This is a genomic window from Vibrio sp. SG41-7 (assembly GCF_014164465.1).
In the GTDB taxonomy this organism is placed as follows: Bacteria; Pseudomonadota; Gammaproteobacteria; order Enterobacterales; family Vibrionaceae; genus Vibrio; species Vibrio splendidus.
Genome location: NZ_JACJFF010000022.1, coordinates 1 through 57,671, shown reverse-complemented (window position 1 = coordinate 57,671; position 57,671 = coordinate 1). Strand labels below are relative to the sequence as shown.

At 44.5% G+C, this 57,671-nt stretch carries 46 protein-coding genes and 1 pseudogene; 29 read left to right on the top strand and 18 right to left on the bottom strand.

Annotated features, from left to right (window positions below):
- Positions 1-56 precede the first annotated feature (56 nt).
- The 8 genes from H5300_RS08650 to tldD all read left to right on the top strand — a co-directional run bounded on the left by H5300_RS08650 (position 57) and on the right by tldD (position 10,977).
- Positions 57-1,100, top strand: coding sequence for a rod shape-determining protein (locus tag H5300_RS08650; RefSeq protein WP_004735928.1), 1,044 nt, complete (start codon positions 57-59; stop codon positions 1,098-1,100).
- A 94-nt stretch (positions 1,101-1,194) separates the two neighbouring features.
- The gene (gene mreC / locus H5300_RS08645) at positions 1,195-2,082 is read left to right on the top strand and encodes a rod shape-determining protein MreC (protein WP_004735927.1); all 888 of its coding nucleotides are present in this window, start codon (positions 1,195-1,197) and stop codon (positions 2,080-2,082) included.
- Positions 2,072-2,560 carry a rod shape-determining protein MreD gene (mreD, locus tag H5300_RS08640; protein ID WP_004735926.1) on the top strand — a complete coding sequence of 163 codons (489 nt, stop codon included), beginning with the start codon at positions 2,072-2,074 and terminating at the stop codon, positions 2,558-2,560. The genes mreC and mreD overlap by 11 nt, the downstream gene beginning before the upstream one ends.
- A gap of 7 nt (positions 2,561-2,567) precedes the next feature.
- Positions 2,568-3,254 (top strand): nucleoside triphosphate pyrophosphatase, encoded by a 687-nt coding sequence (locus H5300_RS08635; RefSeq protein ID WP_102441779.1) that lies wholly within the window; start codon positions 2,568-2,570, stop codon positions 3,252-3,254.
- 20 nt (positions 3,255-3,274) lie between these two features.
- Positions 3,275-4,744 carry a ribonuclease G gene (gene rng / locus H5300_RS08630; protein WP_004735923.1) on the top strand — a complete coding sequence of 490 codons (1,470 nt, stop codon included), beginning with the start codon at positions 3,275-3,277 and terminating at the stop codon, positions 4,742-4,744.
- Between the two features lie 10 nt (positions 4,745-4,754).
- Complete coding sequence (locus H5300_RS08625) at positions 4,755-8,624, top strand: YhdP family protein (protein ID WP_182795784.1); 3,870 nt, start codon at positions 4,755-4,757, stop codon at positions 8,622-8,624.
- A 75-nt stretch (positions 8,625-8,699) separates the two neighbouring features.
- Positions 8,700-9,512 carry a carbon-nitrogen hydrolase family protein gene (locus H5300_RS08620; protein WP_004735921.1) on the top strand — a complete coding sequence of 271 codons (813 nt, stop codon included), beginning with the start codon at positions 8,700-8,702 and terminating at the stop codon, positions 9,510-9,512.
- A 19-nt stretch (positions 9,513-9,531) separates the two neighbouring features.
- Positions 9,532-10,977 carry a metalloprotease TldD gene (tldD, locus tag H5300_RS08615; protein ID WP_004735920.1) on the top strand — a complete coding sequence of 482 codons (1,446 nt, stop codon included), beginning with the start codon at positions 9,532-9,534 and terminating at the stop codon, positions 10,975-10,977.
- Positions 10,978-11,154: 177 nt separating this feature from the next.
- Here the strand turns inward: tldD and H5300_RS08610 are convergent, their stop codons facing one another.
- A complete protein-coding gene (locus H5300_RS08610) occupies positions 11,155-12,534 on the bottom strand; it encodes a PhoH family protein (RefSeq protein ID WP_004735919.1) in 1,380 nt (459 codons plus the stop codon).
- 466 nt (positions 12,535-13,000) lie between these two features.
- Here H5300_RS08610 and rapA point away from each other — a divergent pair, with 466 nt between their 5' ends.
- Complete coding sequence (gene rapA, locus H5300_RS08605) at positions 13,001-15,910, top strand: RNA polymerase-associated protein RapA (protein ID WP_017080869.1); 2,910 nt, start codon at positions 13,001-13,003, stop codon at positions 15,908-15,910.
- Positions 15,911-16,049: 139 nt separating this feature from the next.
- Here rapA and H5300_RS08600 read toward each other — a convergent pair whose 3' ends face one another.
- On the bottom strand, positions 16,050-17,327 hold the full coding sequence (locus tag H5300_RS08600; RefSeq protein WP_182795783.1) for an NRAMP family divalent metal transporter: 1,278 nt from the start codon (positions 17,325-17,327) through the stop codon (positions 16,050-16,052).
- Between the two features lie 158 nt (positions 17,328-17,485).
- Between H5300_RS08600 and rluA the strand changes: the two genes are divergently transcribed.
- The gene (gene rluA, locus H5300_RS08595; protein WP_017078822.1) at positions 17,486-18,220 is read left to right on the top strand and encodes a bifunctional tRNA pseudouridine(32) synthase/23S rRNA pseudouridine(746) synthase RluA; all 735 of its coding nucleotides are present in this window, start codon (positions 17,486-17,488) and stop codon (positions 18,218-18,220) included.
- A gap of 34 nt (positions 18,221-18,254) precedes the next feature.
- A complete protein-coding gene (locus H5300_RS08590; RefSeq protein ID WP_182795782.1) occupies positions 18,255-19,217 on the top strand; it encodes a D-2-hydroxyacid dehydrogenase in 963 nt (320 codons plus the stop codon).
- A gap of 112 nt (positions 19,218-19,329) precedes the next feature.
- Here H5300_RS08590 and H5300_RS08585 read toward each other — a convergent pair whose 3' ends face one another.
- The 4 genes from H5300_RS08585 to argR form a co-directional block, all read right to left on the bottom strand.
- Positions 19,330-19,767 (bottom strand): universal stress protein, encoded by a 438-nt coding sequence (locus H5300_RS08585; protein WP_182795781.1) that lies wholly within the window; start codon positions 19,765-19,767, stop codon positions 19,330-19,332.
- 104 nt (positions 19,768-19,871) lie between these two features.
- Positions 19,872-22,451: a TRAP transporter permease gene (locus H5300_RS08580; protein ID WP_182795780.1), complete on the bottom strand. Its 2,580-nt coding sequence runs from the start codon at positions 22,449-22,451 to the stop codon at positions 19,872-19,874.
- 255 nt (positions 22,452-22,706) lie between these two features.
- Positions 22,707-23,675, bottom strand: a complete 969-nt coding sequence (locus H5300_RS08575; protein ID WP_017078819.1) for a TAXI family TRAP transporter solute-binding subunit — start codon at positions 23,673-23,675, stop codon at positions 22,707-22,709.
- A 342-nt stretch (positions 23,676-24,017) separates the two neighbouring features.
- On the bottom strand, positions 24,018-24,488 hold the full coding sequence (argR, locus tag H5300_RS08570) for a transcriptional regulator ArgR (RefSeq protein ID WP_004735909.1): 471 nt from the start codon (positions 24,486-24,488) through the stop codon (positions 24,018-24,020).
- A 332-nt stretch (positions 24,489-24,820) separates the two neighbouring features.
- Between argR and mdh the strand changes: the two genes are divergently transcribed.
- Both mdh and H5300_RS08560 read left to right on the top strand, forming a co-directional pair.
- Positions 24,821-25,756: a malate dehydrogenase gene (gene mdh, locus H5300_RS08565; RefSeq protein WP_004735908.1), complete on the top strand. Its 936-nt coding sequence runs from the start codon at positions 24,821-24,823 to the stop codon at positions 25,754-25,756.
- Between the two features lie 128 nt (positions 25,757-25,884).
- On the top strand, positions 25,885-26,076 hold the full coding sequence (locus H5300_RS08560) for a hypothetical protein (protein WP_009847833.1): 192 nt from the start codon (positions 25,885-25,887) through the stop codon (positions 26,074-26,076).
- A gap of 96 nt (positions 26,077-26,172) precedes the next feature.
- Here the strand turns inward: H5300_RS08560 and ispB are convergent, their stop codons facing one another.
- Positions 26,173-27,144 (bottom strand): octaprenyl diphosphate synthase, encoded by a 972-nt coding sequence (ispB, locus tag H5300_RS08555; RefSeq protein WP_004735906.1) that lies wholly within the window; start codon positions 27,142-27,144, stop codon positions 26,173-26,175.
- 268 nt (positions 27,145-27,412) lie between these two features.
- Here ispB and rplU point away from each other — a divergent pair, with 268 nt between their 5' ends.
- The 6 genes from rplU to folA all read left to right on the top strand — a co-directional run bounded on the left by rplU (position 27,413) and on the right by folA (position 31,429).
- Complete coding sequence (rplU, locus tag H5300_RS08550) at positions 27,413-27,724, top strand: 50S ribosomal protein L21 (RefSeq protein WP_004740823.1); 312 nt, start codon at positions 27,413-27,415, stop codon at positions 27,722-27,724.
- A 19-nt stretch (positions 27,725-27,743) separates the two neighbouring features.
- Complete coding sequence (gene rpmA / locus H5300_RS08545) at positions 27,744-28,001, top strand: 50S ribosomal protein L27 (RefSeq protein WP_004735905.1); 258 nt, start codon at positions 27,744-27,746, stop codon at positions 27,999-28,001.
- A gap of 325 nt (positions 28,002-28,326) precedes the next feature.
- Positions 28,327-29,499 (top strand): Obg family GTPase CgtA, encoded by a 1,173-nt coding sequence (gene cgtA / locus H5300_RS08540; protein WP_009847831.1) that lies wholly within the window; start codon positions 28,327-28,329, stop codon positions 29,497-29,499.
- A gap of 169 nt (positions 29,500-29,668) precedes the next feature.
- Positions 29,669-30,436 (top strand): threonine/serine exporter ThrE family protein, encoded by a 768-nt coding sequence (locus H5300_RS08535; protein ID WP_004735903.1) that lies wholly within the window; start codon positions 29,669-29,671, stop codon positions 30,434-30,436.
- Positions 30,436-30,909, top strand: a complete 474-nt coding sequence (locus H5300_RS08530; protein WP_004735902.1) for a threonine/serine exporter family protein — start codon at positions 30,436-30,438, stop codon at positions 30,907-30,909. The genes H5300_RS08535 and H5300_RS08530 overlap by 1 nt, the downstream gene beginning before the upstream one ends.
- A gap of 40 nt (positions 30,910-30,949) precedes the next feature.
- A complete protein-coding gene (folA, locus tag H5300_RS08525; RefSeq protein ID WP_004735901.1) occupies positions 30,950-31,429 on the top strand; it encodes a type 3 dihydrofolate reductase in 480 nt (159 codons plus the stop codon).
- A 173-nt stretch (positions 31,430-31,602) separates the two neighbouring features.
- Here folA and apaH read toward each other — a convergent pair whose 3' ends face one another.
- The 6 genes from apaH to lptD form a co-directional block, all read right to left on the bottom strand.
- Positions 31,603-32,406 carry a bis(5'-nucleosyl)-tetraphosphatase (symmetrical) ApaH gene (gene apaH / locus H5300_RS08520; protein ID WP_182795779.1) on the bottom strand — a complete coding sequence of 268 codons (804 nt, stop codon included), beginning with the start codon at positions 32,404-32,406 and terminating at the stop codon, positions 31,603-31,605.
- 29 nt (positions 32,407-32,435) lie between these two features.
- Entirely contained in the window at positions 32,436-32,816 is a 381-nt protein-coding gene (apaG, locus tag H5300_RS08515; protein WP_004735899.1) for a Co2+/Mg2+ efflux protein ApaG, read from the bottom strand.
- Between the two features lie 82 nt (positions 32,817-32,898).
- A complete protein-coding gene (gene rsmA, locus H5300_RS08510; protein WP_004735898.1) occupies positions 32,899-33,714 on the bottom strand; it encodes a 16S rRNA (adenine(1518)-N(6)/adenine(1519)-N(6))-dimethyltransferase RsmA in 816 nt (271 codons plus the stop codon).
- Entirely contained in the window at positions 33,711-34,700 is a 990-nt protein-coding gene (gene pdxA / locus H5300_RS08505) for a 4-hydroxythreonine-4-phosphate dehydrogenase PdxA (RefSeq protein ID WP_029222219.1), read from the bottom strand. The genes rsmA and pdxA overlap by 4 nt, the downstream gene beginning before the upstream one ends.
- On the bottom strand, positions 34,690-35,985 hold the full coding sequence (gene surA / locus H5300_RS08500; protein WP_017087006.1) for a peptidylprolyl isomerase SurA: 1,296 nt from the start codon (positions 35,983-35,985) through the stop codon (positions 34,690-34,692). The genes pdxA and surA overlap by 11 nt, the downstream gene beginning before the upstream one ends.
- Before the next feature lie 43 nt (positions 35,986-36,028).
- Positions 36,029-38,383, bottom strand: a complete 2,355-nt coding sequence (gene lptD / locus H5300_RS08495) for an LPS assembly protein LptD (RefSeq protein WP_102441789.1) — start codon at positions 38,381-38,383, stop codon at positions 36,029-36,031.
- Between the two features lie 149 nt (positions 38,384-38,532).
- On the opposite strand from lptD, the gene djlA reads away from it, so the two are divergent.
- Together djlA and H5300_RS08485 are read left to right on the top strand one after the other, a co-directional pair.
- The gene (gene djlA / locus H5300_RS08490; RefSeq protein WP_017077642.1) at positions 38,533-39,387 is read left to right on the top strand and encodes a co-chaperone DjlA; all 855 of its coding nucleotides are present in this window, start codon (positions 38,533-38,535) and stop codon (positions 39,385-39,387) included.
- A 58-nt stretch (positions 39,388-39,445) separates the two neighbouring features.
- The gene (locus H5300_RS08485) at positions 39,446-39,991 is read left to right on the top strand and encodes a DUF924 family protein (RefSeq protein ID WP_004735891.1); all 546 of its coding nucleotides are present in this window, start codon (positions 39,446-39,448) and stop codon (positions 39,989-39,991) included.
- Between the two features lie 97 nt (positions 39,992-40,088).
- Here the strand turns inward: H5300_RS08485 and H5300_RS08480 are convergent, their stop codons facing one another.
- The 5 genes from H5300_RS08480 to leuA form a co-directional block, all read right to left on the bottom strand.
- A complete protein-coding gene (locus tag H5300_RS08480; RefSeq protein WP_182795778.1) occupies positions 40,089-40,871 on the bottom strand; it encodes a DUF547 domain-containing protein in 783 nt (260 codons plus the stop codon).
- Positions 40,872-41,065: 194 nt separating this feature from the next.
- Positions 41,066-41,668: a 3-isopropylmalate dehydratase small subunit gene (gene leuD / locus H5300_RS08475; RefSeq protein WP_004735889.1), complete on the bottom strand. Its 603-nt coding sequence runs from the start codon at positions 41,666-41,668 to the stop codon at positions 41,066-41,068.
- Positions 41,669-41,682: 14 nt separating this feature from the next.
- Positions 41,683-43,095 (bottom strand): 3-isopropylmalate dehydratase large subunit, encoded by a 1,413-nt coding sequence (leuC, locus tag H5300_RS08470; RefSeq protein ID WP_004735887.1) that lies wholly within the window; start codon positions 43,093-43,095, stop codon positions 41,683-41,685.
- A 117-nt stretch (positions 43,096-43,212) separates the two neighbouring features.
- Positions 43,213-44,304, bottom strand: coding sequence for a 3-isopropylmalate dehydrogenase (gene leuB / locus H5300_RS08465; protein ID WP_182795777.1), 1,092 nt, complete (start codon positions 44,302-44,304; stop codon positions 43,213-43,215).
- Between the two features lie 97 nt (positions 44,305-44,401).
- Positions 44,402-45,949: a 2-isopropylmalate synthase gene (gene leuA, locus H5300_RS08460; protein ID WP_009847816.1), complete on the bottom strand. Its 1,548-nt coding sequence runs from the start codon at positions 45,947-45,949 to the stop codon at positions 44,402-44,404.
- Positions 45,950-46,517: 568 nt separating this feature from the next.
- Between leuA and H5300_RS08455 the strand changes: the two genes are divergently transcribed.
- The 8 genes and pseudogenes from H5300_RS08455 to H5300_RS08420 all read left to right on the top strand — a co-directional run.
- Positions 46,518-47,177: a TetR/AcrR family transcriptional regulator gene (locus H5300_RS08455; protein ID WP_017077646.1), complete on the top strand. Its 660-nt coding sequence runs from the start codon at positions 46,518-46,520 to the stop codon at positions 47,175-47,177.
- A complete protein-coding gene (locus H5300_RS08450; protein ID WP_182795776.1) occupies positions 47,177-48,514 on the top strand; it encodes an efflux RND transporter periplasmic adaptor subunit in 1,338 nt (445 codons plus the stop codon). The genes H5300_RS08455 and H5300_RS08450 overlap by 1 nt, the downstream gene beginning before the upstream one ends.
- A complete protein-coding gene (locus H5300_RS08445; RefSeq protein ID WP_182795775.1) occupies positions 48,511-51,618 on the top strand; it encodes an efflux RND transporter permease subunit in 3,108 nt (1,035 codons plus the stop codon). Before H5300_RS08450 ends, H5300_RS08445 begins: the two co-directional genes overlap by 4 nt.
- Positions 51,619-51,905: 287 nt before the next feature.
- Positions 51,906-52,430: a phosphatase PAP2 family protein gene (locus tag H5300_RS08440; RefSeq protein WP_004735880.1), complete on the top strand. Its 525-nt coding sequence runs from the start codon at positions 51,906-51,908 to the stop codon at positions 52,428-52,430.
- Positions 52,431-52,487: 57 nt separating this feature from the next.
- On the top strand, positions 52,488-53,543 hold the full coding sequence (locus tag H5300_RS08435) for an MJ1255/VC2487 family glycosyltransferase (protein ID WP_182795774.1): 1,056 nt from the start codon (positions 52,488-52,490) through the stop codon (positions 53,541-53,543).
- A 346-nt stretch (positions 53,544-53,889) separates the two neighbouring features.
- Entirely contained in the window at positions 53,890-54,849 is a 960-nt protein-coding gene (gene leuO, locus H5300_RS08430; protein ID WP_004735878.1) for a transcriptional regulator LeuO, read from the top strand.
- A 201-nt stretch (positions 54,850-55,050) separates the two neighbouring features.
- The gene (locus H5300_RS08425; RefSeq protein ID WP_004735877.1) at positions 55,051-56,859 is read left to right on the top strand and encodes a long-chain fatty acid--CoA ligase; all 1,809 of its coding nucleotides are present in this window, start codon (positions 55,051-55,053) and stop codon (positions 56,857-56,859) included.
- Positions 56,860-57,319: 460 nt separating this feature from the next.
- Positions 57,320-57,565: pseudogene (locus tag H5300_RS08420) on the top strand (thiamine pyrophosphate-binding protein); the annotation flags it as partial.
- Between the last annotated feature and the right edge of the window lie 106 nt (positions 57,566-57,671).

Genomic DNA, 57,671 nt, shown 5'->3' with positions numbered 1-57,671 from the left:
ATTGGTACATTTAGTGCAATTTTTGTCTTCTAATTCTTGCAGGATGAGCGAAGAATATGTTTAAAAAACTTCGTGGCATGTTTTCAAACGACCTATCGATTGATTTAGGTACAGCCAATACCCTTATATATGTAAAAGGCCAAGGCATTGTTCTTGATGAGCCTTCCGTTGTCGCTATTCGCCAAGATCGTACGGGGTCTGCAAAGAGTGTAGCTGCTGTTGGTCACGCTGCTAAGCAAATGCTTGGTCGTACGCCTGGTAACATTTCAGCGATCCGTCCAATGAAAGACGGTGTAATTGCTGACTTTTACGTAACCGAAAAAATGCTTCAGCACTTTATTAAGCAAGTGCATGACAACAGTGTGCTTAAACCAAGCCCTCGTGTTTTGGTTTGTGTACCTTGTGGTTCAACTCAGGTTGAGCGTCGTGCTATCCGTGAATCAGCATTAGGTGCTGGTGCTCGTGAGGTTTACCTAATCGATGAGCCTATGGCTGCTGCGATTGGTGCTGGCCTACGTGTATCTGAGCCAACGGGTTCAATGGTTGTTGATATCGGTGGTGGTACGACTGAAGTTGCGGTTATCTCACTTAACGGTGTGGTTTACTCGTCTTCTGTACGTATCGGTGGTGACCGTTTTGATGAAGCGATCATCAACTACGTTCGTCGTAATTACGGTAGCTTGATCGGTGAAGCGACAGCAGAGAAGATAAAACACGAAATCGGTTCAGCTTACCCTGGCGATGAAGTCGATGAGATCGAAGTACGTGGTCGTAACCTTGCTGAAGGTGTACCTCGTAGCTTTAGCCTGAACTCAAACGAAATTCTTGAAGCACTTCAAGAGCCGCTATCTGGCATCGTATCTGCAGTGATGGTTGCACTAGAACAGTGTCCGCCAGAGCTTGCTTCTGATATCTCAGAAAACGGTATGGTACTGACAGGTGGTGGTGCACTGCTTAAAGACCTTGATCGTCTGCTAACAGAAGAAACGGGTATCCCTGTTGTTGTGGCAGAAGAGCCATTAACGTGTGTTGCTCTAGGTGGCGGTAAAGCTCTAGAGATGATCGACATGCACGGCGGCGACCTGTTCAGCGAAGAATAATATCTAGTGTTAGGCTCTTTTCTTATCTAGTTTTATGTAAAGAGCCTAGGACCTTGTCTATAGGATCAAATGTAGCTCTAGGACCAAATATAGAATGAAGCCAATTTTTGGTAGAGGTCCCTCTCTACAATTGCGCCTGTTTTTTGCTGTAATTTTATCAGCCAGCCTTATGCTGGCTGATAGTCGTTTAGATGCTTTCTCAAATGTCCGCTATCTATTGAACAGCATGGTTGCACCTATTCAATATGCAGCCAACTTACCTCGTACTATGTTCGATGGTGTCTACGATCGTTTTAGTACTCGTAAAGGCCTTATCGAATCCAACCATAATATTAAACGAGAAGTCTTGCGTCTGAAGAGCGAGCTGATTCTGCTTGAGCAATACCAAGAAGAAAACAAGCGCCTCCGTAAGCTGTTAGGATCTCCGTTTATCCGTGATGAAAAGAAAGTCGTCACTGAAGTTATGGCGGTAGACACTTCACCATATCGTCATCAAGTTGTGATCGACAAAGGTCAGATTGATGGGGTGTATGAAGGACAACCGGTGATCAACGAAAAAGGCATTGTCGGCCAAGTGACTTTTGTTGCTGCTCACAATAGTCGTGTCCTGTTACTGACTGACGCAAACAACGCAATTCCTGTTCAGGTTATTCGCAACGATATTCGAGTGATCGCTTCGGGCAATGGCATGATTGATGAGATCCAGCTAGAGCACATTCCAACCAGTACCGATATACAAGAAGAAGATCTATTGGTGACATCTGGACTCGGTGGAGTATATCCAGAAGGTTATCCAGTTGCCTACGTTACTGCCGTTGATTACGACCCGAAACGTGAGTTTGCCGTTATCAAAGCGGAGCCTGTGGTTGAGTTCGATAAGCTCAGATACTTGCTGCTAGTATGGCCTGATGAAAACAAACAGATGCAAGCGGATCAATCCAGCATAGAACAAGCATTGTTAGAGGGCGAAGATGGCCAATAGCGTTTTAAGAAGCAAGGTAGTCATTGGCTGCTCATTTTTAGTAGCCCTTATTCTGCAAACGATTCCTTGGCCTGGTAGTTTGGATCTATTTAGACCATCTTGGCTGCTACTGGTTACCTGTTACTGGGTTTTGGCTCTACCTCACCGTGTTAACGTGGGTAGCGCTTTGATTCTTGGCTTATTGTGGGATCTATTGATAGGCTCGACGTTAGGTATTAGAGGCATGATGATGGCAATCGTTATGTACATTATTGCGATGAATTTCCTAGTCATTCGTAATATGGCGCTATGGCAACAAGCGATGATTATTGCTGCGTTAACGGTATTGTTTGAGGTGTTGATCTTCTTTGGTGAATATTTGATCCAAGATGTCGTTTTCAATCCATTATCGTTATGGAGCGCATTGATAAACTGTATACTTTGGCCTTGGATGTTTCTATTAATGAGACGCGTACGTCGTCATTGGCATGTAAGGTAGAGTGACAATGGAAAAGAAGCATTTAGTTTTGGCATCCGGTTCACCACGCCGCAAAGAACTGCTATCTCAACTTGGTTATGAGTTTTCTGTCCTTGTAACTGATGTTGAAGAGTGTAAACACGCTCAAGAAACTGCCGAAGAATACGTTAAGCGACTATCTTTAGATAAAGCTTTAGCTGCGTTGTCTTTATTGAAAGATAACCCTTCTGAAAAGCAGCATGTCGTTCCTAGTTCTGATAATGTAGTTTCTAGTGTTGATAATGTAGCTGTTGGCTCAGGCATCGTAGCTCTTGACTCTGATGCTATTTCTCTTGATTCTGAAACAGTCGTTCTTGGTTCTGACACCGTCGTCGTAAGCCAAGGGCAAGTGCTCGAGAAACCCACCGATTTTGCCGACTCTAAGCGCATGCTTACTCAGTTAGCAAACGAGCGTCACCAAGTGATGACGGCGGTTTCTGTGGTTTCAGAAAAAAAACAAAAAACAGAAATCATTATTACCGACGTATGGTTTAAACCCCTCAGTGAACAAGAAATAGAACAATACTGGCAAACAGGGGAGCCATGCGATAAAGCCGGTAGCTATGGGATCCAAGGTTTGGGTGGGCGCTTTGTTACCCGAATCGAAGGTAGTTATTACGCCGTTGTCGGCTTGCCTTTATATGAAACGGACCAGCTACTGCAAGAATTCTTATAATTACTAATCTGAGGTGCACCATGAGTGCTGAATTGTTGCTGAACGTGACCCCGAGTGAAACTCGCGTGGCCATGATTGAAGGGGGGGCTCTTCAAGAGATCCATGTCGAACGAGATGCTCGACGCGGTATCGTAGGAAATATCTATAAAGGACGTGTAAGCCGTGTTCTTCCGGGAATGCAGGCGGCTTTTGTGGATATAGGCCTTGAGAAAGCAGCTTTTCTACACGCCTCTGATATTGTTCCACACACTGAATGTGTCGCTGAAAACGAAAAGAAGCAATTTCAGGTTCGTGACATCTCTGAGCTTGTTCGCCAAGGACAAGACATTGTGGTTCAAGTCGTCAAAGATCCTCTTGGTACCAAAGGTGCCCGCTTAACGACTGATATTACTTTACCGTCTCGTTATTTGGTCTTTATGCCGGGCGCAAGCCATGTGGGCGTATCTCAACGAATCGACAGTGAGTCTGAACGTAACCGCCTTAAAAAAGTGGTGTCTCGTTACTGTGACGAACACGGTGGCTTTATTATCCGTACTGCAGCTGAAGGCGCAGACTCGAATGAGTTGGCACAAGATGCGGCATTCTTGAAGCGATTATGGCTAAAAGTGTTAGAACGCCGTGGTAAACACAAAGCTCGTACTCGTCTATACGGTGAACTTTGCCTAAGTCAGCGTATCTTACGTGACTTTGTGGGTACTGAGCTGAGCCGAATCCAGGTCGATTCGCGTTTAGAATATGAAAACCTAAAAGAATTTACTTCTGAGTACGTGCCTGAGCTGACTGAAAAGCTTGAGTTGTATGAAGGCGACAAGCCTATCTTTGATATGTACGATACCGAGAACGAAGTTCAACGCTCTTTGGATCGTAAAGTCGAATTGAAGTCTGGTGGGTATCTGATTATCGACCAAACGGAAGCGATGACGACAGTCGACATCAACACCGGTGCCTTTGTCGGTCGTCGTAATCTAGAAGAGACGATTTTCAACACCAACGTAGAAGCGACGCAAGCTATTGCTCGTCAGCTGCGTTTGCGTAACTTAGGTGGCATCATCATTATCGACTTTATCGATATGCTGTCTGAGGAACATCGTAAGCGAGTACTAACTTCTTTAGAGGCGGCGCTAGACAAAGATCGTGTGAAAACCAATATCAATGGCTTCACACAGCTTGGCTTGGTTGAGATGACGCGTAAACGTACTCGTGAAAGTATTGAGCATATTCTGTGTTCGAGTTGTCCTGCCTGTGAAGGGCGTGGCAGTGTGAAGACAGTTGAAACCGTTTGTTATGAAATCCTTCGAGAGATCACACGAGTGAATCGTGCGTATGACGCTGATAAGTTTGTGGTCTATGCGGCAGCTGCCGTTGCCGAAGCGCTAGAGGGCGATGAGTCACATGCGCTTGCGGAGCTTGAAGTGTTTATTGGTAAACAAGTTAAAATCCAAGCTGAGCCTCTGTACATACAAGAGCAGTTTGATGTTGTTATGATGTAATGGATATTTTGTGAGTTCAAGCGTTACTCTGATTCTTCGTGCATGTCTATGGTTAGTGGTTACTCTCTTAGTAACGCTAGCCATTGCTGTTACTACACTGCGTGTAGCCTTACCCAATTTAAATAAGTATCAATCTGAAATTGAGCTTTGGGTAAACCAACATTCCGGTTTTGAGTTTTCTATTCAAGATGTGGGCGGTTTTTGGCGTAACACTCACCCTTCTATTGCTCTACAAGGCGTTAAAGCCAGCCTCCCAAATGCGGAAGATGTGACCTTCTCTGTTGAGCGTGTTGAAGTCGAGTTTGACTTGATTCAATCGCTCGTTCAGATGCGTCCAGTTGTGGCCGATCTGGTCATGAATCAAATGTATCTTGATATTCGCTCAATTGATCTGTTTGCTGGAAACGGTACAGACGAACCTAAAGATCCCGGTTCTTCGAAGCGTGTGATGAAAGAGCTGGATAATTTACTATTGAAAACTTTGGTGGATGTGACCGCTAAAGACTCTTCACTTCTCTATCGCTCAGTTTCGGGCGAAGATCGTCAGCTCGATATCGACATTTTAAAATGGCAAAACACAGATAAACATCACCTTGCAGAAGGGGTTGTTAGCATTAAAGACGCCAATCTTAACTCGTTGTCAGTAAGTGCTAACTTTATCGATGGTGGCTCATTAACCGATGTAACCGGTGAGTTCTATGTGAGTGCAGATAACATCTCGGTTAAACCATGGCTAACCCGTTACATGCAGGCTGAGTCTGGTGTTGAAACCGGTACAGTGAGTTTGAATAGCTGGCTGACCTTGAGAAACAGCAAACCAGTGAGTGCGTATGTTGAGGTGTTACCTTCTGAATTGACTTGGAACGAAGATGGCCAACATGATCTGATGCTTGAGTCAGGGGTCTTTAAGTTGTCTCCAATTGATGATGGATGGCAAGTGAATGGTCACTCACTTAATCTCAGAACGGATGATAGGCCTTGGCCTGAGTTAGATGTTGCCTTCAAGTGGAATAAAGGCCCGTGGGAACTTAATGTTTCTGAACTTGATGTAGAAACTATTACTCCGTTAATCAAGTTGCTGCCAGATTCTGCGCAATCAACCAAAATGATCAATTCGTTGAAGCCTGGTGGCTCCGTTTCTGATATTCGGGTCTCAATGGATTCTGGCATCGAAAGCTTACGTTATTCAGCGAGTTTTAGTGATCTTGCCATCGAGCAATGGGAATTAGTCCCGGGCTTTAGCCAAGTATCAGGCAGTGTGTTTGGCTCGGCTTCGGAAGCGAAAGCCAGCTTATATGTTATTGATGATGTGTTTCCTTATGGTGATGTTTTCCAAGCGCCTCTGAATATCAAACAAGGTCAGGTTGACATTGTTTGGCAGCAAGATGAAAACGGTTGGAAGCTTTGGTCCGATAAAATCACAGCAGCCACGCCAGATTTACAAGTGCTAGGCGCATTTCGCTTGGACTTTCCAAAGGATGCTAGCCCATTCTTATCCTTCTACGGCGAAGCTGATGCTTACAATGTCGGCGAAACATGGCGTTACTTACCGACATTAGCGCTTGGCCAAGATTTAACTGATTACCTTTCTACTGCGATTCAAGCCGGTAAAGCCGACACTGTTAAGTTACTTTGGCATGGTGAATTAGCCCAGTACCCCTACACCAACCACGATGGCATTTTCCAAGTTTGGGTTGGCTTAGAGGACGCTAAGTTCAGCTTTGATACTGCCTGGCCCCTGATTACCGATCTACAACTTGATCTGTTGTTTGAAAATGATGCGATGCATTTAGATTCTCGTTCCGCTCAATTGATGGATGTGACGGCAGACCGAATCACAGGACGCATTCCTTATTTAGGGGAAGGCGGCCATATTGAAATTGAAGCTAAAGCGACGGCGTCAGGTAATGCGGTTCGTGATTACATGACGGCTTCACCATTGGTTGATTCTGTGGGTGCCGCCTTAACGGCGCTGCAAGTGAGTGGTGATGTATCGTCTGAATTCCAACTCAATATTCCTTTTGATTCCGAAAAAGAACCAAGAGCGTGGGGTTATGCTGATCTCAAAGATAACCATGTAGAGATTGAAGCGCCGCCGATGGTGCTTGAAAATACCACTGGGCGTATTGAATTTGATAATGATGTGATTACGGCCAACGGTCTCGCTGCCGATTTATTAAAGCAAGGTATTTCCGTTGACTTTAAAGGGCTCAACGATGGGCCTGGATATGCTGTTGATATTGATGTGTTGGGCGATTGGGATGTTAAGCCTCTAGAGCCTTATGTTGGTGAACAGTGGTTGAGCCGCTTGTCAGGTCATGCGCAATGGCAAAGCCAGATTGATATTCAACTTAATGACATCGGGTTTACTTACCAATTAGATTTACAGTCAGATCTTAAATACTTGGCGAGTGATTACCCGTATCCATTGGCGAAAAAATCACTAGAAAGTGGTTCTGCAAGGCTTCAAGCCTCGGGCAACCAAGAGTCGATTACCGCGCGTCTGCAACTGCCGAACACAAAATACCAAGCTGAGATTGATATTACCGGCGATGTTCCCGAGTTAACGGCGACCAACTTAGTGCTGGGTCGTGGTGGCTATAAAATTAGCCCTGTCGTTGGGCATCATGCGTTGATTCGTACGGATAAATTTAATGCTGATGATTGGTTATCAGTGGTGATGGAGCCAGTGCAACCGTCAGATGCAATACTTAGCCAAATTAACACGCCAACCATTCCAGCGCCAAGCCGTATTACCTTTGAGAGTAAAGAGCTGATCTTAGGTGGTATTTCTTGGAATGATGTCGACTTTAGCGCCCGCAAGAACAAACAAGCGTGGCAAATGGAAGTGTCTAGTCAAGAGATCGAAGGAGATATTAATTATCTGCCTCCTTACGACTTAACCGTTTCTCTGGATCGCCTGCATCTGTTTGTTCCTGAATGGAGCGATAAGAAAAACCAAGAGCAACTACTTCAACGTAAAGAACAAGAAGCACCATTGATCTCTAAGCTAGATAGAGAGATTTATGATGCGATGCCTAACCTGAAGTTAACGCTGAACGATTTTTGGCTACAAGGCTATAAGGTCGGTACCGTCGATGTTGAGTTGACTAGGCAAGACGATCGGCTTGAGTGGAACAAGATTCAAGTTCGAAGCGGGAGCAATAAAGCCGACGTGAGTGGCTGGTGGGCACTGAATGGTGACAAGAGTCATTCATCGCTAACCGTTGATATTGAAGGTGAAAATAATAGCGAGCTCATGGAGCGCTTCGGCATTACATCCGGAATTCAAAAAGCACCATTCGAGTTAGAAGGCCAACTGAACTGGGATGGTTCGCCATGGGGGATCAAAATGGATACCCTTGATGGCAACGTTAAAACCAAGTTTGGTAAAGGTATCATCTCGGATGTCAGTGGTGCGGCTCGATTACTGGGGTTGTTTAGCCTAGATTCGATTATTCGTAAGATGCAGCTCGATTTCTCTGATGTGTTTGATAAAGGCATGGCATTCAATAGCATCACAGGAACCGGCAAGATTCAAAATGGTATCTTCCTGACGAACGATCTGAACATGGATGCGGTCGCAGGTGAGATGAAAATCAAAGGAATCGCTAACCTCAACACGCGCTTGGTCGATGCTGAGGTGAACTTTACTCCTGATATTACCTCGGGTATTCCAGTATTAACGGCCTTTGCGGTAACGCCTCAAACGGCGTTGTATGTATTGGCGGTGACTACGGTTATATCGCCGGTGGTTGAAGTCTTTACTCAAGTGAATTACTCGGTAAAAGGCCCATTGGATTCACCTACGGTAAGTGAGCTTTCTCGTAGTTCTGGCGAGTTCCAGCTACCCGAAAAATTGAGAAAATTAGCTGAGTAGTTGATAACAAGCCCATCGGTGAATATACGGTCAAATGCCGATTTCTGAATCATAATGAATAGAGGAGCGAGACACATGGATAGTGTTGGGTTGATTCAAATGACATCTGGCCCTAACCCTGAATTGAACCTTGCTTACCTTGCTCAAGAAGTAGCAAAGTGCAAAGCGTTGGGGGCGAAGTGGGTTGTGTGCCCTGAAAACGCGTTAGTTTTTGGTAGTAAAGCCGACTATCACCAGTATGCTGAGCCTCTAAGTGATGGCCCACTACAACAGAAATTATTTGAGTTAGCTAAGCTTCACCGAATGTGGATCGTTGTTGGTAGTATGCCGATAAGCACAACTGAAGGCGTGACCACTACAACCCTAGTGATTGATGACTTTGGGTGCCTAGTGACTCATTACGATAAGCTACACATGTTTGATGTGGATGTCGCCGATGCGCACAAGTGCTATCGAGAGTCGGATATTTTCACGCCGGGTGAGCGAGTTGTGACGACGGAAACGCCTTTTGGTCGCTTAGGTTTGAGTATTTGTTATGATGTGCGCTTTCCTCACTTGTATTCAGAGTTACGCAAGCAAGGTGCACAAATCATAGTGGTACCAGCAGCGTTTACGGCAGTAACGGGTCAAGCGCATTGGGAAGCATTATTAAGATGCCGCGCGATCGAAACACAATCGTGGATTGTCGCGGTGGGGCAAGGGGGGAAACATCCTTGTCAAAGAGAAACATGGGGACACTCAATGGTGGTTGATCCATGGGGACGAGTGGTCGCACAGCTAGACCAAGATCCTAAAAGTATGGTGGTTGAGATAGACACATCCAGTTGCGAATCAATTAGGCAAAATATGCCAATCGCGCAACACTCTCGATTTACCAATCAATTTTAATTACAAACAAGAGCCATTTATGAGCATTAATCAAATTGAAGAAGCGCTACTGAACCCAACAGGGCTGACGGAGCAAAATATCGCAGATACATTGGCGAGCATTGCTACCCGCCAAATTGATTATGCTGATATCTACTTTCAGTCAAGCTGGCACGAGTCATTAGTGCTAGAAGACAGCATTATTAAAGACGGCTCTTTCAATATCGATTGTGGTCTTGGTGTACGAGCAGTCTCTGGTGAAAAAACTGGTTTTGCTTACTCTGACCAAATCCAATTGGATGGCCTTAAACAGAGTGCAATCGCGGCTCGCGGTATCGCTAAGCAAGGCCAAAACGGCAAGGTACAAGCTTTCAAGCGCAACTCTAACCAAGCTTACTATGACGCGGTAAACCCGCTAGCAAGCTGGGAAAAGCAGCAAAAGACAGAATTGCTTAAAGCGCTTGATGCTTACATTCGTACTAAAGAGCCGATGGTAACTGAAGTATCGGTAAGCTTAAGTGGTGTACATGAGCAGATGCTGGTTGCGGCAACTGATGGTACTTTCGCTGGTGATATTCGCCCGCTGGTTCGCTTGTCTATTAGCGTGCTTGCTCAGAAAGGCGATCGTCGTGAACGTGGCAGTGCTGGTGGCGGTGGTCGTTTTGGTTACGACTTCTTCTTAAGTGATGCAAATGGTTCTCAGGTTGCTTATCAATTTGCTGATGAAGCAATCCGCCAAGCGTTAGTTAACCTTGAAGCAGTTGCTGCACCTGCTGGTGCAATGCCTGTCGTTCTTGGTTCGGGTTGGCCGGGCGTTCTTCTACATGAAGCGGTAGGCCACGGTTTAGAAGGTGACTTCAACCGTAAAGAGTCTTCAGTATTTTCTGGCAAAGTGGGCGAGCAAGTCACATCAAGCCTATGTACGATTGTTGATGACGGTACATTAACGGATCTACGTGGTTCATTGAACGTCGATGATGAAGGCGTTAATGGCCAGTACAACACGCTAATCGAAAACGGCATCCTAAAAGGTTACATGCAAGATAAGCTTAATGCTCGTCTAATGGGTGTAGCGCCTACAGGTAATGGTCGTCGTGAGTCTTATGCACACCTTCCTATGCCGCGCATGACCAACACTTACATGCTGCCAGGTGAGCATACTCCTGAAGAGATTATCTCGACGGTTGAAAGAGGCATCTACGCCCCGAACTTTGGTGGCGGTCAGGTGGATATTACTTCTGGTAAGTTTGTGTTCTCCGCTTCTGAAGCGTACATGATTGAAAACGGTAAGATCACTCACCCAGTGAAAGGTGCAACGCTAATCGGTTCGGGTATCGAAGCGATGCAGCAAGTGTCTATGGTGGGTAACGACCTAAGCCTTGACCGTGGTGTTGGTGTGTGTGGTAAAGCTGGCCAAAGCGTACCAGTCGGTGTTGGTCAACCAACATTGAAACTAGACTCGTTAACGGTTGGTGGTACTGAGTAATTCAGACCAACTTCAGCAAATTTGTGATAGCAAGCTAGTTGAAATTACAGTTGCAGTTAAAGCTAAAGCTAAAAGCTAAAAGCTAAAAGCGCCTCCAATGTGAGGCGCTTTTTTGTTTCTGGGCTTTCTGTCTCTGGGCTTTTCAGTTTCTGGAGTTCGATTGACTAAACAGAACCGTTACATGTTCTCTTCAGCAAACTCGGCCAGTCGACTTCGTACCACACCATTGAGGTGAATATTGGCACTGCCTTCGAAGTCTTTAAAACGCTCGACCATGTAGGTTAAGCCTGAAGTTACAGGGGTTAAGTAGGATGAATCTATCTGAGCTAGGTTTCCTGAACAGACGATCTTGGTGCCTTCACCACAACGGGTGATGATGGTTTTGATTTGTGAAGCAGTGAGGTTTTGACACTCATCCAAAAGGACAAAGGCATTTTGGATTGAGCGACCACGCATGAAGTTAATCGATTTGAACTGGATATTGGCTTTGTCACAGATGTACTTCATCGATCCTTCGGTGCAGTGATCGTTCTTGTGCAGAGCTTCCAGTGTATCGGTCACTGCCGCTAACCAAGGCAGCATTTTTTCTTCCTCGGTGCCGGGAAGGAACCCAATCGACTCACCGATATCGGGCGTGTTTCGGGTTACGATGATCTTATCGAATTGTTTACGCTCTATGGTTTGTTCAAGTGCGGCAGCCATGGCTAACAGTGTTTTACCACTACCTGCAGCGCCCGTTAGAATCACCAGATCGATATCAGGGTCGAGCAGTGCATCAATCGCCATCCCTTGATAGACATTCTTAGGTGTAATGTCCCATGTCTTGCGGTTCATTAACCTTTCTCGACTGAGATCTCTGAGCGTAATGCGTTCGGCCTCAATCTCTTCTACACGACCAGCAAAGTCACTTTCTTCGTCAATCACATATTGGTTGAGGAAGGTTGGATCGAAAGGTGCTCTCGCTAGGGTGTGCAGCGTTTTTCCGCCTAAACTTCTACTCTCGACGTTATCGACGCCATCCCAGAATGAGCCTTCGAGTTGTTGAAAGCCTTTAGTGAGGTATTGGATGTCATCAATCAATTGGTCGGTTTGATAGTCTTCAACAAAGCGGACCCCAGCGCCTTTGGCTCGTAAGCGCATGTTGATGTCTTTAGTGATAAGAACCACTTCGCGTGGCGCGCGTTTGTTTTGAAGGTAGAGGACTGCGTTGAGGATTCGGTTATCGCCTGCCTTGTCATCGGCGAACGCTTTGATGCTTTCTTGAAGTTCGTAATCAGCGAGTATTGAAATACTGCCAGATGCGTTTATGTCTTTAGAAAAAGGAATGCCTTCCGATATTTGGTCTGGTGTGGCTTCCCTGAACAAGTCTTCGAGCGTTCGAATCGCAATTCTCGCATCTCGAGCAACGTCTCTTTTACTGTCTTTGATTCTGTCGAGTTCTTCTAGCACGGTCATGGGGATAACGACATCGTGCTCTTGGAAAGAAAATATAGCGAAGGGTTCGTGAAGTAGGATATTAGTGTCTAAAACAAATAGCTTCCGGTTGGTCTCGCCCATAGCATCTCCTTGCCGACGTGCGGCTTGCCTTGCATTCATTGAACGTAGATAAAGCTCATATAAAGATTAGTATCTCATTCCGGTGATAGTCAACTACTCACCTAAACTTCATCTAGAGAAATATCGCCATATCGTTGTGAATGAATATGGCGTATTCGTTTGAGAGCAGCAATCTGCTACCTATAGATTACCCATGATTTTTTGACAGTTTGATTGCACTGGCGAAAACAGAAAAAAAGTATGAAATCATCTCCTTTAGGCGTGACCTAAATCACAGCATCGAGTAAGATTAGCGACCTTTTTCTGCACCATTTTCTCGAGATATTTATTATTAAGAGCGCACTTAAAAAGTGGCTGCAAACTAGGCATCTTTAGCTATATTTTTAGTTCAAGCGCGATAACGCTCTTGTTTAAAACTGCAGTTAACATGACCAAATTCCAACTATAAGATTGAGGTAGTCGATTCATGACATTTGCTTTGGGGCAACGCTGGATAAGCGATACGGAGAGCGATTTAGGTTTAGGTACCGTTGTAGCAATGGATGCTCGAACAGTGACAGTAATGTTTGCAGCATCAGAAGAGAATCGTGTCTATGCACGCACTGATGCTCCCGTAACCCGAGTAACGTTTAATGTTGGCGATGTCATCGAATGCCAAGAAGGTTGGTCTCTAACTGTCGAAGAAGTTATCGAAGATAAAGGGCTACTGACTTATTTGGGCACTCGTGAAGACACTCAAGAGACAGAGGTGACTCTGCGTGAAATATTCTTAAGCAACCAGATCCGCTTTAACAAACCACAAGATAAGCTGTACGCAGGTCAAATCGACCGTATGGATAACTTTGTGCTGCGTTACCGCGCGTTAAGCAATCAATACCAACAACATAAGAGCCCGATGCGTGGCTTGTGTGGTATGCGCGCTGGTTTGATTCCTCATCAGTTGTACATTGCTCATGAAGTAGGTCGTCGTCACGCACCGCGCGTTTTACTGGCTGATGAAGTGGGTCTAGGTAAAACCATTGAAGCAGGCATGATCATTCACCAACAGGTGTTGTCTGGCCGTGCTGAACGCATTCTGATTGTGGTACCTGAAACTCTGCAACACCAATGGTTAGTAGAGATGATGCGCCGTTTCAACCTGCACTTCTCTATCTTTGACGAAGAGCGTTGTATTGAAGCCTTCGCGGAGTCAGATAACCCATTTGATACTCAGCAATACGTTCTGTGTTCACTGGACTTCCTACGTAAGAGCCGTAAGCGCTACGAGCAAGCACTTGAAGGTGAGTGGGATTTGTTGGTTGTCGATGAAGCGCACCACCTTGAGTGGAGCCAAGACAAACCGAGCCGCGAATACCAAGTGGTTGAAGGGTTAGCTGAAAACACATCTGGCGTACTACTACTGACAGCGACCCCTGAACAGCTGGGTCGTGAGAGCCACTTTGCGCGTCTGCGTCTGCTTGACCCTGATCGCTTCTACGATTACGAAGCATTCGTGGAAGAAGAAGACCAATACGCCCCTGTCGCTGATGCAGTAACGGCATTGTTCTCTGGCGTGAAGCTTGAAAACAGCGCGAAGAATCAGATCACTGAGCTTCTATCTGAACAAGATGTTGAGCCTCTATTCCGCGTTATCGAGGGCGATAGCAGCGAAGAAGAGCAAGCGTTAGCTCGCCAAGAACTGATTGATAATCTTATGGATCGCCATGGTACAGGTCGTGTTCTTTTCAGAAACACACGTGCTGCAATCAAAGGCTTCCCTAAGCGCAATGTAAACTTACTGCCGATGGATATCCCAACGCAGTACACAACCTCTATGCGTGTATCAGGCATGATCGGTGGCAAAATGGCTCCCGAAGCTCGTGCGATGAAGATGCTGTACCCAGAAGAGATCTTCCAAGAGTTTGAAGGTGAAGATTCAAGCTGGTGGCAGTTCGATTCACGTGTGAACTGGTTGATTGAAAAGATCCAAGATAAGCGCAGCGAAAAGATCCTAGTGATCGCCTCTCGTGCGAGTACTGCTCTTCAATTAGAGCAAGCACTGCGTGAGCGTGAAGGTGTGCGTGCAACCGTATTCCACGAAGGCATGTCAATTCTAGAGCGTGATAAAGCCGCGGCTTACTTTGCTCAAGAAGAGGGTGGTGCTCAGGTTCTTATCTGTAGCGAAATCGGCTCTGAAGGTCGTAACTTCCAGTTTGCGAACCAGTTAGTGATGTTCGATTTGCCATTCAACCCAGACTTGCTTGAGCAACGTATTGGTCGTTTGGACCGTATCGGTCAGCTGCGTGATATCGACATTCATGTTCCTTACCTAAAAGGCACATCGCAAGCGATTCTAGCGCGTTGGTTCGATGAAGGTCTGAATGCATTTGCGGAAACTTGTCCAACGGGTCGCACAGTTTACGACAAGTACTCTGATGTTCTTATTGAGATGTTGGCTTCTGGTAACACCGAACAACTTGATGAAGTGATTGAAGAGTCAGCGAAGCTAAACCAAAGCCTGAAATCGGATCTAGAAAAAGGCCGAGATCGCCTACTAGAAATGCACTCAAATGGTGGCGAAAAAGCGCATGAGATTGCAGAAAAGATCGCGTCGACTGACGGTGATACTAATCTAGTGTCTTTTGCACTGAGCCTGTTCGATACCATTGGTTTGAACCAAGACGATAAGGGTGAAAATGCGCTAGTTGTAACGCCATCTGAGCACATGATGGTTCCAAGCTACCCAGGCCTACCTTATGAAGGTGCAACCATCACGTTTGATCGTGAAACTGCGCTGTCTCGAGAAGACATGAACTTCATTAGCTGGGAACACCCAATGATTCAGGGCGGTATTGATCTGCTCTTGAGCGAAGGTGTCGGTGCATCAGCAGTTTCGCTACTGAAAAACAAAGCGCTACCTGTTGGTACTATCTTGCTTGAACTGGTTTACCTTGTTGATGCACAAGCGCCAAAGCGCAGCGGTATCAGCCAGTTCTTACCTAAGACGCCGATTCGTTTGATGATGGATGGTCGTGGTAACGATTTATCTGCTCAGGTTGAATTCGATAGCTTTAACCGTCAACTAAGCCCGGTAAACCGTCATTTAGCGAGCAAGCTAGTGAACTCGGTACAAGGTGAGATTCACAAGCTAATCGAAGCCGGTGAGACGCATGTACTGCCGAAGGTTGAAGAAGTTCGTCAGCAAGCTCAGAAAGATATGCAAACCAACTTGAACGGTGAGTTAGAACGTCTACAAGCGCTTAAAGCGGTTAACCCTAACATTCGTGATGAAGAGCTAGAGGTTATCGAAGCTCAAATCAATGAACTGACGGGTTACATCAGTAAAGCTCAGGTTCAGCTGGATTCGTTACGCTTGATTGTGGTTTCTCACAACTAAGCCAGAACTCGAATATCGCTAGCTTGACGCTTTAACGAAATAAGGCCTTCATCACGAAGGCCTTATTTGTATCTGTAGCTTGGTTAACAGTTTAGTTCAGAGTTCGGTTAGCAGTTTGGCTAATAATTTGGAGAGCAGATTACATCAACCATTTCCACCAAACGAACAGAGCTAAGAAGCCAAATAGGTAAACCAGACCTGCTACAGACAACCATTTTAGCTTAGTGCCAATCGCAAGCGCTTTAGGTAGCTCTGCTTTGCTCACCAAAATGAAATTCAGTAATGCGAAGAAGGGGGTTGTGATAAAGGCGAGTATCATCGCGAAATCGAGCATTGGCATCAAGGCTGCACTAAAGAACATTACGATTGCTAGCGCAGCGATAGATACGATGATTATCCACCCTTGCAGCATTCTTGGGCTGCTCTCTTTTTTAAGCAGTAGACGCTGTGATTCAGCAAGTACGCGTGAGTAGCCATCGATAACGGTAATGGTACTGCCAAAAATACAGAAGAAGGCGACGATTGCGATCAGTGGACGAGACCATTCACCAATTGTCGAGGCGTAAATACCGACCAACTGATGAGTGAAGCCAACGCCAGAGCGAGACAGTTCAACACCAGAACCGTGAAGCACTAGAGCACCTAAAGCAACGAATACCAATGCAAGCAATGCCGTACCAATGTAGCCTACGTTGAAATCGAACAGTGCAGACTGAGCGGTCACCTCTTGCTTCTCTTTTTGGCTTTTTAGCCACATAGAGGTGATGCTTGAGATCTCGATAGGCGCAGGCATCCAACCCATCGTCACCACGATAAATCCGATAGCTGCCAATGACCAAGGTGATGGTGGCACAAAAGCGGCATCAGGTTCGACTGGAGAGCCAATAGCAATCGCAACAGCAGCTAAGGTTGTGATGGTCAGGATCGCCATGATCGCTTTAGAGAGAGTGTCGAGCGCGCGGTAATGGCCCGCAAAAAGAATGATCAAACAGGTCGCTAAAACGATCATGCACAAGGTGCTGGTGGCTAAATCGAAAGGAATAAAGTAACTGAGTAGGCTCGCACTGAATAACAGCAAGGCTGCGGTATTCACGACTGCGGAAATAGCACTCAGTATCGAAAAGATCACAAGGTATGGGCGGCCTAGGTTAGAGTAACCTTCCACCAAGCTTTGACCCGTTCCTAGTGTGTATTGGATACCTGCTTTGAAGAACGGGTACTTAAATATGTTTACGAGGATAATAAGCGCGGCTAGCTGCCAACCATAAATCGCACCAGCCTTGGTTGAGGCGACTAAGTGAGAGCCACCTACAGCTGCTGCGGCCATCATAATGCCTGGGCCAAGAGACTTAATTAAACTTGATAGGGGAGCTGAGGTTGGTGTTTTTGTGCTGGTAGTTTTAACCGTACTTTCCATCATTTTTCCTTTGATGCTGACTTCTTATTATCCGTTACCCTATCAATACCATGTTTTGTAAGGTCGTCAACTTTTATGTACAAAAATGTTGAAAATTGTATTTATTAATAAACGAATCAACCGTGAATTATTTTTTCACTAGTAATTAAGAGGCTTTAATGGCGTTAGAACAGTACACACCACCACGTGAACCGTGGATTGATATTGTTTATCAAGATGACGATATTCTAGTGGTGAACAAACCTGCTGGCCTACTTTCAGTTCCGGGGAGATTGCCTGAGCACTACGACAGTATGTGGAGTCGGTTGGTTGTGGAATTTGCGGAGATTCAGGTGGTGCATCGACTGGACATGTCGACATCGGGGTTGATGCTGCTCGCTAAACACAAACAAGCTGAGCGTCATTTGAAGAAGCAATTTCAATATCGACTGACACACAAACTCTATTACGCCCGAGTATGGGGTTCAGTAGAAGAAGCTGAAGGTTTGATTGATCTACCGCTCATTTGTGATTGGCCAAATCGACCAAGACAAAAGGTGTGCTTCGAGGATGGCAAGCCATCACAGACTCACTATGTGGTGGAGCGACAAGAGGCTCAAACGGCATTGTTGAAGTTGCTGCCGATCACTGGCCGCTCTCATCAGTTACGTGTTCACTGCATGGAACTAGGAAATCCAATCGTTGGCGACGAGTTTTATGCAACGCCAGATGCGTTTAACTATAGTGACAGGTTAGCTCTGCACGCGTGTGAACTGAGCTTTTATCATCCGGCTAATAATCAGCTTTTCAAAGCCTTTGTTCCGTGTGAGTTTTACCCTCAAGCATCACCGCAAATTGAACAGCACTTTGAAATTGCGCCAGAGCTTCCAGACTACAGCAAGCTAAAAGCTTAGAATGGTTAAATCAATACCAATACAAGGACGTACAATGCCGAAGTTGAAAGTGGTCTTTCTCGACCGAGCCACCATCCCATCTCAAATTCATTTAAAACCTCTCAGCTTTGAACATCAGTGGATTGAGTATGATTTTACTTCGCCGGAGCAAGTGTCTGAACGAATTGAAGGCGCTGATGTGGTTATTACCAATAAGGTGGTGCTCAACGAATCGAATTTAGCTCAAGCACAACAACTTAAGCTAATAGCCGTTTCAGCAACGGGTGTGAATAATGTCGATGTTGGCTACTGTAAGAGTAACAATATCGCAGTGACAAACGTGCAAGGTTACGCGACTCAATCGGTACCTGAACATGTTATCGCGATGCTGTTTGCGTTAAAGCGTAATCTCGTTGGTTACCATCAAGACATCGAAGCCGGCGAGTGGCAAAAGGATCAACAATTCTGCTTCTTTACTCATCCGATTCAAGATGTTGCAGGCAGTACATTAGGCTTAATCGGTAGTGGTGGCTTAGGACAAGCAACAGCAATATTGGCTAAAGCAATTGGTATGAATGTCATCTTTGCTGAGCGTAAAGGGGCTGACTCTTGTCGAGAAGGGTATCTACCTTTTGATACGGTGTTACAACAAGCAGATGCAATCAGCTTACATTGTCCATTGACCGAAGCGACTCGAGACCTGATTTCAGAGCGAGAGCTAGCAATGATGAAACCAAATGCGGTGTTAGTTAATGCTGGCCGCGGTGGACTCGTGGATGAACAAGCCTTAGTTGAAGCTTTGAAAAATCAAGAGATTGCGGGCGCGGGTATGGATGTGTTCACACAAGAACCGGCTGACAACTCGAATCCATTACTGGCTAATAGTCATTTGCCAAATTTACTATTAACGCCACATGTAGCGTGGGGCAGTGATAGCTCAATTCAAAAGCTGTCTGATATCTTGATAGATAACATTGATGCCTTTGCTTCAGGTAAGCCGCAGAATCTCGTCAGTTAATTCACAGTAAGAGTGGTTATACGCTCAGCTTCAGACATAAAAAAGGTTGGCTTTGAGCCAACCTTTTTAGATGTTTTGTCTTTAGTTCGACTTAGCTTATCTGCCAGAAGCCTTAGCCTTGAGGTTTGATGACCAATACATTGATTGGTGAATTCTGTAGGACTTTACTCGCCACTGACCCCAGTACCACTTTGTCGATTTTCGAGCGCTTATGACTAGGCATCACAATCAGGTCTGCCCCAAGCTTTTCTGCGTAATCTAGAATCGTTGTGTAGGTTTTACCTTCGGCAACGTGAACCTTATAAACCACTTCATCGTCGATGTACTTGTCTGCAAACTCTTTCAGCTGATTTTTTACATCGAGCTTCATTTGATTCGCTGCATCTTTCGGGAAGTAAGACGCCACCATCGACATGTGAATGCCAGGTAGTACGTTCAGAATATGGATTTCAGCATTACTGTGCTTTGCGTGCCATACCGCTAATTCAACAGCTTTGTCAGAAAAGCCTTTGTCGTTAAGATCAACAGGAACAAGGATTTGTTTATACATGTGTTTTTCTCTTTTTTATCAGCACTTAGTATTGACCAAGCGCTGTGATTATCCTTTCCATGTAATAAAGCCAAATAGAGTTGAGCGCTACTTGGCTCTATCCATTACGCGCTAATCTCATCCTTACGAGCACGCCTTCTTTGGTTCATCGCTAAGCCAATCAAAATGAGTAGGGATGGTAAGAATACCCACTCTTTCATTGGTCTTTCTGCGTCTTGGATAACTGATTTAATTTCCCAATCAAAGTCAATGCCAGCCGCTTCTGCTGGGCTACCGAATTCAACCATATCGACAATCATCTTGCCTTCAGATTTCGTCAGCATTAAGCCCATTGAAGCAATGCGGTCTTCACTTGTTGTCGCAGAATCTTCAAATGGAAGGCGAACCGTCTTCTCAGAATAGTCACCTTCTAAGTTTTCGCCACCCACTCTTAACTCAAGAGATTGTCCCACAGATAGACCTTCTGTGATTTGAGCGATCTCAACTCCAGGTGAAAGAACTTTCTCTGGATAAATCATGTCCCACCAGAAGCCAGGGCGGAAGAAAGAGAAAGTTAGAACCAATAATAGGATCGTTTCCCACCATTTGTTCTTGGTAAACCACCAACCTTGCGTTGCAGCTGCAAAGATAAGTACCGCGGTCACAGAAGAGAAGATAGTGAGGAATAGATGCCACCAAGAATCAATGCCCATCAACAGTAGTTGGGTATTGAAGATGAACATGAATGGCAAGATCGCGGTCCGAATATCATAGGTAAAGCCTTGAATACCAGTACGGATCGGGTCTGATTTTGCAATCGCGGCGGCCGCAAAGGCTGCCAAGCCAACCGGAGGTGTATCATCGGCTAAGATACCGAAGTAGAACACGAATAAGTGAACTGCAATCAGAGGGATGATCAGGCCATGCGCCGCGCCTAAGGTAACAATGACCGGAGCCATCAGCGTTGATACAACGATGTAGTTTGCCGTTGTTGGTAAGCCCATACCTAAGATTAAGCTGATTACCGCAGTGAATAGCAGCATAAGAATGATGCTACCGCCTGAGATGAACTCAACGAAGTCCGTCATTACCAAGCCGATACCTGTCAGAGTTACCACACCGACAACTGTACCTGCAGCAGCTGTTGCTACACCGATACCGATCATGTTGCGCGCGCCTGAAACCAAGCTCTCTAATAAGTCAACGAAACCGGCTTTAGTCTGCTCTGCAAGATCGTCCGATTTGTTCATCAGAGTCATCAAAGGACGCTGTGTGATCAAAATGAAGATCATGAATACCGTTGCCCAGAAGGCTGAAAGACCTGGAGAGAAACGCTCTACAGTCAGACACCAAACAAGAACTACGATAGGCAATAGAAAGTGTAAACCAGACTTAATGGTAGGGCCTGGATCGGGTACTTCTGTTAGCTCTGCATCGATGTCCATGCCGCCTTCAGCCGCATATTTTGCTGAAACTCGAACCAAGGCTACATAAGCGATCAATAGAGCAACGGTAACAATTGGGGTTGCTGCATCGCCAAAGACATCTTTCGTCCAACCGACACCGTAGTAAACCGCAGCACTGATGACACAAAGACCTAAAATGGTGCCAGTGAAAGACAGTAGGCTCTGTACGATAGTTGGCGTGTGGCGACGAGGTAGGCCTGTCATACCTGCTTTACATGCTTCTAAGTGAACAATGTAAATCAGGGCGATGTAAGAGATAAGAGCAGGCAATAGTGCCGCTTTAATCACTTCTACATACGAGATACCCACATATTCAACCATCAAGAATGCAGCAGCACCCATGATTGGTGGCGTTAGCTGACCATTGGTTGAAGCGGCAACTTCTACAGCTCCGGCTTTTTCACCTGAGAATCCGACTCTTTTCATCAGGGGGATGGTAAAAGTACCCGTGGTTACCACGTTAGCGATAGATGAACCCGACACTAGACCTGATAGGCCAGATGCAACAACGGCTGCTTTCGCTGGACCGCCCTTCATGTGGCCAAGCAAGGAGAATGCGACTTTGATGAAGTAAGCACCAGCGCCTGCACGCTCTAGCATTGCACCAAACAGTACAAACAAGAATACGAATGACGTTGATACGCCAAGAGCAACACCGAATACACCTTCAGTTGTTAGCCACAGATGCGACATTGCCTTGTTCAGGCTTGCACCTTTATGGGCGATAACGTCTGGCATGTGTGGACCGCCAAAGGTGTAAAGTAGGAAGACTGCAGCCACAACCATAAGAGGTGGACCTAAAGCGCGTCGTGTTGCTTCAAGCAGTAGAACCATACCAAATACAGCAGCAACAATATCGAATGTTGTCGGTGCGCCTGAACGTTCAGCGAGTTGAGTATAGAAAATATAGATATACGAAGCTGAAAAGCTACCAACCAGCGCTAATATCCAGTCGACCGCAGGAATTCTATCCCGAGGTGAATTTTTCATGGCTGGATAAGCGGTAAAGGCTAGGAAGATGGCAAACGTAAGATGAATTGCTCGAGCTTCAGTGTCGTTTAAAATTGCGAAGTTAAAAATGAACGGCAGCGGAGATGCATACCAAAGTTGGAACAGTGACCAACATAGAGGCACAAACCATAAAATACGGCCTTGGATACCGCGAGGGCTACGCGCACCAGTGTCTGATTGTGCCACCATTTCTTGCACATCTGGAGACGGTGATGTTATCTGCGTCATGTACTTTATCCTTATTATTGATGGTCTGCCTTTCTTACGAACAACGAGACGTTATTTATTTCCTATCTAGTGTAGCGAATGGATAGGGAAATGCGTTTTTTGTTCGTCTTTGTCTTAGGCTTGATACGAAGGTAAGTTCGCCAAATTGGAGAAACTTAAAGGTTTGTCTCTTTTCACTTGGGTTATTTTTATAAAACGTGAAAAGCCAATAAGGAGGACATGCCTCCTTATTGGTAGAGCAGGCTTAAAGTAGAATTACTTTAGAAGGCCTACTTCTTTGTAGTATTTTACTGCGCCAGGGTGAAGAGGGATTGAGATACCCGCTTTAACCATGTCTTCTTTCTTCAGGTTCGCAAATGCTGGGTGCAGGCGTTTGAATGTAGCGAAGTTTTCAAATACCGCTTTAGCAACGTTGTATGCGACTTCATCAGAAACGTCAGACGTTGTTACCATAGTTGCAGCAACACCGAAGCTGTTTACGTCAGCATCTGTACCACGGTACATGCCAGCTGGAACTGTGCTGTATGCGTAGTATGGGTTTTCAGCTACGATCTTGTCGATTTGTGGACCAGTTGCAGAAACCAGTTTTGCATCACAAGAAGTCGTTGCTTCTTTGATTGATCCGTTCGGGTGACCAACCATGTAGATGAATGCATCAATCTTGTTGTCACAAAGAGCTTGTGAACGCTCAGAACCTTTAAGTTCAGAAGCAAGCTTGAAGCTATCGTTAGTCCAACCCATAGCGTCCATTACAACACCCATCGTTGCACGGTCACCAGAGCCTGGGTTCCCAATGTTTACACGCTTACCTGCTAGGTCAGACACATTGTTGATACCAGCATCGGTACGAGCGATGATGTTGAACGGTTCTGTATGTAGAGAGAACATAGCGCGAAGTTTTTTGTATTCGCCCTGATCTTTGAATTTACTTGTACCGTTGTAGCCGTGGTATTGCCAGTCCGATTGAACAACACCGAAATCTAGTTCACCAGCACGGATGGTGTTAACGTTGTAGATCGAACCACCAGTAGATTCTACAGAACAACGAATGTTGTGGTCTTTGCGGCCTTTGTTCACAAGCTTACAAATAGCACCACCAGTTGGGTAGTAAACACCCGTTACTGAACCTGTACCAATTGTGATGAACTCTTGAGCGTTAACTGCGCCAGCGCCCATTACAGCAGCTGCAATAGCCCCAACTTTAATAAGTTTGGTAAATGCCATGAATTTCCCTTCCTTTATTCATTATTAACCCTGAAACAAGTGTAGTCGTTTCTGGAGTTTCCTATTTGGAAACGGCACCTTTTTCAATCCATGTGATGAAAAAGTGGCTGAATAATATCAAAAATTGGCAGAAAATTACTCAAATGTTAAAAGATATAGCTAAAAAATCTAACAAATGACGGTTAGATCTTGTGTTTGATTTGCTACTGAGTTTTTTAAAATCAATGGTTTAGTGGTGTTTGAAGAGGGGGAGATAGATATTCTAGGATGTGATTTGGATCACGAAGCGAATTGGTGTTCGTGATCCATTAATCAGGTTGATGGTTATGAAACTGTGACCAATTATCCTGCGTATTCAAACAGTTCGCACACAGAATCAAACAATTGCTTCGTGGTAACTGACAAGGTTGGCGTGATGAAGATAGTATCATCGCCTGCAACGACACCTAATATACCTTCCGACTTACCTAATGAGTCCAATAAACGAGCAATAAGCTGCGCCGCACCTGGGCCGGTGTGTATCACCACCAATGCATTGTTGTGGTCGATATCTAATACTAATTCTCTCAGAGAGCTAGAAACTGTCGGAACACCAAGTTCAGCAGGAAGACAGTAAACCATCTCCATTTTTGCATTACGAGTTCGAACTGCACCAAACTTAGTTAACATACGCGAAACTTTAGATTGGTTGATACTTTCAAAACCTTCATGTTTGAGGGCATCGACAATCTCGCCTTGCGAACCAAAACGTTCTTCTTTTAGTAATGATTTAAAAGCACGAACTAAGTTGTCTTGTTTTTCTGTATTGCGCATATGTCATTCTTATTCATTAACAAAGATGTTTGCATATTCTCGCATACATATTCAATTTTAGCTAAAGTATCACGGCAATTTGTTAGTCATATCACTGTAAAAATTTAATAGAATAATGTGTTATTAGTGGCGACTTATTTTGTTATTTCAGTCGATTATCGCCATAATGCGAACTTGCTGTGTAGCACGGTTTTATTGACTTGCGCGAAGTCGCAAAGCTGGCGTTAATTGATTGTAATCACTTTGTGATTAATATATTTTTTTAACCATAATTTAGCTCAAGAACTACCCTACCAAGAATTTATAAGAGAAATCTCTCAAGGAGAATAACAATGAAAGTAGCTGTTATTGGTGCCGCTGGTGGCATCGGTCAAGCCCTAGCCCTACTACTAAAGAACCGCCTACCTGCTGGTTCAGATCTTGCACTTTACGACATCGCTCCGGTAACACCGGGTGTCGCTGCCGATCTTAGCCATATCCCAACACCTGTTTCGATCAAAGGTTACGCGGGTGAAGATCCAACACCAGCACTAGAAGGTGCGGATGTTGTGCTTATTTCTGCGGGTGTTGCTCGTAAGCCTGGTATGGATCGTGCGGATCTTTTCAATGTGAACGCTGGCATTGTTAAGTCTCTTGCAGAGAAAATCGCAGTTACTTGTCCTACTGCTTGTGTTGGTATCATCACTAACCCAGTAAACACAACAGTACCAATCGCTGCTGAAGTACTTAAGAAAGCGGGCGTTTACGACAAGCGTCGTTTATTCGGTATTACTACTCTTGATGTTATTCGTTCTGAAACGTTTGTTGCTGAGCTGAAAGATAAAGATCCAAGCGACATCCGTGTTCCTGTTATCGGCGGTCACTCAGGTGTAACGATCCTTCCTCTACTTTCTCAAGTTGAAGGCGTAGAGTTTACTGATGAAGAAATCGCAGCGCTAACAACTCGTATCCAAAATGCGGGTACTGAAGTAGTAGAAGCTAAAGCTGGCGGCGGCAGTGCAACACTATCTATGGGTCAAGCGGCATGTCGTTTCGGTCTTGCTCTAGTGAAAGCGCTTCAAGGCGAAGAGAACGTAATTGAATGTGCATATGTTGAAGGTGAAGGCGAGCACGCACCATTCTTCGCACAACCAGTTAAACTTGGCAAAGAGGGCGCAGAAGCGATCCTTAGCTACGGTGAACTGAGCGACTTCGAACGCAACGCATTAGACAGCATGCTAGAAACGCTAAATGGCGATATTGAGATCGGTGTTGAATTCGCTAAGTAAGCGGGACACCATTTAACTCAGCTAAAAGATAGTTAATAAGAGCCGATCATTATGATCGGCTTTTTTGATCCTTGCATTCAACCCGCTCGTAATACTTTTATAACCACGAAGAATTAGGGTATTGAACGATGACTAGAGTACAAAAAGGAATGAATGTTAACTATCTAGGTCGCTTGGGCAAGATATTGGTTATCGATGAGCAAGAGCAGTTCGCTTTATTTGAGTCGTACAATAGTCATAAGCAATATGCGGTTCCATTGGAAGAACTTGAAGAGATCGAAGCGCAATTACCTTTATCATTAGAATCGAGTCGATATTGAAACCCGGAGTTATATCTAACAGGATCAAAAAAAGAGCCAACCGGCTCTTTTTTGTTATTTATATAGAAGCTAGAAGCGAGTTGTCTATTAACCTGCTTACTTGCTGCGTTTAACTGCTAAGTGTGCGAGCGTGGTTAAAGCCTGCTTATATTCTGAATCTGGAAGTACAGAAAGTTCAGCAATCGCTTTATCTGCTTCTTCGTAGGCTTTATTTGTTGTGTACTCTAACGAGCCTGTCTCTTTCATAACAGCCATAATGTCGTCGAGACGCTCCATACCATTGGCTTTTTCAATCGCTTCTCGAATCATGCTGGTTTGTTCAGGAGAACCATTGTGCATTGCGTAAAGTAGAGGCAGTGTTGGTTTGCCTTCGGCAAGATCGTCACCAACGTTCTTACCCATCTCTTTACCATCAGCAGTGTAATCCATCACATCATCAATCAATTGGAATGCAGTGCCTAGGTATTTACCGTAGTTTTGCATAGCCGTTTCGATTTCAGGTGATGATTCGCTAAGAATTGCACCGATTTGCGTTGCAGCTTCAAACAAGCGAGCTGTCTTCGAGTAGATGACCTGCATGTAACTTTCTTCTGTGGTGTCTGGGTTATTACAGTTCATTAATTGTTGAACTTCACCCTCGGCAATCACGTTAACTGCTTCACTCATTAACTCAAGGATCTTTAAGGATCCTAGCGTTGTCATCATCTGGAACGAGCGAGTGTAGATAAAGTCACCCACCAAAACGCTAGCGGCATTACCAAAAGCTGCGTTGGCTGTCGCTTTACCGCGTCTCATGTCCGATTCGTCGACGACATCATCATGGAGAAGGGTAGCTGTGTGAATAAACTCGATAAAAGCTGCTGAGGTGATATGAGCTTCACCTTGATAACCAAGTGCACGAGCAGATAAAAGAGCAAGCAAAGGACGTAGGCGTTTGCCACCACCGCTAACGATATAAAAACCAAGCTGGTTGATTAAACTTACGTCAGAATTAAGTTGGGCTTGAATTGTTTCATTCACTTTTGCCATATCATTGGCAGTAAGCGTTTGGATAGCTTTAAAATCCATTGTTCATCCGGCTGAAGTTAGACCCTGTAAGGCTTATACGTTGTATTTAATTGTTGAATAATACACTAAAAAACGTTGATTAATACATCACTTAAAGGCATCATTGCCGCACTTTTCTTTGGCGAACATGTTTTCGCCAATATTTTAAAAATATGGCTTGTCATAGCGGCATGATTCCCGTAGAATCTGCGCCCTATTGATTAGTTTAGCGCACACCCGAGTTGTAGAATTAACAACCATAGGCTGTGCGGAAAAAGCGGAGTAAAATATGTACGCTGTTTTCCAATCTGGTGGCAAACAACACCGAGTAAGCGAAGGTCAAACACTTCGTTTAGAGAAATTAGACGTTGAAACTGGTGCAACTGTAGAATTTGATAAAGTTCTTCTTGTTGCTAACGGCGAAGAAATCGCTGTTGGTGCACCTCTTGTTGAAGGTGGCAAAGTTACTGCAGAAGTAGTACAACACGGTCGTGGCGATAAAGTAAAAATCGTTAAGTTCCGTCGTCGTAAGCACTCGCGTAAGCAAGCTGGTCACCGTCAGTGGTTCACAGAAGTGAAAATCACTGGCATTAACGCTTAAGTATTAGGAGAGTTTAACAATGGCACATAAAAAAGCTGGCGGTTCTACTAATAACGGCCGCGATTCAGAAAGCAAACGTCTTGGTGTTAAGCGTTTTGGTGGTGAATCTGTTCTTGCAGGTAACATCATCGTTCGTCAACGTGGTACTAAGTTCCACGCTGGCACAAACGTTGGCATCGGTAAAGACCATACTCTTTTCGCTCTTACTGAAGGTAAAGTGAAATTTGCAGTAAAAGGTCCTAAAAACCGTAAGTTTGTAAGCATCGAAGCTGAGTAATTTAATCTTTTATTAGATTATTTATACTAGCTTTCAAGCTGAATTCAAAAGCCCTGCCGATTCGGCAGGGTTTTTTATTTATAGCGAGAATAAAAAAGTAGACGCTCTTGTTTGGTTTTGAGAAGCCGTTTTATTTTTGAGAAACAGTTTGGTTTTATTAAGAAGCCGTTTGTTTTTTAGGATACAGAAAGCAAAGAACCTCTCCTTATTTGTTCCTTGGTTGCAGATCGATCTAGATCTTAGGTGATCGATCTAAACACGGATCTGCTAGAATTTATATCACTCCTTGATGAGTGGTAACGCAACGTAAGTGCGGAGTTAAAAAATGAAATTCGTTGATGAAGCATCAGTAAAAATAGAAGCCGGTGATGGCGGTAATGGTACAGTAAGCTTTTGGCGCGAAAAATTCGTCGCTAAAGGTGGTCCTGACGGCGGTGATGGCGGTGATGGTGGTGATGTTTACATTCAAGCGGATGAAAACTTAAACACACTGATCGATTACCGTTTCCAACGTTTTTACAATGCTGAGCGTGGCGAAAATGGCCGCGGTGGTAACTGTACTGGTAAACGTGGTAAAGATATGACAATGAAAGTACCAGTAGGTACTCGCGCTGTTGATATCCACACTAATGAAATCGTTGCTGAAGTTGCTGAGCATGGCAAGAAAGTCATGGTTGGTAAAGGTGGTTGGCACGGTCTTGGTAACACGCGTTTTAAGTCGTCTGTTAACCGTGCTCCTCGTCAAAAGACAATGGGTACTAAAGGTGAAGTTCGCGAACTACGTTTAGAGCTTCTTCTGCTCGCGGATGTTGGTATGCTTGGCTTGCCAAACGCTGGTAAATCTACGTTTATTCGCTCAGTATCTGCTGCAAAACCAAAAGTGGCTGATTACCCGTTTACGACGCTAATTCCTAGCTTAGGTGTGGTAAGTGTTGTCCCTGAGAAGAGTTTCGTCGTTGCCGATATCCCTGGCTTGATCGAAGGCGCAGCTGATGGCGCTGGTCTTGGTATTCGTTTCTTGAAGCACCTTGAGCGTTGTCGCGTTCTTCTGCATATGATCGATATTTTGCCGATCGATGGTTCTGATCCTATTCAGAATGCACTGACGATCATCGATGAACTTGAGCAATACAGTGAGAAAGTTGCACAGAAACCTCGTTGGTTAGTGTTCAATAAAGTTGACCTAATGCCTGAAGAAGAAGCTGACGAAAAGATTCAAGAAATCGTCGAAGCTTTGGGTTGGGAAGGCGAGTACTTCAAGATCTCTGCTGTAAACAAGATCGGTACCAAAGATCTTTGCTTTAAACTGGGTGAGTTCATGGAGAACCTACCTCGTGAAGTTGAAGCAATTGAAGAAGAAGAAAAAGTTAACTTTATGTGGGATGACTACCATAAAGATGCGATGGCCGGTAAGAATGTCGTTACTGAAGATGACGACGACTGGGATGATTGGGATGACGAAGAAGATGATGGTCATGTTATCTATGTTCGTGATTAATAATCCTCGTAGTTTCTTATAAGCACTTTGGTCGCTTTTTCTAAGATACGCTGATAGTTTTATTAAACCGCAATGAAAATTGCGGTTTTTTTGTATCTAAATCATGACGTCTTGCTGTTTTTTATGCAAAATTTATCTTTAGATAATTAACGCCTATGGGAAGGAAATCATGGCATCAAAACAAAGAGCGATCTCAAGGTTAGTCGCTCAATCAGGACAAATGTTATTAGCTCATGGCGCCGAGAGCACATTGGTCGGTGACATAATGCGCCGTATCGGTATTGCTTGTGGGGTGAATGAGGTTGAAGTTGCACTGTCAGCCAATGCATTGGTTGTGACAACAGTAATGGATGATCATTGCATAACGACGACTCGAAGTTGCGCTGATCGTGGCATTAATATGCAGGTGATAACCGAGATTCAACGTGTGTGTATCATGATGGAGAAAGGGATTCTTGATTATGATTTAGCTTATAAGAAGATCCAAGGGATCAGTCCTGAACGCTACAACCGTTGGTTAGTTGTCGTAATGATAGGGCTATCGTGTGCTTCTTTTAGCCGTCTTGCTGGCGGAGATTGGCATGTCTTTATGATGACGTTTATAGCTTCGGCTTGCGGTATGATCGTGAGACAAGAGATCGGTCATCGCCATTTCAATCCGTTATTAAATTTCGCTATTACCGCTTTTGTCACCACCACCATTTCAGCTCAGGCAGTGCTCTACAATATTGGTGGTCAACCCACTATCGTGATGGCTTCGTCAGTATTGATGCTAGTGCCCGGTTTTCCTTTGATTAACTCCGTAGCAGATATGCTTAAAGGCCACATTAATATGGGTCTCGCACGCTTCACCATGGCCAGTTTATTAACGTTGGCTACAAGCTTAGGTATTGTCGCAGCTATGAGCCTATCTGACGTATGGGGGTGGGTGAACTAATGACTATTTTTGAACTTTTTATTGGGTTACTCAACGACATGTTTTTTGCTGCGATTCCTGCGGTTGGTTTTGCATTGGTGTTTAACGTCCCGCAACGAGCATTAATTTATTGTGCTCTCGGAGGATCCATTGGCCACGGTAGCCGTTACTTAATGATGCATTTCGGCATTCCCATTGAATGGGCGACGTTCTTTGCTGCTACATTGGTAGGTATGATAGGGGTGCATTGGTCGCATAAATTGTTAGCGCACCCGAAAGTATTTACGGTTGCAGCCTTGATTCCGATGGTCCCTGGCGTGTTTGCCTTTAAGGCGATGATTGCTATGGTTGAGATTAACCGAGCCGGATACAACCCAGAACTATTGGCATTGTTGATGGAGAACTTTTTGAAATCGATGTTCATTATCGCAGGGCTTGCGGTTGGCTTAGCAGTGCCTGGGCTGTTATTCTACCGTCGTAGACCTATCGTCTAGCTTCAACTTCATTTTTAAGTAAGGACAGGACTTTCGATTTATGATCATCAGCATGATAGCGGCAATGGCAAACAACCGTGTAATTGGTAAAGACAATCAGATGCCTTGGCATTTACCTGCAGATTTCGCATGGTTTAAACGCTCAACGATGGGCAAACCTGTCGTGATGGGACGTAAGACTTACGATTCAATTGGACGTCCTTTACCGGGGAGGCTGAACGTTGTAATTAGCCGCGACGAGAGTTTAGAAATCGAAGGCGTAACGACGGTAACTTCGATTGAAAAAGCACTAGAGCTGGTAAGTGATGTTGATGAAGTGATGATCATCGGTGGCGGTTCAATCTATGAAAGCTGCTTACCAAAAGCGAACAAGTTATACCTGACTTATATCGATTTTGATGTGGATGGTGATACTCAATTCCCAGACTGGGGAGAAGGTTGGAAGCAGAGCTTTAATGATACTTATCAAGCGGATGAGAAAAACAAGCACAATATGGAGTTTGTGGTTCTCGAGCGTTAACGGTGGTTATTAAGAGTTAGGCTATGAAAATGCTTGCGTTACTGTGCCCAGCTAGCGCAAGCTTCTCGTATCTGATGCGAAAGGCAAAGAAGGAATTCTCTTTCTGCTTTTGGCTTTATCGCTTTTCGGTACTCGTTCACGCGCATCCCGCATCCGCTCTTTATCTCGTGTTTCTATAGCGCTTTTTGAGTGAAAAACTGTTTGTCTTCCCAGCGAAGTATCGTCAAGTCTCCCCCCCACACACACCCAGTATCAAGTCCAATCACATCTTTTCCTGAGTAACCTTCTAGCGCAGCCCAGTGTCCAAAAATAACTGTTTTATCCAGCTTTATACGTTGTGGTAGGTCAAACCAAGGCACTAACGGCTCAGTTGTAATTTCGTTTGGTGGAAGTTTACAGGCCATATCGAGTCGACCATCAGTAAAACAGAATCGCATTCTAGTAAGGCTGTTGATCACATAGCGATAGCGCTCAATCCCTTCTAAATTTTCACGCCATAAGTCAGGCGTGTTGCTGTACATATTCTCGATAAGCCATTGCCACTGATCGGATTTTAATAAATCAGCTATTTCCAGATTTTCAATCCGTGCTCGCTCTAGATCCCATTGAGGTGAGATACCAGCATGAGACAGCACGAACTCTGGATGCTCCTGAATTAAAGGCTGTTGTCTTAACCATTCGAGCAACTGTTCACGGTCTTCCGCATCAAGAATAGGTTGAGTCTTATCTTTTGCTTTAGCTGAAAAGAGGCCTAAGGAAACCGCAAGTAGATGCAAGTCATGGTTGCCTAATACAACCTTAGCTGCGTCACCTAGGCTACGAATAAAGCGTAGTGTCTCCAATGATTTAGGACCTCGAGCGACTAAATCACCAGCGACCCATAAGGTATCTTGTTGTTTGTCAAAGTTGACGATTTCAAGCAGTAATTGAAGTTCGTCGAAGCACCCTTGGATGTCTCCGACAATATAATTCGACACAATAATTTCCTGTAGATACAGATGTACGGCTAATTAAGAATATTAGGGATCGCGAGTCTAAATGGATCCACTTCAGTTATGAAGTCGATGCCTTTGTTATCTGTCATCACATAATGACCTTGCATAACACCCACAGGAGTTTCGATGACGGTACCACTGGTGTAAGTGTATTCGTCGTTGGCCTCAATCACGGGTTGTTGCCCAACCACGCCATCACCTTCTATGGTGAGTTGTTTGCCGTTGGAGTCGGTAATCAGCCAGCGGCGAGACATGAGTTGAACCGTTGTTTTGCTGAGGTTTTTGATGGTAATGATGTAGGCGAAGACGTAGCGGTTCTTCGTTGGTTCAGATTGTTCCTCTATGTATTTAGAGTGAACCTGACATTTGATACAAGGCGTAGATATATCCATATTCGCACCTTTTGTTGTTGGTATACTTTAAAGTATTACATAAAAAACAGGCTCCTCACCGAAGTGTAGGAGCCTTTTAGAATTATTTGTCAGCGCTGTGAGTGTCGTACAACCAGTTTGCCATGTCGACAAACTGCTCGAGCGTTAAATTCTCAGGACGCATGCCTGGGTTAACACCCAACTCTTCAAGTACTTCCTTGTCGATTAGGCTCTTGTAGCAGTTACGAACCGTTTTACGACGCTGGTTAAAGCCTTCACGACATACACGATCTAGCCATTTCAGATCTTTTGCCGGGTAAGGTAGCACTTCGTATGGCTGTAGGCGTACTACTGCAGAATCTACTTTCGGTGGCGGAACGAAGGCCGTTGGTGGCACTTCTAGCACAGGCGTCACTTTACAGTAGTATTGAGCCATTACCGTAAGACGACCATAAGCTTTAGTACCTGGGCCGGCCGCTAATCGGTTAACCACTTCTTTTTGAAGCATGAAGTGCATGTCTTGCACGTCTTTATGGAACTCAAAAAGGTGGAACATCAATGGTGTCGAGATGTTGTATGGCAAGTTACCGAAAATACGTAGCTTGTTGTTTGGCTTAACAAGTTGTTCGAAATCGAACTTCATTGCATCGCCTTCATAGATCGTTAGCTTATCAGCCAGATCGGGATGGTTGCGAAGACGTTCAGCTAGGTCTCTATCCAATTCGATAACGGTAAATTTATCGACAAGCTTACCCACTGGCTCAGTAATTGCGCCTAGACCAGGACCGATCTCTACCAAGTTTTGACCTGGTAGTGGGTTAATGCTCGATACGATGCCATCAATAATGTATGGATCGTTAAGGAAGTTTTGACCAAAACGTTTACGCGCTTTGTGCCCTAAGTGGACATCATTTCTCATTGCTTTTTCTCTACTAATTCAATGGCGTGCGTGAGCGCTGTTCTAAAGCTCCCTGTATCGGCTTGGCCTTTCCCTGCCAAGTCTAAGGCGGTACCGTGGTCGACTGATGTGCGAATAAACGGTAAGCCAAGCGTGATGTTCACTGAGCGACCAAACCCTTTGTATTTCAATACCGGGAGTACTTGGTCGTGATACATACCTAAAACAGCATCTGCATCTTGCAAATATTTTTCATTAAAGATGGTATCTGCTGGCAATGGGCCAACTAAATTGATGCCATCTTTTTGGCGAATTTTTTCTAACGTCGGGGTGATGGTTTCTATCTCTTCACGTCCCAAGCAACCATCTTCACCAGCATGTGGATTCAAGCCACACACGTAGATAGTTGGTTTCTCAATAGCAAATTTTTCAACCAAATCTTTATTCAGAATTGCAATAATTTGCTCTAATCTGTCTTCGGTCACTGCTTGAGATACATAAGCTAGTGGGATGTGCGTTGTTACTAGCGCAACACGCAGCCCTTCTGTTGCCAACATCATCACCACCAGTGGTGTATTGGACTTCTCTGCAAAGAACTCGGTATGGCCGCTAAAAGCAACGCCAGCTCGGTTAATTACACCCTTGTGAACAGGGCCGGTGACAATAGCATCAAATTCATCATTCATACAGCCAATTGCTGCGGTTTCTAAAGTATTTAATACGTAATGGCCGTTCGCTTCATTGAGTTGGCCAGCTACGGCAGTTTCAGCCAGTGGAACGTGTTTCACAACTAGTGTTCCGGAGCGTTGAGGTTGCTTGGGTGCAGTTGAGTCGTAATCCAACAGCTCAACCTCGATCCCTAACATTTCAGCTCGCTCTGCTAGTAGGGTTTTATCGGCACAAACGACGAGCTGATGTGGCCAGCTTTCTTGGGATAAGGCGAGAGTCAAATCTGGCCCAATTCCCGCTGGTTCACCTGCCGTAATGACAAGGCGTTTAGTTGTCATCTTGGTCATCCTCAACCATTTCAACAAAGGCACTTGCTCTTACTTCTTGCAGCCAAGCGCCAGCTTCTTCGTTGAACTTACGGTTAAATAGAATTTGGTAAGCTTTGTTTTTCAAAGCTGAATCGGTACGGTCTACTTCTCGACGGTCTAGTACTTCAACAATGTGCCAGCCATGCACGGTTTTAAATGGTGCGCTGATCTTACCTTCAGGTAGCGTTTCTACTTGGTGCTTAAATTCAGGTACATACAAATCCGGTGTTTGGTAGCCTAGTTCACCATCTTGCACTGCAGAGCCTGGATCTTGGCTGTATTGCTGCGCAAGTTCACCAAAGCTCGCTTCACCCGCGTTTACACGACGCGTGATTTCTTCAAGTTGCTCCTTGGCACCGTCGTCACTTAAGATTACGGTCGGTTTAATTAGGATATGACGAGCATTAACTTCCGTCACCGCTACCGTTTCCAAGCCTTTTACATCTTCAATTTTCAGAATATGGAAACCAACGCCGCTTCGGAAAGGACCGATGATGCTGCCTTTATTCTGCATTTTGATTTGGTCTGCAAAAATGGTAGGCATCTCTTCTTTACGCATCCAACCCCAGTCACCACCTTGTAGCGCTTTAGGGCCTTTTGAATAAGTATAAGCCATGGTGCTGAAATCTTTGCCTGAGTTAAGTTCCTCAACCACTTCTTTAGCTTGAGCTTCTAGCTCTTCTTTGGTTTGGTCATCATTAAAGCGAAGTTGGATGTGTCCGATTTTGTATTGAACGGTCGCGTTAGTCTCTTGCGCCAAGATATCCGCAAGGTTATCGACTTCAGCTGGAAGAATGTTGATACGACGACGCACTAAGGCGTTACGCGCTTCACTTGCCGCAATCTCTTTTCTTACTTGTTCGCGAAATGCATTGTAACTAAGGCCTTCTTCCGCAACCGATGCGGTAAGTTGTTCTACAGTCTGGTTGTTGTCTTTCGCGATGCCTTCGATTGCTTGATCAAGTCGAGCATCATCGATACGAACCCCAATACGCTCTGCTTCTTGTGTTTGAATGGTATCGATGATCAGCTTTTCAAGCACTTGCTCATTGAGCACGTCTTGCGATGGTAGTGTTTGGCCGCTTTTCTTAGCATTTGCGCGCAGCGTCTTCATTGAAGCATCGATGTCACTTTGTAAGATCACGCCTTCGTTAACGATAACTTTTACGCTGTCTAGCTCGACCGGCGCTGCGTAGCTTACTGATACAGTGCAAGCTGCTGCGATGGCAATTAATGTGCGTTTCCACAATGTCATGTGTAATCCTTTAAATTTACTGATGTTTTATCAGTAAAGAAAATTAGTTGTTTAAGAAGAATGGGCGGCCGTATTCTAAAGAGTTTCCAGAGCTATCAAAGCCTGAAACGTTTGATCCCGATCCCGCCGATGTACCGAAGCCCACAATACCAAAATTGACACTAAAGTTGTTTTCGTAGACAGGGTCAGCATTAATGTCTGAATAGCCGCTACCAGTCCAGCTTCGGAGTTCGTTGCTATAGGTAACTCCCACGTACCAACAATCATCTTTATAGCGCAGGTTAGCTAACCACTCGATAGCAATGTTTTCGTTCATATCATGGTAGTACTGGGCGCTGGCGTACCATTTCGGAGTGAATTGGTAACCTGTGACTAAACCTGCTTGTGAGATACCTTCCCGTGTAATCTCATCAATATTAGTAATTGTCTCGCCGACATTATCTTCAATGTACTCTTTAGTGACGTAGCGGTAGTTTGCTTGAACAAAACCGTTACTGTCTATTCGATATTCAATTGTACTATTAGCTAGTTGCATTTCTGCTGAATCGATATCGTATTGAACGCCACCATGGTAAAAAAGGTAGTCATCGTAATTAAAGTCGACCTCAACTGCCCAGGATGAATAATTAGATTTTTCTGTTGAATCGTTGTTGCCAGTTGATTGCTTTGTTTCTTTATCGATATAAAAAATTTGACCGAAAGAAATATTAAGACGTTCCTTGTACTCGTCATCAAAGAAGCGAGAAGACGCACCATAGCTTAGCTGATTTGCAGCCGCTATAAAATCAACCCCACTGTATTTCCTACTTCTAAATAAGCCGTAATAATCTGTCTGTAAAAGAGTAGTATCGTAGCGAGCAATGTTATTTTGTTCTTCTTCGGGAACGTAAAGGTATTGAACTTGTGGTTCAAGAGTTTGTGTGTACCCGTTCATTAATGTAGTGTCGCGCTCAAGTACAATACCTGCATGACTTCTAAATTCGGGTATAACTCTGCTAACACTTTCTTCTAAATCAGCATACTCTGCTACAGATGTATCCACACCACTCAGGTCTTGGTTATAGTATGTTCCAAGTAGGCGAGCCTCGGTTGTCCATGTACCCCAAGTTGTACTTAATGGTACTTTTAACCCTGGTTCTATGTGCAATCGTGTTGCTGTTGGTTTTCCTTTTGCATCTGTATCAAATTGAGAGATATGACTAATCATATCCACCTCTACAGAGTCCCATATAATAGGAGCGTAATAGTTAAATGTTAGCTGCGGCATTAAACGATAGGCTTGGTTATCTCCATCGGTAAGTACTTGGAAGTCACGAACTGCGATGGATGCATCCCAGTTTAGAGATCGGTAAGTAACTTGTCCTGATTGTAAAAGCTGACCGTCTTCTCTATTACCGATATTTGAATCCACATCTGAAAAATAATTAACATCACTAACCTTTGAATAGTCGATGTCAAACTTCCATGCTTGTTGATAGATCCCTTCAAAGTTGAACTGCCCACCCCAACGACTGCCTTGTTCCGGGTATTTATCATCACTTTCTAGGAACTCAAACTTTAAGTTACTTTCACCAAAATCACTTAAATGACGGAACTCGTTATTCAGTTGCGTTCCACGTTCTGCCATATATTTAGTTGTGATAAGTAGATCGTAGTTTGGTGCTATATTCCAATAAAATGGTACTTCGGTTTCGAAACCATCACTAGAGCCGTATGAAATCGTTGGGTACAAAAAGCCAGTTTTACGTTTATCACCCACTGGAACGGTGAGATACGGCAGATAGAAAACAGGAACATCTAGAATTTCAAAACGCGGATTGTAGAATGTGGCTTCTTCTTCATCTTGATCTAGTTCAATACTAGAGGCTTTTAACCTCCATGATTTATCACCAAGTGGACAGGATGTGATAGATCCGTCTTCCATGGTATAAACCGCTTTGCCAGTGCGAGATATATATTGGGCATCTCCTCGGCCTGGTTCACAAAGAAACTGATATTGAGTGTTCTCTAATTCGATTTGATCAGTATTTAGATTATTTGTCGCTTTATCGGAAATGGATTTTATTTGGCCATCACTAAAGTTTACGTTGCCTTCAGCTACAACGATATTTTCTTGTTGGTGTAGGGTCACATTATCAGCAAGGATGATCTTGTTCCCTTGCGTAACTCTTACGTCACCCGAATATATTGCCTTGTCACCATTGATAGCTTCTAAGCGATCTGACTCAACATGAGCGGGTAGCTGTGTCTCGTTTTCTGCAGCGGGCTCGATCAAGCATTGATCTATAGAGGGCATTTCCTGCACACTACTATCGGTGATTGTTTCAGCTTGAGTTGTCGACACGTATAATGCCGTACTTATAGACGCGGCTAACAAGGTGCGGGAAAAAGATTGCATGAAGTTGAACTATCCTGTGTCACTAGATGAAGGGTTGATCTAGTATCAATCCAATTAATAAAGCATTTTCCTTATGATAAAGGAAATATTAGCATTCAGCATCATCAGACAGCGTTACTCAGATAAAATTCATAGATAGAGAACACATAATGCAAATATTTGGCAAAATTTTGGGCGCGTTTTTTGGCTTTTTATTTGGAGGGCCGCTCGGTTTAGTTTTTGGTCTGTTTTTAGGGCATCAATTTGATAAGGCTCGACGTTTAAGCCAATCGGGCTTCAATAGCTCTGGTTTTGGCCGAGGTCCAAGCCAAGCTGAAAGACAAAACGAGTTTTTCAAATCTGCTTTTGCGGTTATGGGACACGTTGCTAAAGCTAAGGGGCAGGTTACACCAGAAGAGATTCAGCTCGCTTCTACAATGATGGAGCGTATGAACCTGCATGGCGAACAGCGTAAAGCGGCTCAAGATGCTTTCCGTGACGGCAAAGAGAGTGACTTTCCGTTAAGCGATGTGCTTGAGCGTGTGAAGATCTCATCGGGTGGCCGTTTTGATCTTCTGCAGTTCTTTTTGGAGCTACAAGTATCTGCCGCATTTGCCGATGGAAGCTTGCACCCGAGTGAACGTCAAGTTCTGCATAAGATAGCGCAAGGCCTTGGATTTTCTGCAGAACAGCTAGAGCGCCGCTTGCAGATGCAAGAAGCAGCATTTCGTTTTCAACAGCAAGGTGGAAGCTTTGGTGGCCATCAAGGCCATGGGCAATCATCGGGTTGGCAACAGGCTTCGCAACAAAACCAATTGGCCGATGCGTTTAAAGTTCTCGGTGTGAGTGAAAGTGCCGACGGTAAAGAGGTGAAGAAAGCTTACCGCAAGCTGATGAATGAGCATCATCCAGACAAATTGATGGCAAAGGGCTTACCGCCTGAAATGATGAATGTTGCGAAAGAGAAATCGCAAGAAATTCAGAACGCTTATGATCTGATAAAGAAAGTAAAAGGTTTTAAGTAATTGAATATAGACCGAGTCATGATATTAAATGACTCGGTTTTTTATTAAAGGGAATTATATGACGGTAACGTATCAGGATGTTCTAGAGTTTTGGTTCGATGAACTGACGCCAAAAGACTGGTTTACTGGCGGTGAAGAGATCGATACTTTGATTGAGTCTCGTTTTGCAAAACTGCATAAAGCCGCTATCCAAGGTGAGCTATTTGAATGGCGACAAAATGCAGAAGGGCGCTTGGCTGAAATTATCGTGCTTGATCAGTTTTCTCGAAATATGGGTCGAAACAGTCCAGTAGCATTTTTGGCTGATCCTATGGCGTTGGTTTTAGCGCAAGAGGCGGTGGCGGGTGGTTTTGATCACCAGCTTAACGAGCAACAGAAAAGTTTCCTGTATATGCCTTACATGCACAGTGAATCTTTGTTGGTTCATGAACAAGCTGTGGAACTCTTTTCTCAAACGGGATTAGCACATAATCTGGATTTTGAGTTTAAGCACAAGGTTATCATTGAGCGGTTTGGTCGCTATCCGCACCGTAATGAAGTGTTAGGGCGAGCTTCGACTCCCGAAGAAATTGAATTCTTACAGCAACCGGGCTCAAGCTTTTAATCGTAGAAATACGGTCAAAGAATTGAGAAGAGGCTAGAGGTTAATAAAAACCTATAGCCTCTTTTTTTTGCTTTAGTAATGAACTTTAGCGTTAGAGCTAATTTGCTTGGTTAAGCGACCAATCATAGTCATAACTGATTTTTTCAGTGTTCGTCACCGGCTTTGTTCGATACTGGTCTAAGTGTTGAATGAGTTGTTTCTCTGTACCAAAATCCACAGCAAACCAATCGTAAATCGATGATAGTTGTAGTTTGTTGTTTCCAATCAACACGCCCTTATCGCTATTTACAAAATCACTAGCAGCTTGTTCCAACAAGGCTGCAGTATTGTCAGAGGTAAAAGCTTCAGGCTGCAAGTTAGGGCAACCCAAACTCGCACAATTCACTGCATAATGCGTACGTGGATCTTGCCAAATCGGTCTTAAGATTCGATGTTCAATATCATTGAGTGTTAGCGACTTCCCATTTACCTTCACTACATCATCTCCCCACGGTCCAAAACTAAACAGTCCGCCGAGCTTGGTGATGGATTTTATTGGGTAAGCATTGAGAATTAGATCGACAGTCACGGCGTTATATAGATTAACCCAGTAGGCATATTGTTCCGCTTTTGAGTAGTCGAGTGGATTCAACTGCTCTAGCCTCTTGATGTATTGCTTGAGCTTTGTCTTATCTGCAGTGCTCACAGCTTGATAGCGAACTAGGGTGTTTTGCCCTTGTTTAACTAAGTAGTTATCGATAAATTGCTGCCAGTCTTGATGAGATACCTGTTCTTGGTTGGTTTCATTGCTTTGGTTCCAGTATGGCCAAAGATCAGATTTAGGCGCAGACCAAGCTAAGGTTGAGAAAAGTAGGCTGACAATAAAAAGTAGTTGTTTCATGGCATTCTCCTGATGACTGACTATTAAGACCTTATGCTTTACGATTTTCTTTCATAGCTCTTCAGTTAAATAGCGGAACTGATCAAAATAAAGGGATGAGCCTAATAAGCACATTAAGTTAAGCTAAAAGCTCAGCCAAATAAAAAAGGTTGGCACTAGGCCAACCTTTTATATGTACACAAAACTGTGTGATGCTATTTCAGAAAGCTAGGAATCTTAGCTTCAAACTCTGAAATCTTATCTGCGTGTTGAAGCGTTAGGCCGATGTTATCTAGACCATTCAGCAAACAGTGACGACGGAACTCATCAATTTCAAATGAGTACTCTTTTCCATTAGCACTGACTGTCATTGCTTCTAAATCAACGTCGATCTCAGCACCTTCATTCGCTTCAACGAATTGGAAAATCTCATCAACTTCTTGATCAGTAAGACGAACGGGAACCATTTGGTTGTTGATCGAGTTACCGTAGAAAATATCTGCAAAGCTTGGCGCGATCATCACTTGAATACCGTAATCTGCAAGCGCCCAAGGTGCATGTTCACGAGATGAACCACAACCAAAGTTTTCACGAGCTAGGAGAATTGAAGCGCCTTTATAGCGTGGTGCATTCATTACAAACTCAGGGTTTGGTTGCTGGCCTGCATCATCAAGGAAGCGCCAATCGTGGAATAAGTGCTTACCAAAACCGATACGGTTCACTTTCTGTAGAAACTGCTTTGGAATGATCGCATCAGTATCGATGTTGGCCGTATCTAGAGGAACGACTAATCCGGTGTGTTGTTGAAAACCTGACATGTTAAATCCTCTAATTAAAGTTCACGAATATCGACAAAGTGACCAGCGATTGCCGCTGCGGCTGCCATTGCTGGGCTAACTAGGTGCGTACGACCATCACGGCCTTGGCGACCTTCAAAGTTACGGTTTGATGTAGAAGCACAGCGCTCTTGTGGACCTAAACGGTCATTGTTCATTGCAAGACACATAGAGCAGCCTGGTAGGCGCCATTCAAAGCCTGCTTCGATGAAGATCTTATCTAGGCCTTCAGCTTCAGCTTGCGCTTTTACTTGCTCAGAACCCGGAACGATCAATGCTTGAACATGTTTCGCTACTTGGCGGCCTTTTGCTACCGCTGCTGCTGCGCGCATGTCTTCGATACGAGAGTTAGTACAAGAACCCACGAAAACTTTATCGACGTTGTAATCAGATAGAGATTTACCCGCTTCAAGTCCCATGTAAGCTAGCGCTTTTTCAGCCGATGCTTTTTCAACAGGGTCTGCGAAGCTTTCTGGTGCAGGGATTGGTGTGTCTACTGAGATCACCTGACCTGGGTTAGTACCCCAAGTGACTTGTGGTTTGATGTCAGCCGCTTCTAGCGTTACAACAGCATCGAACTCTGCATCAGCATCGGTTTTCAATGTGTTCCAGTATTCAATTGCCGCTTCTAAGTCTTCGCCTTGTGGAGAGAACTTACGGCCTTTGATGTATTCGTATGTTGTTGCATCTGGAGCGATTAAGCCTGCTTTAGCGCCTAGCTCGATTGCCATGTTACATACCGTCATACGACCTTCCATTGTAAGGTCAGTAATTGCCTCACCACAGAATTCAACCACGTAGCCAGTACCACCAGCAGCCGTTGTTTTGCCGATGATCGCCAGTACGATATCTTTTGCTGTAATACCTTCTGCTACTTGACCTTTTACTTCAATCTTCATGGTTTTAGCGCGAGCTTGTTTTAGCGTTTGCGTTGCTAGAACGTGCTCAACTTCAGAAGTACCGATACCGAATGCAAGAGAACCAAATGCACCGTGTGTAGCCGTGTGTGAGTCACCACATACGATGGTCATGCCCGGTAGCGTGATACCTAGCTCAGGGCCCATTACGTGCACAATGCCTTGGTATTTGTGGTTTAGGTCGTAAAGCGTGACACCAAACTCTTCACAGTTCTTCGATAGCGTTTCCATTTGGATACGAGCCATCTCACCAGAAGCGTTGATGTCTTTGGTTTGTGTCGATACGTTGTGATCCATGGTCGCAAAAGTTTTGCCTACTTGGCGAACTTTACGACCTTTTTCACGCAGGCCATCAAAGGCTTGTGGCGACGTTACTTCGTGGACTAAGTGGCGATCGATATAAAGAATTGGTGTTTCGCCTTTCGCTGCAACCGCAACGTGAGCGTCATAAACTTTTTCATATAAGGTTTTTGCTTGCTGGTTTGTCGACATAGCTTTTCTTCCTTGGGAGCATCAGTCCCAGTGTTTGTTTCGAGCCAAGTCATGCTATTTAAGCTGACTTGGCTTGATATTATTCTTATGTACTTGCTTCTAATCTAAGCATCTAGCTTATGAAGCTAAGATGTACTCAGCGATCTTGTCACCCATTTCAGAGGTAGTCAGCGCTTGGTTTTTGCCTGCAAGGTCAGCGGTTAGCTCGCCTGCAGAAAGTGCTTTAGATACCGCTGTTTCGATGTCTTGCGCTGCGGCTTCTTCGCCTAGGCTGTAACGAAGCATTAGCGCTGCAGAAAGAATTTGCGCTACTGGGTTCGCGATGTTTTTACCGGCGATATCTGGTGCGCTGCCACCTGCTGGTTCGTATAAGCCGAAGTTGCTTTCGTTTAAGCTTGCAGAAGGAAGCATGCCCATAGAACCCGTGATCATTGCACATTCATCAGAAATGATGTCACCGAAGATGTTCGAACAAAGCATCACGTCAAACTGAGATGGATCTTTGATTAGCTGCATGGTCGCGTTATCGATGTACATGTGGTTCAGTTTCACATCTGGGTAGTCTTTCGCGACTTCTTCAACCACTTCACGCCATAGGATAGAGCTTTGTAGAACGTTCGCTTTATCGATTGAGTAAACGTTTTTGTTACGTAGACGAGCAGATTCAAAAGCAATCTTTGCAATGCGTTCGATTTCGTAACGGTGGTAAACCTCAGTATCAAACGCTTTTTCAGTTGCGCCTTCGCCTTCACGACCTTTAGGTTGACCGAAGTAGATACCGCCTGTTAGTTCACGAACAACAACGATGTCGAACCCGTTTCCAGAGATATCAGCACGTAGAGGAGAGAAAGACTCTAAACCCTTGTGAATTTGTGCAGGACGTAGATTACAGAACAGTTGGAAGTGTTTACGTAGCGGAAGGAGGGCACCACGTTCAGGTTGGTCGTTTGGTGGCAGGTGTTCCCACTTAGGGCCGCCGACAGAGCCAAAAAGTACCGCGTCAGATTCTTCACAACCTGCAACTGTTGCTTCTGGAAGTGGACAGCCGTGGTTATCAATTGCGATACCACCAACATCATACTCTTCGCGAGAAAAGCTAATTGCGTGTTTCTTTTCAATCGCGTCTAGCACTTTGTGTGCTTGTTGCATTACTTCTGGGCCAATGCCATCACCAGGTAGTACGGCAATTTTGTATGATTTATCTGTCATGTTAATCCTTTAATTCTTGTTACTGAGCTGTTTGGCTCGTTTTAAATTTTGTCCCTAAAGCCAACAACATCGGCTCTAGGGCTCTGTTATTGGGGTCTTAAACTGTCGCGAATTTTTGCTGCTTCATTTCAGCAATAGTGTCTGCGCGTTGAATGCTATTGATAACGTGTAGCAACGCTTGACCAGAAGCTTCAACGATATCGGTTGAAACGCCCGTACCGTGGTACTTACGGCCTTTATAGTTAGCTATGATATCCGCTTGACCTAAGCCATCTTCGCCTTCACCTTTTGCAGTTAGGTCGAACTTATCCAACGCGATCTCGTAGCCTGTTAAGCGGTAGATACATTGGTATAAAGCATCAACAGGGCCATTGCCGACAGCGGCTTCGCATTTCTCTTCATCACCACATTGCAGCTTGATGCTGGTGGTAGACATAACACTACCAGATTGTACGCTTAGGTAGTTAAGTTTATAGAAGTCATCTTCGTCACGTAGATTCGCGAAGTGCATTAGTGCTTCTAGGTCGTAATCGAACACTTGCCCTTTACGGTCAGCAAGCTTCAAGAAATCTTCGTACAATGAATCTAGGTTGTACTCATTATCTTTATAACCCATCGCGTCCATGTGGCTCTTAACAGCCGCTCGGCCACTACGGCTTGTTAGGTTTAAGGCTTTATTTTTCAAGCCAATAGACTCAGGCGTCATGATCTCGTAAGTGTTCTTGTTCTTTAGCATGCCATCTTGGTGAATACCTGAAGAGTGGCTGAATGCGTTAGCACCGACGATTGCTTTGTTGTCTTGAATTGGCATGTGGCAAAGCTGACTTACCAACTTACTGGTACGGTGAATCTCTTTATGATCCAAGCCGGTGTGAACACCCAAAAGCTCTTGACGAGTTTTGATGATCATTGCGATTTCTTCTAAAGAACAGTTACCTGCACGTTCGCCAATACCATTGATTGTGCCTTCAATTTGGCGAGCGCCCGCTTGCACAGCAGCGATTGAGTTTGCAACCGACATACCTAAGTCATCGTGACAGTGAACAGAGATGATCGCTTGGTCGATGTTTGGTACGCGGTCAAATAGCGTTTTGATAATGCCACCAAACTCATTCGGTACTGTATAGCCCACTGTGTCTGGAATATTGATGGTTTTAGCGCCTGCGTTAATCGCGGCTTCAACCATACGACATAGGTTGTCGATAGGGGTACGACCGGCATCTTCACAAGAGAATTCAACATCATCGGTATAGTTACGAGCGTGCTTGACGGCTTTCACTGCCATCTCGACAACATCGTCGTAGCTGCGGCGTAATTTGTCTTGTACGTGAACTGTTGATGTTGAAATGAAGGTATGAATACGGAACTGGTCAGCAACTTTAAGCGCTTCTGCAGCGGCGTCGATATCTTTCGCTACGGCACGAGAAAGTGCACAAATACGGCTGTCTTTGATGTGTTTAGCGATGGTTTGTACAGACTCAAAATCACCTGGCGAAGAGATAGGGAAGCCAGCTTCGATAACATCGACACCCAGTCTCTCAAGAGCATAAGCGATCTGTAACTTCTCTTTTACCGTAAGGCTTGCAGCCAATGCTTGCTCGCCGTCACGTAAGGTAGTATCAAAAATTATTACTTGATCGTTCATGGGTGCTTCCTTATATCGATAATGAATCGATTGCTATCCAAATTATTATTAAGAATGATGTTCTTTTAAAAGTGCCAGTTACAAAAAAACCCGCTCAGTGCGGGTTTTAATATTTGTGTAGTTCTTGACCCACAACTTACCCGCGCGATTGGTTCACGATAAGGAGAAGTTTCAGCAGTAGAGAAGAAGAAAAAATCATTACACAAATATCCGTAAATAAACTGTTAACACCATATTTACCGCAATTTATTCTGAGCGTCAAACAAGAAAATCCAATATCAGCGTACATTGGCAGTGTTTTGGTTTGGTTTGTGCTGTTTTTTGTTCTTTAGTTGGCTAAATCGACTGATTGGTGGTTTTGTATTGGCGGGTTAGTTTATCGTTTGGTCGATGTGTAGGTTAAAACTTTGTAGTAAATCTTTTTGATGGAACGATTCACCAAAAAAATTACAAGCGTGACCCAATTAATTAATCACTTGATTAAATAGTGAGTAATTAATCTTCTACTGTTACGCCTGTTTATCTCTATAATTAATCGGATGATTAATTATAGAGATGGATTTTGGCCATGACGGCACGAAAAGCGGGGCGACCTCAACAGAACTTAGATGTTCGACAGTTATTGATTGAGCATGCTCGCGATCTGTTTGTTGTTCAGCCATACGACAAGGTCTCGACACGTCTGATTGCTGATCGTGCGGGTGTGAACATTGCGATGATCCGTTATTACTTTGGCAGTAAGGCTGGGTTATTTGAGGCGATGCTACGTGAAACCCTACGACCGATGCAATTGCAGATGCAAAGGTTGGTTGAAGAAAGCAGTCATGAGAACTTTCTTGATCTAATGCGGACTTACTACAAAGAGATGGTCAAGGTGCCCAAGTTTCCTCGCTTGATTGCCCAAGTAATGAATATGCCTCCCTCTGAAGTGCAAAGAGAGTTGCTCGAAAAGGTTTTCCTCGATGTGGCCAAGCCAGCCCAAGATGTCATTTTTGAAAAGTTGGTGGCACAAGGTGTCTTAAGAAAAGAGATGGATCCCAAGCTCTGTCGCGTGTCGTATATAAGCTTGATGGTATTTCCGTTCATTGCGCCGCCCCCTCTATTAGCAATCCATGGTATTGAGATTAATGAAGAATTTCTTAACCGTTTAATCGAACACAACATTCAATTGATGACAGAAGGCTTTATAAACACGCCTAGCCCTTCTTCAGTGCAGGACCAAAGATAATGAAAATAAATAAAAAACTACTCTTCTTTCCAGCACTTGCGGTTGGTGTCATTGGCCTTGTTGTTGCGATTAACTTGAAGCCGGATCTTCCAACCAAGCCCGCGGGTGATAGAGCTCGCTTAGTTGATACAGTAAGCCTAGAGCAACAACTGATAGCACCGTTAGCGGTTGGCTTTGGCAAAGTGGTGCCGAAAGTCGAATGGAAAGCGATTGCCGAGGTAACAGGGCAGATCGTTTATCGCCATCCGGATCTTGAGAAAGGTCAGGTGATCCCCGCCGGAACGGTCGTGCTCAAGGTTGATCCATTGGATTACGAATTGAAACTGATACAAGCAGAGGCGGATCTAAAATCAAGCCAAACCTCATTAGCGAAATTGAATCAAGAAGAAGACAACCTGAATCAGACTCTTAAGATCGAAAAGAATCGCTTAGTGATCAGCAACAAAGAGCTACAACGTAAACAAGATCTGCGTAAGAAAGGGCTGACTTCTCAATCGGATGTCGACCTGCAACAACAAAGTGCTTTATCTCAACAGAAGCTAGTGCTAGATATCGCGAACCAAATCGCTTTAATGCCAGATGAAAAACGTGTTGCGGAAGCGGTGATTAAGGTCAATGTATCTAAAGTGAAAGAGGCGCAGCGCTCTCTCGATAAGACCACCATCATTTTGCCAAGAGCGATGAGAATTGCTCAAGTTGATATCGAACAAAATCAAGTGGTTAATCTTCAGCAAGAGATGTTTGTTGCTCACGGAATTAATGTCATGGAAGTGGAGGCGCAACTTTCTATTCACGATATGCAAACTTTAGCCTCGAGCTTTAATCAATTCCCTCGCGATGCTGCAGGGATCCCTAATCCTTATGAAGCGCCAATCAAAGCGACGATTCAACTTAACAGCGGCAACCTGAACCTGAGTTGGCCTGCGAAGGTGGCAAGAATCAGTGAGACGGTTGATGAAAACCAAGCGACAGCCGGAATTATTCTCGAGATTGCTCAAGACTATTCACAACTGCAGCCAAGCAATGCGACCCCTTTGGTCAACGGTATGTTCGTAAAAGCTGAGATTGAGGGTGTCGCGAATCTAAGTTGGGTGGTTCCTGAGCGAGCACTGCACGGTGATAAGGTTTACCTGATGGATGACAATCAGCGCTTGCAAGTAGTGAGTGTTGAAGTGCTTTATCGCAGAGATAACCAAGTGGTTGTGAGTGGCGAGCTACAAACGGGAGATAAATTGGTTCTTAATGACGTCCTGCCAGCTATCGAAGGCATGTTACTGAAAGAGTCGAACTCTGAAGAGGCTAAGCTTGAATCGGATACTCAGGAGAGTGCGTCATGATCAAGTTCTTTTCTAGGCACCCAACAGCTGCAAACTTGTTGATGCTTGGGTTATTGATCATGGGTATAAGCTCATTATCAACCATCAAGCGTGAAACCTTCCCCGCTTATGATCCGCCTTATATTATGGCGGCCATCGTTTATCCTGGTGCATCACCACAAGAAGTGGAAGAGAGCTTGTGTGTGCGAATGGAAGATGCCGTCGATGGCCTAGCTAACATTGAAGAGACTCAGTGTGAAGCCATCGAAGGTAGCGCACGTCTAATCCTGAAGTTGAATGAGAAAGCGGATATCGGTCGAATGCTGGTGGATGTGCAAACTCAAATCAACTCGATCAATGATTTCCCAACTGAGATTGAATCGCCTGTTGTTCAAGAACTGGATTGGAATGAACCGGTTGTTGATATCGCCATCACAGCAGAAACGTCGTGGCCGGAGCTTAAGGCCTACGCTGAAGACCTCAAACGTATCATGAAGCTTGATTATGATGTTTCACTGGTCGATGTTAGCGGCTTCTCTGATCATCAATACCGCGTTGAACTGGATACTCAAGCGATTCGCCAACTGGGTTTGAGTGTCGGTGATATCGCAGACCAGATTGGCCGTCAGAATGTAAAACTGCCAAGCGGTAACGTTGAAACACCAGACAAGAATTTTCTGATTCGTTTTGATGAAAGACGAATTACACCGGTTGAGCTGGAAAGCATCGTGGTTGGCTCTGCGTCTAATGGATCAGTGATCCGTCTCAGGGATATTGCAAAAATAACCGATCGCTTTGAGCTTGATGAACAGAAGGTGTTGTTTGATGGCAAGCCATCGGCTCTGTTGAAAATTAGTAAGAATAAAGACGATGATGCGTTACGAATCAAAGAGAACGTGACGAGATTCGTTGAAGATCAAAGCGCGATTGCTCCTGATGGCGTGACACTACAAATGACCAACGATCTCTCCTCTGTGCTGTGGGATCGCCTTACCATGATGGTTCGCAATGGCTGGCAAGGTATTGTGTTGGTATTTGCCACCATGTGGCTGTTCTTCAGCTTACGCTATTCATTCTGGGTTGCAGCTGGCTTACCGGTTGCCTTCCTTGGTGGCTTGTTCTTAATGGCGAACTTAGGTTTGTCGATTAACATTATGTCGCTGGTCGGACTGTTGATGGCGATTGGTATCATGATGGATGACGCCATCGTGATTGCCGAATCGATAGCGTCTCATTTAGATCGGGGGCAAAACGTTGATGATGCGGTGTACAACGGCGTTAAGAAAGTGCTTCCCGGAGTCTTATCTTCTTTCTTAACTACAGTGTGTATTTTCGGTAGCTTGCTGTTTCTCGATGGGGAAATGGGCGCGGTGCTTAAGGCTGTTCCTCAAGTATTGATATTAGTGCTGTCGTTGAGCTTGATTGAAGCCTTCCTGATTTTGCCTAATCACTTGTCTCATTCATTACACAAAGAAAAGAATGATAAGCCAGCGCTGCGCTTTAAAGTGGTGTTGTTAGAGAAGTTTGAGAACTTTCGTAATACCACTTTGATGAACATGGTTGAGAAAGTGGTGACATTCCGCTACGCCTTTATGGGCGGAGTGCTTACCCTGCTGTTGCTTTCGGTAGCCTTGATTGCTGGTGGCGTTGTTAAGTTTCAACCTTTCCCTGAGCTTGATGGTGATATTGCCGAGGCGCGTATCATTCTTCCGCCGGGCGCATCATTGTCTCAAACCGAGAGAGTCGTCGACAAAATTGTCGCTTCTGCTGAGCGTTTGAATGAGCAATGGAGCGAAGAGGTTGAGGACGGTAATAAATTGGTTGAGCATATCACCAGCCAATTCAATGCCAACGCAGACGCCAATGAATCAGGCCCACACTTAGCCACTGTGCGCCTAGACTTACGCGGTGCAGAGAGCCGCAACACGGTTATCGATGATTTTATTGATGCATGGCGGGAAGACATCGGCGATTTGGCTGATCCTATCTCGTTAGTCTTTAAACAACCCACTATGGGGCCGGGTGGCCGTGCTATCGAGATCCGTGCCAAGCATGATGATCTGGCTGAATTGAAGTCTGCTTCTTTAGATATTCAGGAGTACCTCAATCAGTTTGACGGGGTGCATGGTGTGCTTGATGACATGCGAATGGGTAAGGAAGAAATCTTAGTTAAACTTCGCCCAGGAGCCGAAACCTACAATGTGAATGGGCAGATGATTGCGTCCCAATTACGAGCGGCTTTCTTTGGGCAAACTGCGGATGAGATTCAAATCGGTGTTGAGAACATCTCGATCGAAGTGCGTCTTGATAAGGAACAAGCGGGCGACATACAGCAGCTGGCTAACTTCCCGATCATTACCGCAGATGGTAGCCAGATCCCGCTGGCGACATTGGCAACGTTAGATTTTCAACGTAACTACGTACGAATCCAGCGCATCGATGGCTTAAGAACCATCAGTATCTTTGGTGATATTGATAATAAGAAAGCGAGTTCATCCGCGATTTTGGCTCAGTTCCAAAAAGATGAAGCCGCCAAACTTATTCAGAAGTACCCGGGTTTACGCTTTGATTTCGAAGGGGAAGCTAAAGATGCGGCTAAGACGGGCGCTTCGATGGGCAAAGGGTTCTTGCTTGGCTTATTCGGTGTGTTTGCGATTCTTAGCTATCAGTTCAGAAGCTACTTAGAGCCTGTGGTCGTGATGTTGGCGATTCCACTCGCCTTTATTGGGGTGGTGGTTGGTCACTGGATACTTGGCCACTCTTTGAGTATGCCAAGCATGATGGGCTTTGTGTCGCTTGCCGGTATTGTGGTAAATGATTCCATCTTGTTGGTGCAGTACATTCGTCACCATGTCGATGAGGGAGATAGCGTGCACGACTCGGTAGTGAAAGCCAGTCGCGAGCGTTTCCGTGCGGTATTCTTGACCTCAATGACGACCGCAGCTGGTTTACTCCCGCTGTTGACTGAAACCAGCTTGCAGGCTCAGGTTATTCAACCTCTGGTTATTTCGATCGTGTTCGGCATATTTGCCTCGACCTTACTGGTGCTGTTTATGATCCCTGCGGCCTACGCGATACTGGCGGACTTTGGTTTGGTGAAAAAGCATGAGCCATTAGCGCTATAATTTTTAGTGCTATAACCTTTAGCGCTATTATCATTAGTGAGCACTATTATCATTAACACGATAGAAGTAGCGTTTGCTTGCTTATATAAAGAAGTAAAAACATAGAAGAATAAAGCGGCCTTGGGTCGCTTTATTTTTATCGGCAGTTTCTAGGCCCCATCAGCTTGCTTAGCGAAAGCGGTCAATTTGCCTCAAAATTCATTTTAGTTCATTCAAAACGTCACTTAACTGTCATTTCAGGAGCATAACTTGAGCCTTAACTGAATAAGGATTGTTAAGGAGATTGTATGCGTACTATCGAACCTATTGTCCGCTGGGATGTGGCATTTTCTGTTTTCTGTTTAAAGAGCCGTTATAGCGGACAACAGGCGACACTCAGTAAGGCGGTGTCTCATACTGGAGATGGACACCTTTACGTTTTGATTGCTTTGGTTGCACTACTGGCTGACAGTTACACCGGTCGAGATTTTCTATTGGTGGGCTTAACTGCCTTTGCAATCGAGTTACCTATTTACTGGTTTGCCAAAAATACCCTCAAGCGTCGCAGACCCGCTGAATTCTCTTCATTGCTTTACTCCCATATTGTGCCATCTGATAAATACAGCCTGCCTTCTGGGCATTCCGCTGCGGCTTTTGTTATGGCGACTCTAATCGGACATTTCTATCCGAGTTTATATCTCTTTAGCCTGATTTGGGCGGCAGCGATTGCTGGCTCTCGAATCCTACTTGGTGTGCACTTTTTAACGGACGTACTGATTGGCGCAGCCTTGGGCATCGCTTGTACTAGCCTTGCTATCAGCTTCATCCTGTAATCATTTTGTTGGCAACAACCACTGCCGAGCTTAAGTGGCAAACATAAAGGAACATGCATGAAAATTTTATATGGCGTACAAGGCACAGGGAATGGGCACATCGCTCGAGCGAGAGCAATGGCTGTGGCTTTTCGTCAGCAAAATATCGATGTCGACTTTCTGTTCTCTGGGCGAGACGAGAGCAAGTACTTCTCGATGGAAGCGTTTGGTAATTATCAGACCCGCAGCGGCTTAACTTTTTACAGTGAGCAGGGGCAGGTTAAATACGGCAAGACATTCTTCAAGAACAACATCTGGCGATTTCTTAGTGAGATTAATCAGATCGATCTGACGCCTTATGACTTAGTGATTAATGATTTTGAGCCTGTGACGGCATGGGCAGCTAAGAGGCAAGGTGTGCCATGCATTGGCATAAGCCATCAGAATGCGTTCCGCTATGATGTACCCAAAGAAGGGGGTAACTGGATTGAATATTCAGTGATTCAACATTTCGCCCCAACCGAGCACTCTATTGGTTTGCATTGGTATCACTTTGAACAACCGATATTGCCGCCTATCGTTCACACGCTGGCTGGTGATCAACAAACCAAAACAGCACAAGACTTTACGTTGGTCTATTTGCCGTTTGAGGATCTTGAGTCGATCTCAGAGCTGTTGATGAAGTTCATTTCGCACAACTTTGTCTGTTATCACCCGAATGTCATTGAGCACAGTCGAGTCGAAAATATTGAGTTCAAACCACTCAGTCATGCTGGCTTCCAATTCGACCTCAATCAGTGCTCTGGTGTGGTTGCGAATGGCGGCTTTGAATTGCCATCGGAAGCCTTAACTTTGGGGAAGAAATTGCTTCTTAAACCACTCGAAGGGCAGTTCGAACAACAGAGCAATGTGGCGACGCTAGAGGCTCTTGGGTTAGCTCAAACTATGACCTTTTTAGACATGGCTACCTTGCGTGGTTGGCTCGGTGAAAAACAGGCAGAAGTGGTCACTTATCCCGACGTGGCAAGTGCACTTGTTGAGTGGGTGTTAGCGGGCAATTGGTCCAACCAAGATGACTTGAGAAAGCAACTTTGGGACAAGGTAGATTTTCCTAGTTATGCATCGCTCACTTAACTCATAAGTGTTATTTCTGAATCAACCAGCCAAACAATTCATGGGTTCAATAAATTGTAACAAATGTAACCAAACGATAGAACAGCTAAATAAGTCGAAATGAAACTCATAAGTGATGCATTTTATGTTTTTTTATAACTCTATAAATAATTGATTTTTAGATGTTATTTAATCATTAAGGTAAAATAAAATTATTCTTTATCAATCTTGTTGGTAGCTCGAGATTTATTGGTTAATAGTAATGGTAATCCGAAAAACATCGGTCTGATAAATATAAGAATTAGTGGTTATCTATTCCTATACCATTACCAATTTAACGCTGTCGAACCGACAAGAGGCAACTTGAATGTTAGAGAAAAAAGACGCAATGAGTGCTATTGCAAGCTACAGAATGGAAAGCACACTTCGTGGAGTCGACTTAAATCTTTTGACTGTATTTGATGCAGTTATGCAAGAGCAAAACATTACACGTGCAGCTCATAATCTGGGTATGTCTCAGCCTGCTGTAAGTAACGCTGTTGCTCGTCTAAAAGTGATGTTTAACGACGAACTATTCATGCGTCAAGGTCGTGGTATTCAGCCGACTCAACGTGCTCGTCAGTTGTTTGGTCCAATCCGCCAAGCACTGCAGTTAGTACGCAATGAACTGCCAAGTTCTGTGTTCTCTCCAGAGTCGTCTTCTCGTCTGTTCAAACTTGCGATTTGTAGCCCTTGTGACATGCGTTTTGCACCTAAGATCATGTCGACAATCAACGACCAAGCACCGAGCGTTAAACTGCACATGGATGCAGAATTCGATCGTCAACTTTCTGAGCGTATGCGCTACCAAGAAATCGACTTCGTTATTGATTACGCTCGTTTTGATGAGCAGGGCTTTTCAAGCACTGAGATCTTCCAAGACGAATTAGTTGTTGTTGCTTCTGCTTCTCACCCACGTATCAATGGTGAAGTTTCAGCGGCAGAGCTGCTTAACGAAAAGCACGCAAAACTGTCTCGCATCCATGGTCAACGCAGCTTCTCAGAGCAAGCTTACCGTGACCTAGATTGCACGCCTTTCTACGAAGGTACGAGCTTAAGCAACGTACTTTACGTTGTTGGTCAATCTGAGCTTGTGACGATTGCACCTCGTTGGATGGTTGAGCATGCCGCGAACAAAGATCAGCTTCAGATTCTAGATTTCCCATTCGATAATGCGGCAATTTCTGGCTTCCTAAGCTGGCACGAATCAAGTGAAAAGGATAAAGGACACATTTGGTTACGAGATCAGTTAATGATGATCTGTGGCGAAGTCGTGGCGCTTAACTAAGCACTAATCCCTATGATTTGTAAGCCCTAAGCTGGGAGTCTGGCTTGGGGCTTTTTTGTACCTGCTATTTTTGTTGATAGAAAACTTAGCGTGAGACGTACTATTACTTATAACTTTGAGCTTCATCAGTTGCCTTTTCCATGATCAGAGGTACACTTGTGCGCTCAAAAAAGCTTACAGGTGTAAGCCAAAGGTAAAGAGATGGCCAATTTAGATTTTCATATCGTAAAAAGACTTCGTGACCAAATTGCCCAAGGCGGCAACCGTACAGCTTTGAAGCATAAAGTCGACAATGTATGGCAAGGTATTAGCTGGGAACAGTTTGGACAACAAATCGATACGCTTTCATTAGCACTGTTGGCTCACGGACTGAGAGTTCAGGATAAGATCGGTATCTTTTCGAACAATATGCCTCAGTGGACTGTGGCAGATTTTGCATCTTTACAAGCGCGTCTTGTAACGGTACCAATCTACCCAACCAACACAGCGGCGCAGTCTTCTTACATTATCCAAAATGCGGATGTGAAGATCTTATTCGTTGGCGAGCAAGCTCAATTTGATGCGGCGGTTAGCCTTTTTGAAGAGTGTGAACAGCTAGAAGTTGTTGTGGCGATGTCTGATGATATCGATCTGCAAGGACATCGCTTTGCCGTCTCTTGGAAAGAATTCATGGCTCGTGGTGTTGAAGATCAGCAAGCTGAACTTGATGTTCGTCTTGCGGATGCCTGTATGGATGACTTACTGACGCTTATCTATACCTCTGGTACAACAGGCCAGCCAAAAGGCGTAATGCTTGATTACACGAACGTTGGCTATCAACTAAAAGGCCATGATGAGCGCCTTAGCTTAAGCAAAGACGACGTCTCATTGTGTTTCTTACCTTTATCACATGTATTTGAGCGTGCTTGGACTTTCTATGTCCTTTATAAAGGCGCAACCAACTGTTACCTGCAAGACACAATGCAAGTGCGTGATGCGCTGAGTGATGTTAAGCCAACAGTTATGTCTGCAGTTCCTCGTTTCTACGAGAAGATATTCTCAGCGATTCACGAGAAAGTGTCTAAAGCACCGTTTATCCGTAAAGTCCTCTTTACTTGGGCCGTGAACATGGGAGCGAAGCTTTCAGTTTGTCACCAAGAAGGTCGCACACCATCATTCATGCTGAAGAAGAGCCATGCGCTTGCCGATAAACTTGTGTTATCTAAACTGCGAGCTCTATTAGGCGGTAACATCAACTTCATGCCATGTGGTGGCGCGAAGCTTGATGAAACCATTGGTCGCTTCTTCCACGCGATTGGTATCAACGTTAAACTTGGCTACGGCATGACAGAAACCACGGCAACAGTATCGTGCTGGGATGACCGTTGTTTTAACCCTGATTCGATTGGTATGTCGATGCCGGGCGCTGAAGTAAAAATTGGTGCTAAGGACGAGATTCTTGTTCGTGGTCCAATGGTGATGCGTGGCTACTACAAGATGCCAGAAGAGACGGCTAAGACGTTTGACGAGCACGGTTTCCTAAAGACTGGTGATGCGGGACATTTTGATGAAAATGGTAACCTGTTCATTACTGATCGTATTAAAGAATTGATGAAGACCTCTGGCGGTAAGTATATTGCACCGCAAGTGGTTGAAGGCGCGATTGGTAAAGATCACTTTATCGAACAGATTGCCGTTATCGCTGATACGCGCAAATTCGTTTCTGCGCTGATCGTTCCTTGTTATGACTCTCTAGAAGAGTATGCCAAAGAGCTGAATATCAAGTATCACGACCGTGTTGAGCTTGTTAAACATCACCAGATTGTCGAGATGCTAGAGAAACGCGTGAATGACTTACAGCAAGAGCTAGCTAAGTTTGAGCAAGTGAAGAAATTCAAGTTGCTGCCAAAAGCATTTTCTATGGATGATGGCGAACTGACACCTACTCAAAAATTGCGTCGTAAAGTTATCAACGATAAGTATCAAGACGAAATCGAAGAAATGTACAATGAAAAGCCTAAAGATAAGTAGTTTTCTGCTTAGATAAATTTTCAGTTGTTTAAAAATCCCCCTACGAATGTGATTGCATTTTTAGGGGGATTTTTTATGCCTGCCGACACAGCACAATGTGCGAAAGCGCACACCAATAAGGGCGTAATTAATCGATAAACCGTGATTCATTTGAATATTAAGCTCTTTTTTTTAGGTGTTAATTGGTTTTTAAATCTAACTATTGGGTTTGGTTTGGGTTTTATTTAATGCTTTCAGCTAATAGTTGGTTTTTTGACGTAATTATCGGATAACAGGTGTTAGACCAGATGATAATAAAGCGTTAAAGTTGTTTCGTATTACTGTTTGTTGTTATCACGACAGACAGCCATAGCCGAAAAAGTGGAAGTATTTCGAATTAGGCTACGAATAAGCCCTAGACTATGAAAAACCAGCCCAACATGTTCACCAAATATGGTTGGAAACTGGTGAGGAGAGCAATATGACAACAAAACCTGAAACAGCCATGTCATCCGGCGCTGAAATGTTATCCGGCGCAGAGATGGTGGTGCAGTCTCTAATTGAAGAGGGTGTAGAACAAATCTTTGGTTACCCAGGTGGTTCTGTACTTGATATCTATGATGCGCTGCATGCTAAAACTGCTGAAATTAAACACGTATTAGTACGACACGAACAAGCCGCTACCCACATGGCAGATGGCTATACTCGTTCTACCGGTAAGCCGGGCACAAACACGCACGGATTAGCGGGTTACTTATTTTAAACATAGAGAGTTCCATTATGCGTAAATCACTTTTAACTCTTGGCCTACTTGCAGCAGCTTCTGCTCCGGT

Excerpts from the sequence above, each read along its gene's own strand:
- H5300_RS08650 (WP_004735928.1), top strand. The coding sequence starts at position 57 with ATGTTTAAAAAACTTCGTGGCATGTTTTCAAACGACCTATCGATTGAT.
- mreC (WP_004735927.1), top strand. The coding sequence starts at position 1,195 with ATGAAGCCAATTTTTGGTAGAGGTCCCTCTCTACAATTGCGCCTGTTT.
- mreD (WP_004735926.1), top strand. The coding sequence starts at position 2,072 with ATGGCCAATAGCGTTTTAAGAAGCAAGGTAGTCATTGGCTGCTCATTT.
- H5300_RS08635 (WP_102441779.1), top strand. The coding sequence starts at position 2,568 with ATGGAAAAGAAGCATTTAGTTTTGGCATCCGGTTCACCACGCCGCAAA.
- rng (WP_004735923.1), top strand. The coding sequence starts at position 3,275 with ATGAGTGCTGAATTGTTGCTGAACGTGACCCCGAGTGAAACTCGCGTG.
- H5300_RS08620 (WP_004735921.1), top strand. The coding sequence starts at position 8,700 with ATGGATAGTGTTGGGTTGATTCAAATGACATCTGGCCCTAACCCTGAA.
- tldD (WP_004735920.1), top strand. The coding sequence starts at position 9,532 with ATGAGCATTAATCAAATTGAAGAAGCGCTACTGAACCCAACAGGGCTG.
- H5300_RS08610 (WP_004735919.1), bottom strand. The coding sequence starts at position 12,534 with ATGGGCGAGACCAACCGGAAGCTATTTGTTTTAGACACTAATATCCTA.
- rapA (WP_017080869.1), top strand. The coding sequence starts at position 13,001 with ATGACATTTGCTTTGGGGCAACGCTGGATAAGCGATACGGAGAGCGAT.
- H5300_RS08600 (WP_182795783.1), bottom strand. The coding sequence starts at position 17,327 with ATGGAAAGTACGGTTAAAACTACCAGCACAAAAACACCAACCTCAGCT.
- rluA (WP_017078822.1), top strand. The coding sequence starts at position 17,486 with ATGGCGTTAGAACAGTACACACCACCACGTGAACCGTGGATTGATATT.
- H5300_RS08590 (WP_182795782.1), top strand. The coding sequence starts at position 18,255 with ATGCCGAAGTTGAAAGTGGTCTTTCTCGACCGAGCCACCATCCCATCT.
- H5300_RS08585 (WP_182795781.1), bottom strand. The coding sequence starts at position 19,767 with ATGTATAAACAAATCCTTGTTCCTGTTGATCTTAACGACAAAGGCTTT.
- H5300_RS08580 (WP_182795780.1), bottom strand. The coding sequence starts at position 22,451 with ATGACGCAGATAACATCACCGTCTCCAGATGTGCAAGAAATGGTGGCA.
- H5300_RS08575 (WP_017078819.1), bottom strand. The coding sequence starts at position 23,675 with ATGGCATTTACCAAACTTATTAAAGTTGGGGCTATTGCAGCTGCTGTA.
- argR (WP_004735909.1), bottom strand. The coding sequence starts at position 24,488 with ATGCGCAATACAGAAAAACAAGACAACTTAGTTCGTGCTTTTAAATCA.
- mdh (WP_004735908.1), top strand. The coding sequence starts at position 24,821 with ATGAAAGTAGCTGTTATTGGTGCCGCTGGTGGCATCGGTCAAGCCCTA.
- H5300_RS08560 (WP_009847833.1), top strand. The coding sequence starts at position 25,885 with ATGACTAGAGTACAAAAAGGAATGAATGTTAACTATCTAGGTCGCTTG.
- ispB (WP_004735906.1), bottom strand. The coding sequence starts at position 27,144 with ATGGATTTTAAAGCTATCCAAACGCTTACTGCCAATGATATGGCAAAA.
- rplU (WP_004740823.1), top strand. The coding sequence starts at position 27,413 with ATGTACGCTGTTTTCCAATCTGGTGGCAAACAACACCGAGTAAGCGAA.
- rpmA (WP_004735905.1), top strand. The coding sequence starts at position 27,744 with ATGGCACATAAAAAAGCTGGCGGTTCTACTAATAACGGCCGCGATTCA.
- cgtA (WP_009847831.1), top strand. The coding sequence starts at position 28,327 with ATGAAATTCGTTGATGAAGCATCAGTAAAAATAGAAGCCGGTGATGGC.
- H5300_RS08535 (WP_004735903.1), top strand. The coding sequence starts at position 29,669 with ATGGCATCAAAACAAAGAGCGATCTCAAGGTTAGTCGCTCAATCAGGA.
- H5300_RS08530 (WP_004735902.1), top strand. The coding sequence starts at position 30,436 with ATGACTATTTTTGAACTTTTTATTGGGTTACTCAACGACATGTTTTTT.
- folA (WP_004735901.1), top strand. The coding sequence starts at position 30,950 with ATGATCATCAGCATGATAGCGGCAATGGCAAACAACCGTGTAATTGGT.
- apaG (WP_004735899.1), bottom strand. The coding sequence starts at position 32,816 with ATGGATATATCTACGCCTTGTATCAAATGTCAGGTTCACTCTAAATAC.
- rsmA (WP_004735898.1), bottom strand. The coding sequence starts at position 33,714 with ATGAGAAATGATGTCCACTTAGGGCACAAAGCGCGTAAACGTTTTGGT.
- pdxA (WP_029222219.1), bottom strand. The coding sequence starts at position 34,700 with ATGACAACTAAACGCCTTGTCATTACGGCAGGTGAACCAGCGGGAATT.
- surA (WP_017087006.1), bottom strand. The coding sequence starts at position 35,985 with ATGACATTGTGGAAACGCACATTAATTGCCATCGCAGCAGCTTGCACT.
- lptD (WP_102441789.1), bottom strand. The coding sequence starts at position 38,383 with ATGCAATCTTTTTCCCGCACCTTGTTAGCCGCGTCTATAAGTACGGCA.
- djlA (WP_017077642.1), top strand. The coding sequence starts at position 38,533 with ATGCAAATATTTGGCAAAATTTTGGGCGCGTTTTTTGGCTTTTTATTT.
- H5300_RS08485 (WP_004735891.1), top strand. The coding sequence starts at position 39,446 with ATGACGGTAACGTATCAGGATGTTCTAGAGTTTTGGTTCGATGAACTG.
- H5300_RS08480 (WP_182795778.1), bottom strand. The coding sequence starts at position 40,871 with ATGAAACAACTACTTTTTATTGTCAGCCTACTTTTCTCAACCTTAGCT.
- leuD (WP_004735889.1), bottom strand. The coding sequence starts at position 41,668 with ATGTCAGGTTTTCAACAACACACCGGATTAGTCGTTCCTCTAGATACG.
- leuC (WP_004735887.1), bottom strand. The coding sequence starts at position 43,095 with ATGTCGACAAACCAGCAAGCAAAAACCTTATATGAAAAAGTTTATGAC.
- leuB (WP_182795777.1), bottom strand. The coding sequence starts at position 44,304 with ATGACAGATAAATCATACAAAATTGCCGTACTACCTGGTGATGGCATT.
- leuA (WP_009847816.1), bottom strand. The coding sequence starts at position 45,949 with ATGAACGATCAAGTAATAATTTTTGATACTACCTTACGTGACGGCGAG.
- H5300_RS08455 (WP_017077646.1), top strand. The coding sequence starts at position 46,518 with ATGACGGCACGAAAAGCGGGGCGACCTCAACAGAACTTAGATGTTCGA.
- H5300_RS08450 (WP_182795776.1), top strand. The coding sequence starts at position 47,177 with ATGAAAATAAATAAAAAACTACTCTTCTTTCCAGCACTTGCGGTTGGT.
- H5300_RS08445 (WP_182795775.1), top strand. The coding sequence starts at position 48,511 with ATGATCAAGTTCTTTTCTAGGCACCCAACAGCTGCAAACTTGTTGATG.
- H5300_RS08440 (WP_004735880.1), top strand. The coding sequence starts at position 51,906 with ATGCGTACTATCGAACCTATTGTCCGCTGGGATGTGGCATTTTCTGTT.
- H5300_RS08435 (WP_182795774.1), top strand. The coding sequence starts at position 52,488 with ATGAAAATTTTATATGGCGTACAAGGCACAGGGAATGGGCACATCGCT.
- leuO (WP_004735878.1), top strand. The coding sequence starts at position 53,890 with ATGTTAGAGAAAAAAGACGCAATGAGTGCTATTGCAAGCTACAGAATG.
- H5300_RS08425 (WP_004735877.1), top strand. The coding sequence starts at position 55,051 with ATGGCCAATTTAGATTTTCATATCGTAAAAAGACTTCGTGACCAAATT.